The following is a 57317-nucleotide window of genomic DNA, read 5'->3' as shown; positions in this document are numbered from 1 at the left end:
CCCGTCCATCGAGGGCTCGACCGACTCGGAGGTGATGTTCTACCTCGCCGTCACCTTCGGCCTCGACCAGGACGTCCCGGGCGCGGTGGCCCGCATGGCGGGCCTCGTGGAGCGGCTAGGCAAGGAGCACGGGGTGACCGACCCGCTCCAGATGACCGTCGCGGTCAGCGACGGCGAACGCGTGTGGGCGTTCCGCTACTCCAGCGAGGGCAAGTCCCGCTCGCTGTTCTACAGCGCCAGGGCCGAGACCGTACGCCAGCTCCACCCGGAGATCGACTTCCTGCGCGACCTGTCCGACGCGTCCCGGCTGGTGGTCTCCGAACCCCTCGGCAACCTGCCCGGCGTGTGGAACGAACTGCCCGAGGCGAGCTACGCCGTCATCCCGTCCGATCCGGGACAGGACTACCTGCCGTTCTTCCCCGAACCGCCGTAGCGGCCCGCGGGGGCGCCGATCGTCCGCGACACGGCCGCCGTCACCCGACGGTGGTCGTGAGGGTGAACAGCGCTCCGTCCGGGTCGCGGAGGGTGACCGAACGGTCGTGGCCGGTCGAGGTGACCTCGGAGACGGCGCTCCCGCCCAGGGCGACCGCCGACGCCACGGCTTCCTCCAGCCGTGGCACGCGGAAGTGCACGTGCCAGCGGGGTCGGGTGTGCGGGGCGTAGGTGGCGGCCTCCACGGGCCCGCTGTTCAAGCGGGCGACCGGCTCCCCGCCCTGCCGCAACACCACCTGGTCCTGCTCGTACGCGACCTCGCAGCAGCCCGCGCGTCCGGTCGCCCACTCCAGCACCTCCCCGTAGAACAGCGCCGCGTCGAACGCGTTGCGGGTGCGCAGCTCCAACCAGGCGGGCGCCGGTCCCACGCCGACGCGCCAGCCCGAGGAGACGGCCCCGTCCCAGATCCCGAAGACGGCGCCCTCCAGATCGGCGACGAGCGCGGCCCGGCCACCCGAGGGGAAGGAGACGGGGCCGACGGCGACGGTGCCGCTGCGCTCGCGGATCCGGCCCGCCGCCACGTCGACGTCGTCGACGGCGAAGTACGGGGTCCAGGCGATCGCCCCTCCGAGGTCCGAGGCGGGCGCCCCGATGCCGGCCACCGGGGCACCGCCCATCACGGCCACCGAGAAGGCGTCGCCGAGGGGGGCCGGGCGGAACTTCCAGCCCACGACCGCACCGTAGAAGCGCTGAGCCGCGGCCATGTCCCGGGCCATCAGGCTCACCCAACAAGGAGCCCCGAACACGTCCTTCGTCGTCATCTCAACCATGCGTGTCGCCTCTCGTCCGCCACCGCCGCCATTGCGCCGTCCCGGACTACAAGTAGCGCCCGGGCCCCCTCGGCCGGTGCAGGCGCGCCCGCAGGTCACCACCAGTAGGCGGGGTACCTCGGGGCCTTGCGGCGGATGCGGGAGCCCGCGTACCCGGTCAGGACGAGGAGCAGGGTCGAGCCGAGGAGCAACGGTACGAAGCGGGCGGGCGCCGGGGTCTGGAGCACGGTCACGACGGCGGTGGCGACGGCCGGCGAGTGCGGGGTACGGACGGTGGTCGCCGCGCTCACGCTGTGGAAGGCGGCGGCCGCGCCGGGGCGGGCCGACGCGATCCGAACACGACTCTATCGGGCACGCGCACGAAGCCCTTGGTGGGGGTGCGACCGTGGAGGAACAAGGCACCGATCGGGCCCGGACGAAGCCCCGGGTCGGTGTAGGACTGCGAGGGCACGCGCAGTGAGCAGGGAAGGACCAGCACCCGGCCGACGCGGTCACACCACCGTCACGGGGTGGCGCACCACCGCGTCGAACAGGTAGCCCTGCGTGTTGTGGGCCGCGGTCGCCGGCCGCGTACGGCCCGTGGCGTCCGCCGCCCGGGCCGGCAGGGCCGTCGGCCCCGCCGTGTGCGGGGTCCACGGCACCGACCAGCGCACCCGGCCGCCGCGGCGCGGGGCGTCGTGCAACCGGGCCCGCTGCCGGCGGGCGCCGCCGTCCGTGCTCACCTCCACCCGCTGCACGCGCGCGGCGCCCGACCAGGAACGCCCGGTGAGAAGCCGCGTCCGGTGCGCGGGGACGCTCGCGCCCACGACCCCCCACTGCCGCAGGCGCGTACGGTCGTACCGGCTCCCGTCCGAGAGGTCGAGGGACATGGGCGGGAGACTCCATCGCGACGGGTTCCCCGCGCACCGTAGGACCCCGCACCGGCCCCGTGTCGGATCGGCCGCGGATGGCCACGCACCCGCAACGTGGCCGCAATGAAGGACCCGATTACCGCTGGTCGGCCGCGTTCGGCAGGATGTGGAGCATGACCGAAATCCGCACCCCCCGCCTCATCCTCCGCCGCTGGAGCGACGACGACCTCGTCCCCCTTTCGGAGATCCACGCCGACCCGGAGGTGATGCGCTGGATCGACGACGGCTCCACGCTCGACCTGGACGGGACCGCCGAAGCCATCGAGCGCTGGGAGGACGAGTGGGACGAGGAGGGCTTCGGCCTCTTCGCCGTCGAGCTCCTCGCCTCCGGCGAGCTGATCGGGGCCGTCGGCCTGTCCGTCCCCGAACACCTGCCGAAGGTGATGCCCGCGGTCGAGATCACCTGGCGCCTCGGACGCTCCTACTGGGGCCAGGGCTACGCCTCCGAGGCCGCCCAGGCCACCCTCGAATTCGCCCTCCAGGACCGCGGCCTCGACCGGGTGATCTGCGTCAACCGCGCGGGCAACGAGGACTCGGAGAACGTGATCCGCAAGCTCGGCATGGCCGACGACGGCACCCTCAACCACCCCGAGTCCGGCGCCCTCCTCACCCTCCACAGCATCGATCTCACCGAGTACGAGGCCTGAGCCCACCCGGCGGCGCATCGACCGATCGGATGACCCGGGGGTCCACCGGAGAGCCGGGAGGCCGCCTCCAGGGGGCGGACCGCCGCACCGGGGGAGCGGGACCAGCATGGAACCGGGGAACGGGCACGAGCACCCCCCGCCCCGGAGCCGGAAGGACACCATGAACCCGCACGACCGACCGTTGCTGGACGCCGCCGCCCGAGGTGACGGGCCCGCGGTGAGCGCCGCCCTCGCCGCCGGAGCCGCCGTGGACGCGCGGGACGACCACCTGCGCACCGCGCTGCTCCTCGCCGTGACCGGCGACCACCTCGAAGCGGCCCGCCTCCTGCTCGCGGCCGGGGCCGACCCGGACGCCCCCGACGCCCGAGCGGACAGCCCGTGGCTGGTCACCGGAGTCACCGGCAGCGTGCGGATGATGCGGCTGCTCCTGACGGCCGACCCCGACCTGAAGCAGCCCAACCGCTTCGGCGGGATCTCCCTCATCCCGGCCGCCGAACGCGGGCACACCGGCTACGTACGGGCCCTGCTGGCGGAGACCGCCATCGACGTGGACCACGTCAACCGGCTCGGCTGGACCGCCCTGCTGGAGGCGGTCATCCTCGGCGACGGCGGCCCGCGCCACGAGGAGATCGTCCGACTGTTGCTCAGGGCGGGCGCGGACCCGACCCTGGCCGACCAGGCCGGGGTCACCGCCCACCAGCACGCCGTCCGCCGCGGTTTCGACGGCATGGCCCGTCTCCTCGCCGCGGCCGCCGCGAACCCCCGGCCGCGCTCCGCGCCGGAGTCGGGGGCCGGCCGGTGACCGGGGACCGGCCGCTGAAGCGCCGCGCCCGCACACCCCGTACGGTCCTGGTCGCACTCGCCGCCGCCCTGCTGCTCGGCGCCTGCACGGGCGCGGACCCCGGCCGGGCGGCGCCGCCGGCCCCGGTGACGGCCCCGCTCCCGGCGGCGACCCCGACCCCGGAGGGCACCCTCCTCGTCGCCGACTTCGGCGCCGGCGGCGTCACCTTCGTGGACCCCGCCCGCGGCCCGGTCGCCTCCGTCGCCGTCGGCCGGGCCCCGTACGGCCTGGCCGTCGGGGCGGACGGCCGCGCCTGGGTGGCCACCGCCGAGGGCGTCGCCGTCGTCGACACCTGCGGCCGGACCCGTACGGCACTGATCCCGTACCGGACCGACACCGGCCCGGTCACCGATGGCGAGTACCGCGGCGGGGGCATGGGCATCGCGCTGTCCCCGGACGGCGCGCACGCGTACGTCGGGGTCAACGTGCCCGGAGCCCGGGGCGTGTTGGAGGTCATCGACACCGCCACGGCCAAGGTCACCGCGACGGTCCCCGTCGGCCGGCGCCCCTTCGACGTGGACGTCTCCCGCGACGGTGGCGAGGTCTACGTCACCGGCCACGACTCCTTCGACGTCACCGTCGTCACCGCGGACCCGCTGCGCCCGCGCCGCATCGAGGTCGCCCCGTACGGCACCGAGGGCGGCCTCGGGTCCTGGTTGAAGCCGCACTACACCGCCGTCCGCCCCACCGACGGGATGCTGCTGCTCCCCTTCGAGGGGGAGCGGCTCGCCGTCGTCGATCCGCGCACCGGCCGCACCACCGTCGAGCCGATGACGGCCGACACCCACCAGCACGGTGCGACGGTCACCCCGGACGGCACCCTCCTGGTGGTCGGCACCGGGGCGGTGGACCCCTCCGACGGCCGGGGCCCCTCGCTCACGGTCCGCTCCCCGGACGGGACCGAGCGGGTCCATCCGCTCCAGGGCGCGCACGAGGACGTGGCCGTCTCCCGCGACGGCAGGACCGCCTACGTGAGCGGCGGCTTCACCCGCGACGGCTACTGGAACGGCGTCACGGTCGTCGACCTGAGCACGGGCGGGACCCGACGCCTCGCCGCCGGCGACCGCCCGCTGGGCATCGCCGTGCTCTGAGCGGACCGGCCGGCCGACGCCAACGGCGTCAGCCCAAAGTCAGACTTTGGTAAGCCATAGGTTCGGCTTATGGGGTCATAAACCAGGGGCGGGTGCCGGGTTAGGGTGGCCTTAGTTTAGGGTTTGCCTTGATCAGTCTGATTTTCGGTCGAAGGGAACCCAGTCATGCCTCGCTCCCTGCGGGTAGCAATCGTCGGTGCCGGCCCCGCCGGCATCTACGCCGCCGACGCGCTGCTGAAGTCCGAGGCGGCTGTCGCTCCCGGCGTGTCCATCGACATCTTCGAGCGGATGCCCGCGCCCTTCGGCCTCATCCGCTACGGAGTGGCACCCGACCACCCCCGCATCAAGGGCATCATCACCGCCCTGCACCAGGTGCTCGACAAGCCCCAGGTCCGCCTCTTCGGCAACGTCGACTACCCGAACGACATCTCGCTCGACGAACTGCACTCGTTCTACGACGCGGTGATCTTCTCCACCGGCGCCACCGCCGACCGCGCCCTGAGCATCCCGGGCGTCGAGCTGGACGGCTCCTACGGCGCGGCGGACTTCGTCTCCTGGTACGACGGCCACCCCGACGTCCCGCGCACCTGGCCGCTGGACGCCGAGAAGGTCGCCGTCCTCGGCGTCGGCAACGTCGCCCTCGACGTGGCCCGCATCCTCGCCAAGACCGCCGACGAGCTGCTGCCCACCGAGATCCCGGCCAACGTCCACGACGGCCTCAAGGCCAACAAGGCCGTCGAGGTCCACGTCTTCGGTCGCCGCGGCCCGGCGCAGGCCAAGTTCAGCCCGATGGAACTGCGCGAGCTCGACCACTCGCCCAACATCGAGGTCATCGTCAACCCCGAGGACATCGACTACGACGAGGGTTCGATCGCCACCCGCCGCGGCAACAAGCAGGCGGACATGGTCGCCAAGACCTTGGAGAACTGGGCGATCCGCGACATCGGCGACCGCCCGCACAAGCTCTTCCTGCACTTCTTCGAGTCCCCGACCGAGATCGTCGGCGAGGACGGCAAGGTCGTCGGCCTGCGCACCGAGCGCACCGAGCTCGACGGCACGGGCAACGTCAAGGGCACCGGCGCGTTCACCACCTGGGACGTCCAGTCCGTGTACCGCGCGGTCGGCTACCTCTCCGACGAACTCCCCAAGCTGCCCTGGGACGTCGAGACGGGTACGGTCCCGGACGAGGGCGGGCGGGTCATCGAGAACGGCTCGCACCTGGCCTCCACGTACGTCACCGGCTGGATCCGGCGCGGCCCGATCGGCCTCATCGGCCACACCAAGGGCGACGCGAACGAGACCGTCGCGAACCTGCTGGCCGACCACGCGGAAGGCCGCCTGCTCGCCCCGTCCACGCCCGAGCCGGCCGCCGTCGAGACCTTCCTGTCGGAGCGTCAGGTCCGTTTCACCACCTGGGAGGGTTGGTACAAGCTGGACGCCGCCGAGAAGGCGCTCGGCGCGGCCGAGGGCCGCGAGCGCGTGAAGATCGTGGAGCGCGAGGGCATGCTCGACGCGAGCGGCGCGTAACCTCCGCCGGGCCCCAGGGCCCGTGGGGTCACCGTGGGGCCCGCCGATGGCGGGCCCCACGGTCGTCCGCGGCCGTGGAAGTCCGCGATAGGGTGGAACGCCCCTCCCGTCGGTTCCGTAAGCACGCCGGCCGAAATGCGGCCGATCGGGGATCGGGGAAAATCGGGGGCGAAGGGGCGGAATGCGCGGGCCGCCCGAACGGTTCGAACGGACGTCATGCACGATCCCGTACGCACTGGAGAGCTCATGAAGATCGGCATCATCGGCGCCGGCAACATCGGCGGAAATCTCACGCGCCGGCTCACCACCCTCGGACACCAGGTCGCCGTCGCGAACTCCCGGGGTCCCGAGACCCTGACCGCCCTGGCCGAGGAGACCGGCGCCACCCCGGTCACGGTCGCCGAGGCGGCCCGCGACGCCGAGGTCGTGGTGGTCACCGTCCCCCTCAAGAACGTCCCCGACCTGCCCCCGAACCTCTTCGCCGGAGCCGCCGACGGCTTCGTCGTCATCGACACCGGCAACTACTACCCGCAGCAGCGCGACGGCCGCATCGCCGCCATCGAGGACGAGGGCCTGACCGAGAGCCGCTGGACCGAGGGGCACCTCGGCCACCCCGTGATCAAAGCCTTCAACGGGACCTATGCCGAGGACATCCTGACGCGACCCCGGCCCGCCGGGGACCCCGAGCGCGTCGCCCTCCCCGTCGCCGGGGACGACGACAGCGCCAAGAAGACCGTCCGGCACCTGATCGACGAACTCGGCTTCGACAGCGTCGACGCCGGCGGGATCGACGACTCCTGGCGCCAACAGCCCAACACCCCCGTCTACGGACTGCGCGCCGGCACCGACGCCGTCACCGCGGCGCTGGCCGAGGCATCCCCGGTCCGCACGGACGAATTCCGCGCCTGAGCCGGACGATGTGCAGCCGGACGGAGTACGCCCGGAGGTGGTAACTCTCCGCTGTGACCAGGGATCCCTGTGCTACGGTGAAGTCCAGTTGCGGGTGTGGTTCCCAAATATTTCAAGTGCTCCTTCCGGATTCCCCGGGGGCGCACTTTGTATTTCCGGATGCTTTTCGGACGGGTCAAACATCACGTCGACTCCCGGTGTCCGCACAGTGCGGCCCCGGGTACAGCCCCGAAGGAGAATCAAATGGCATCCGGCACCGTGAAGTGGTTCAACGCGGAAAAGGGTTTCGGCTTCATCGAGCAGGACGGCGGCGGCGCCGACGTGTTCGCCCACTACTCGAACATCGCCACCCAGGGCTTCCGTGAGCTGCAGGAAGGCCAGAAGGTCAACTTCGACGTCACGCAGGGCCAGAAGGGCCCGCAGGCCGAGAACATCGTTCCCGCCTGACCTTCGGGACGCGCGACACACGAGGGCCGGGGCCCGCACCATCGGTGCGGGCCCCGGCTCTTCGCTGCCCCGCACCACCCGACGGTCCTTCTGTTGCCCCGAGCGCTACCTGGACCGGCACCCCTGCGGGCAGACTGTGCCTCGTGACGACACTGAGCAAAGGCGCCAACCTGCCCGTCGCGGCCCCCTCCGTCCGCGCCGTCCTCGGCTGGTCCGCCGGACCAGGCGTACCGGACGTCGACGCGTCGGCGCTCCTGCTGACCAGCGGCGGGCGGGTCCGTTCCGACGGTGACTTCGTGTTCTACAACCAGCCGCGACACGCCTCGGGTTCCGTCCGCCACCTCGGCAAGCAGCCCGGTGCGGACGCGCTGGAAGTCGACCTGGCGGCCCTGGAGGCCGACGTCGAGCGGATCGCCCTGTGCGCCTCCGCCGACGGCGGCGTGTTCGGGCAGGTCCCCGGGTTGCACCTGCGGCTGCTCGACGCGTCCTCCGGAGCCGAACTGGCCCGCTTCGACATGAGCGCAGGGCCCGAGACCGCCTTCGTCACCGGCGAGCTCTACCGCCGGGCCGGAGCCTGGAAGTTCCGGGCGGTCGGGCAGGGTTGGGCGAGCGGCCTCGCGGGCCTGGCCACCGACTTCGGGATCACCGTGGACGACGAACCGCCCGCCGCGGTCACCCCCGCGCCCGCCCCGGCCCACCGGCCCGCGCCGACTCCCGCCCCGGCCCGCTCCCCGTACGCGCCGACCACGCCGTACCCGCCCGCCGGACCGCCCACCCCGGCCGGCGGGCCGCCCACCGAAGCCGCCGTACGGCTCGTCAAGGGCGAGGAATGGCTCCCCGTCGACATGCGCAAGCGCCTCTCGCTGCGCAAGCAGCAGGTCGCCGTCAGCCTGAGCAAGGCCGGGGCCACCGGGGTGACCGCGCGGGTGATCCTCGTCCTTGACGCCTCCGGCTCGATGAGTGCCCTCTACTCCAGGGGCACGGTGGCGAACGTCGTCGAACGCATGGCGGCCGTCGCCGCCCAGCTCGACGACGACGGCGAGATGCAGGCGTGGACCTTCGCGACGAACCCGGCCCGGTTGCCCGACCTCGCGATCGGCGACCTGCCCGAATGGCTGCGCCTGCACGTACGCGTCGGTCAGATGAGCCTCTTCGGGCGCAAGAAGCCCCCGAAGGGACTCCAGCCGGGCCAGGTCGACATGCGCGCCGTCGGCTTCCAGAACGAGGAGCAGAAGGTCATCGCCGAGGTCCGGGACTACGTGCGCACCCAGTCGCAGTCCGTCCCGACCCTGGTGCTGTTCTTCTCCGACGGCGGGGTCTACCGCAACGACGAGATCGAACGGGAACTGCGCGCCGCCGTCGAGGAACCCGTGTTCTGGCAGTTCGTCGGCCTCGGCCGCGCCGGATTCGGGGTGTTGGAACGCTTCGACACCATGGCGGGCCGCCGCGTCGACAACGTCGGCTTCTTCGCGGTCGACGACATCGACAAGGTCTCCGACCCCGAGCTGTACGACCGGCTGCTGTCCGAGTTCCCCTCGTGGCTCCGCGCCGCCCGACAGGCCGGCATCCTGCGCTGAGCCGAACGCACCCCGTCCGAAAGAAGGAACCTCCTCGTGAGCACCCCCGCAGGCGCCCGGATCCTGCGCGCCGCCGACCGCGCGGCCGCGCCGTGGAAGAACGGCGGGGGAGTCACCCGCGAGATCGCCGCGTGGCCCGAACACGCCGGTACGGATGACTTCGCCTGGCGCGTCAGCCTCGCCGAGGTCGACGCCGACGGGCCCTTCTCCGTCTTCCCCGGCGTCGACCGGACCCTCACGCTCGCCGAGGGGGCGGGCATGGACCTCACCGTCGCGGGCGAGCGCCACCTCGTCGAAGAGCGCTGGGCTCCGCGGCACTTCCCCGGCGACCGGCCCACCGACTGCCGGCTCCTCGACGGCCCCGTCGTGAACTTCAACGTGATGTACCGGCGGGACCGCACCGAAGCCCGAACCGCCGTCGTGCGCGGCGAGTTCGGGCTCACGGTCGCACCGGACGAGACCGTCCTCGTCGTCGCGCTGGACGGCCCGCTGACCGTGGAGCCCACGGACGCGCGGGGCGGCCCGCCCGCCCGACTCACCCCGTACGACGCCCTCCTGGCCGACGCACCCCTCGCCGCGCTCGTACGCACCACGGGCAGCGCGGTCCTGGTGCGGTTGCGGGCCCGAGGGGGCCTCGGTAGGTAACCCGGCCGGGAACGTTCTTGCCGGTGGGGGGCCTTGCGGGCACAATCGGCCGGTGACCGAAACCCCAGCGGACCAGGACGTCTTCGCCGAGCACCGCAGGCTGCTGTTCGCCACCGCCTACCGCATGTTGGGCAGCGTCGCCGACGCCGAGGACATCGTCCAGGACGCGTGGCTGACCTGGCACAAGGCCGACCGCTCGGACGTTCGCCACCCCCGGGCGTACCTGGTGCGCACCGTGACGAACCTGTCCCTGAACCGGCTGACCTCCGCGCGGGCCGTGCGGGAGGAGTACGTCGGCCCCTGGCTCCCCGAACCGCTGCTGACGGAGCCCGACGCCGCGCGGGGACAGGAACTCGCGGAGAGCGTGTCCACGGCGATGCTCGTCGTCCTGGAGACCCTCGCGCCGGTGGAGCGCGCGGTGTTCGTCCTGCGCGAGGTGTTCGGCTACTCGCACGCGGAGCTCGCCGAGGTGCTGGAGCGCCCGGAGCCGACGGTCCGGCAGATCTCCCACCGCGCCCGCAAGCACGTCCAGGCCCGCCGCCCCCGCTACGACACCGACACTGCGCAGCGCGAGCGGATCACGGAACGCTTCCTGAACGCCTGCGCCGGCGGCGACCTGAACGCGGTCATGGAGATGCTCGCCCCCGACATCACCGCCTGGTCCGACGGTGGTGGCAAGGTCCGCGCCGCGCTCCGTCCGCTGCACGGCCCCGACCGGGTGGCCCGCTGGCTGCTTGGCGTCCTGGCGAAGCCCACCCCGGCACCCATCAGCACGGTCCCGGCCCTGGTCAACGGCGAACTGGGCCTGCTCGCCCTCGCCGGCGACACCCCGATGGGCGCGGTCACCTTCGACTTGGAGGACGGCAGGATCCGCAACCTGCGCCTGCAGATGAACCCGGACAAGCTCCGCGGCCTCCGACCGCCGGGCCCCGACCGGGGGTGACCGTGGGCCGGCGCGGGGTCAGGGGGACGCCGCGCCGCCCGTCAGGCAGTGCGGGATGCGTTCGGGGCGGGCGCGCCCGGCCCGGGGCGTGAGGGCCTGGAGCAGCGGCAGGATCAGCCGGTGGCGTCCGGTCCAACGCCTCGTACGCCTCCCGCGCCCGGGGCGCGGCGTCGAACGCGGCCACCAGGTCCGGCGGCGGCTCCGCCGTCTTCTGAGGTGCGTACGCCGCCTCCCCCCTGCCGGGCGCGGGGGCGTACCGGACCCGATCCGACCGGCCCATCACGCCGTGCGGGGCCGGAGGACGACAGCCACCATGGGAGGGCGGACGGCGACGGGAGACAGTGGATGAGCGCGCAACGGTACGAGCTGGTGTTCCCCGAGGACGGGGGGACGGAGCAGGACGTGGTGGTCGTGGACCGCACCGAACTGAAGGGTCCCGGCGGCCATCCGGTCTACGCGGACGCGAGCGGCATCGTGCGCGCCGAGATCAGCGATCGGGGCGAGGTGCGCATGCTCGCCTCGGGAGGCCAGCAGGCGCCGATGCGGCGGGTGGAGGCGCGGCTCCTGCCGGAAGACCCCGTTTGACTTCACCGCGGCATGGCGATTCGGTACGGGTTGCCCGCGCCGGGTCCTTCGTGATGAGCCGATGAGGGCGGGGCCCCGTGACGGCCGGCGGCTGCGTCGCCGACTCCCCGATCGTGTACTGATCCGGGGCACGGCCGGTCGTCACGACCGGGGGTCGGCCGGTGGTCGCCCCGGGCCGCGTCCGGCAGGACGGAGCGGGTCACCGGCCCCCGGCCGGCTCAGTCCCGTCGGGTCAGACAGGTCAGGGCGGCCTCCGTCAGCGCGGTGATCCCCGCCGGGAGCGCCGTACGGACGTCCGGGGCGAAGTCCGGGGCGTGGTTGGCGGGCAACGCCGCCATCTTGCCCGCCGCCCCCTCGCCCGGCGCCGCCGCCCAGGCCGCCGGACCGATCGCGCCGAGCATCCAGTAGGCGAGCCGTACGCCCCGCGCCCCGTGCACGTCCAGCCCGGCGTCACCGAACAACCCGAAGTCCTCCGTCGCGAGCGACGGCGGCCACATCGCCACCCGGTGCGCACCGAACAGCGCGGCGTGCGCGTCCCGGACCGCCGCCGTCGTCGCCGGATCGGGATGGGTGACGGGCGAGACGCGCTCGCGGACGATCTCCGGCTCCCGGGGGCAGTCCGAGGCGGCGCACTCCGCGCGGACGATCCGCTCGACCGCGGCGGCCGCCCGCGCGAGCGCCGCCTCCCCGGCGGCCCGTACGGTGATGCCCAGTTCGGCCCGGTCCGGCACGATGTTCGCGCGCTCGCCCGCCCGGAACGATCCCACGGTGACGGCCACCTGCTCGGAGGGGGCCGCCTCGCGCGCCACCACCGTCTGGAGCCGCGTCACCAGGTGCGCGGCCGTCACCACCGGGTCCACCGTCAGGTGCGGCGCCCCCGCGTGCCCGCCGCGCCCGTGGACGACGACCCGGAAGGTGACGCTGCCGGCCGTCATGGGCCCGTATCCGTGCGCGACCATCCCCGCCGGCAGCGGGGCCGCGTGCTGCGCCAGGACGGTGTTCGGCCGGCCGGCGCGTTCGTACAGCCCGTCCGCGAGCATGGCCCGCGCGCCCTCCAAGGTCTCCTCGGCGGGCTGGCCCACCACGATCAGCGTGCCCTCCCAGTGCGGGGCGTCCGGCCCGGCCAGCAGTGCGGCCGTCCCGGCGGCCGCGGCCAGGTGCAGGTCGTGCCCGCAGGCGTGCGCCACGGGGCCCTCGCTCGCGTACGCCAGCCCGGTGGTCTCCCGCACGGGCAGCGCGTCCAGCTCCGCGCGCAGCATCACCGTCGGGCCCGCGCCCCGACGCAGCACCCCGGCCACGCCGTGGCCGCCGATCCCGCGTACGGTCTCGTACCCGTCGGACTCCAGCCGGTCGGCGAACCGGTCGGCGGTGCGGGCTTCCTCGCCGGACAGCTCGGGGTGCCGGTGCAGGTCCAGGTAGAAGGCCGTCAGCGGCCTGAGGAGCGCGGGCAGTCCGGCGTACGCGGTGGTGACGGTCATACCGTCATCCTCGGACACCCGCTCCGGCGGCGGACGTCAGGGCGCTGACACTTCATGTCAGCGGTGTGACAGGGAGGGGAGGGGCGACTTGACGGCCGGACGGGCTTTCCTGGAGACACGCCGAAGAACCAAGGCAGCGGTCGCCCACCCGGTGACCGCCTACCCAAGGAGTCCCCATGCAGAAGTCGCCTCTGGCCTCGCTCGCCGACGAGATCCTGGAGCTGGAGTCGGAGACCTTCGAGATCTCGGACTACTCGGACGCCAGCGAGGTCGTGCTCGCCGGTTCCACGAGCTGCAGCTCGACCTCGACGTGTTCCTCCACCACCAGCACCACCTCCTGCAGCGCCTGACCCCAGCGCCACAGCGATGCCCCGGACCCCGCACCCGCGGGGTCCGGGGCATCCGGCGTACCTCCCGGTCAGGGGAACGGGTGCGGAACCAGGCGGATCTCCTCCCGCGTCAGATCGCTGTCCCGCAGGCCCGCCCGCCGGGCGGCCGTCCGCAGCCGCGGCATGTGCGGGGCCCGCTGGCGCGACCAGCCGAAGTCGATCGGCAGCAGCCCCGGCACGACCGCGCAGACCGTCCGCAGCCCCATCGCGCGCTGCTCGGGCGTCGTCTGGTCGACGACGATCACATCGTGCCCGGCGCCCGTCAACTCCGCGACGCACAGCAGGAGATCGTCCCGAAGGTCCCCGCTCGCGGGTCGAACGCCGGACTCCCACTCCCGGTAGAGGTCCGCCATCGACGCGATCGCGGTCGGCTCGCGGTACGTCCGCACGTGCTCGGCCATGGCGGGCAGCCCGTACAGCTGGGCGTGGTCCTTGAGGTGCTTCACAAGACCGAAGTCCCGCCTCATCGCCTCCAGTTCACCCTGCCGCTCGGCCACCTGACCGGGCAGGTGCGGAATGTAGGTCAACACCTCGGAGAGGGCCGCCTCCACCGCCGTCGCCGGATCCAGCGCCGCGCCCGCACCGAAGGAGTACAGGCCCGGGCCGCCGTCGCGCCGCACCGCGAGGCCCGTGACCACGGGAACCGCCAGGTCGATGCGGTTGTCGAAGGCGTGGACGTCGTACCCCTGAAGCGCCGCCCGGTCCACCATCGTCCGCACCGCCGGACCCGGTACGGAGGCCAGGTCGATCTCCGTCAGGCGCTGCCCGCCGTACCAGGCGAGCAGGAAGGCGTCCCGCTCGATCAGCTCCAACAGGGCCCCGAGCAGGGCCTCTTCGAGACAGCTGCCGATCGCGCAGCCGTTGGAGCACTCGAAGACGAAGTTGTCTGACGCGAGCCCGGCGCTGTAGTAGGCCAGCCGGGCCGGCACCAGCACCGGCCGGTCGTCGCGCAGGGAGTGCCCGTACACCCAGGGGATCGGTCGCTCCGGGTCGAAGGGCGACACCAGCGGGTCGTCCCGGTAGGTCTCCTCCGGGTAGAAACCGCACTCGGCCGGATCCAACGCCCGCTCGCCCAGCTCCGCGTACGAGGCGGTGAGCACCGAGGCGCCGGTGCGCCGGTGGGTGCCCGCGTAGCGCTCCAACCCTTCGAGGAAGGCCAGGTCGCGGCTGGCCGCGAAGCTGTTCGCCTGACCGCTCCAGGTGACGTCCGTCAGCCCGGCGTAGCCGCGCATGAAGACGCTCCCGGCGACCGGCGCGGTCGTCGGCGAGGTCACGTTGAGCCAGGTCCCCCCGCCGAGCACCCCCGTCACCGGATTGGCCAGCGCCGCCCGCGGCATCGGGTACGAGGACGCCTTCCGCAGCCGCTGCGCGCCCGGCTCGGGCTTGGGGCGCGAGGTCGGCGTGAAGGGTACGGGCCCGTCGGCGCCGCCCGGTCCGCAGTCGGGGCAGAGCGGGTCGGCGGCGAGGGGGTACGTCCGCACCTGGAGGGTCTCCAGGTCCAGGCGGGACACCTGGGGCAGGGCCCGGTCGGCGTCCGACGGACCGGGCGCGACGGCGCGGGCGCCGGGGCCGTGCACGGCGGCGTGCAGGGCGGCCGTCGCGTCCAGCGCGTACGGGGACAGCCGGGGCCAGTCCGCCGCGACGGCGGTGACCGGCCCGCTGCCCGTCTCCAGCGCGTCCCGCTCGCTGCGGCTGCGCAGCCGCTGCCAGCGCATGGCGAGGCACTGCCCGCAGGCGGGGGCGGAGCCGTCGCCGCCCCACGGACCGATCAGCACGGCCCGGGCGGTGAGGTGGACGGTCGCGCCCGGCCGCACCACCGAGAAGGGGTCGGCGGCGCGCGGACCGAGGGCGTCGTGCACGCCGAGGGTGACCACCCGCGCCGCCGGGTCGGCGCCGGCCAGGGCCCCTTCCAGGTGGCGCCGGGCCGTCTCCATGGGGGAACCGTCGGGGGCTTCGATCCGGGCGGGGCCCAAGCCGGTCGCCGTCATGACGAGTTGCTCCAGCGGAACGTCTTGAGCCCGATGCCGCCGAACAGCAGGGCGAAGCCGCACAGCGCGGCGCAGCCGATCCCGATGGCGGACATCGACCCCGATCCGGTGAGGGCCCCGGTGGCCGCGTCGTTGAGATAGCGCAACGGCAACACCCGTGAGACACCTTGCAGCCAGGACGGCATCATGTCGAGGGGCAGGAAGGACCCCGACAGGAACGCCATGGGCACCATCATGCAGTTGGCGATCGCGGCGACGGCTTCGGGAGTGTTGGCGTACGTCCCGACGATCACCCCGATGGCCATGAAGGCCGTGATGCCCAGGACCAGCGCGGGCAGCACCAGCGGCCACCGCCCGTCCAGCTCCAGCCCGAAGCCGGGCAGCATCGCGACGGCCACGAACACCATCGCCTGCACGACGCCGACCACCAGGGCCAGTACGTAGCGGGAGGCCAGGACGGTGGTCAGCGGTGTGGGCGTCAGCCGGATCAGGCGCAGCAGGTCATCGCGCCGCCACTGCATCAGGGTGAAGGCGATCCCGAAGACGGCGGCGTTGGCGACGCCCCACGACATCACGCCGGGCGCGATGTACGAGATGTAGGGCCGCCCGCTCTCCTCCACGTCCTGGCCGCTGAAGATCAGGCCGAAGACGACGAGGAAGATGAGGGGGAAGGCGAAGGTGAAGAAGAGGGTCGCCTTGTCCCGGACCTGGGCCCGGTAGCCGGCGGCGGTCAGTGCCGTGTATGCGCTCATGCCCGGTGCTCCGTGGTGGTGTGTGCGGTGGTCCGGCCCGCGGTGTGGCCGGTGAGTTCCAGGTAGACGTCCTCCAGGGTCGCCGTCCGGGTCATCACCCCGTCGAGGCCGGTCAGGGCGTCGACGGCCTGCAGGACCCGGCCGGGTGCCGAGGTCTCCAGCACCATCGAGCCGCCCTGCTCACTGACCCGGTCCACGCCGGGCAGCGCGGCGGCCGCGTCCGGCGCGATCCGGCCCGCCGGAACGAGGAGCCGGGCCGGCGCCCCGGCGGCGCTGACCAACTGGTGCGGGGAGTCGAGGGCGGCGATGCGGCCGGCGACCAGGATGGCCACCCGGTCGCACAGGGCCTCGGCCTCGTCGAGGTGGTGGGTGGTGTAGACGATGGTGCGGCCCTCGCCCTTGAGGGCGCGCAGCACCTCCCACAGGTCGCGGCGGGCCTGCGGGTCGAGTGCGGCCGTCGGTTCGTCGAGGAAGATCAGCTCGGGGTCGTGCACCAGCGCCGAGGCGATGGCGAGCCGCTGGCGCTGGCCGCCCGAGAGGTTCTCCACCATGACGTCGCGCTGCTCGGTCAGCCCGACCGACTCCAGGGTGCGGTCGGCGGCGGCCGCGTCCTTGCGGTAGAGCCCGGCGACGGTGGCCAGGTGCTCGCGCGCCGACTGCCGGACGAAGAACGCCGAGGCCTGCGTCTGGACGCCGATGCGCGGCAACAGGGCCGTGTTGCGGGGCCAGGGGCTGTTGCCGAGCACCTGGACCGTGCCGGAATCGGCCTGCCTCAGGCCCTCGATGATCTCGATGAGGGTGGTCTTGCCCGCACCGTTGGGACCGAGCAGGCCGAAGAACTCGCCGCGGCGCACGTCGAGGGAGATCCCGTCCACGGCCTGCCGGTCGCCGTAGCGCTTGCGGACCTCGTGGACGGAGACGGCGGTGGATTCGGGCGGTGGGGTGTGGTGAGTGGTCATGGGCGGTGCGGTTCCCTCGGTGTCGGGACGGGTGTCGGGCGGGAGGTCGTGATGGTGGACGGGACGGGGACGGGCATCGGGACGGGGACGGGGGCAGGGGGACGAGGGACGGTGCCAGGTCGCGGGATCAGGGGCCCGAGCGGCCGATGGCCAGGAGCACGGCGGTCACCGGTGCCCCGATCAGGAGCAGGACGAGTACGACGGAGCCGACCCCGTAGCCGAGGTAGAGCCGGCGGGCCCGCGCCGGGTACGCGGCCGCCGCCGCCCGGTCGCGCAGCCGTAGCCGCAGGTAGGCCGAACTGGCGGGGGCCAGCCGGGTCACGCGCAGCGCGTGCCCGAGGATCGTGTACCCGTCGAGCGGCGGCAGCGGAACCAGGTTGACCAGGGCCTGCGCACTGCCGAGCAGCAGCAGCGCGCCCAGCACCCGGCCGGTGGGGTCGCCCTGGGGGAGGGCCGTCCACCAGGCGAAGAAAGGCAGCAGGAACAACAGGTTGGCGAAGGCGCCCGCGCCGGCCACGGCCAACTGGTCCCGACGGCGCCGCAGGTACCGGTAGTTGTCCACGGTGCAGTACATGATCGCGACGGGCAGCCGCCAGCGCAGCCCGATCTCCCCGACCGTGCCCCCGACGTGGCGGGCGGCGACCCCGTGTGCGAATTCGTGCAGGGCGGTGCTGAACCACAGCAGCGTGGCCACCGCCACGAGCGGCACCGGCCGGCTCAGCAGCCACCACAGGTCGCCGAGGAGACCGCCGCCCGAGGCCGCGAGGACCCCCACCATGGCCAGGCACACCAGCAGCAGGAAGCCCAGCACGACCGGCCGCAGCACCGGCCGCAGGAACGCGTGCAGCCGGGCCGTCGTCGCGTCGGCGTCCGCGACCAGCCGCAGGGTCCCCTTCAGCAGGTTCCCGGTGCGCTGCGGGCCCGGCCCGGCCGCCGGCTCCGGGGCCGGACCACCGGCGAGCAGCCGGCGGCTCCCGAGCAGTCCGAGCAGCTGCTTCCAGTTGCCCTCGCCGAGCCGTCGCCCGAAGGCCTCCCCGTACGCGTCGCCGATCTCCGCCAGGCTGCGGGAGCCGTCCAGGCGGGAGACCAGGAAGTACTCCTTCGGCCCGATCTCGAACGAGGCCCCGGACTCGGGGTCCTTGACCAGGTGCACGAGGGCGGCGCCGTTCAGCAACGGCGGCGACAGCAGGATCCCGGCCCGCAGCGCCGGCCGGTGCTCCAACATCCCGGAGGGCGCCGGCGACGGGGCGGTCACGACCCGACCGCCCCGGCCGCCGCACCCCCGGCGGAGCCCGCCGCGACGGCCCCGCCCTCGCGCAGGACCCGGCCCAGCAGGTGCGCCAGGTAGGCCTCGTCGCGGATGGTCACGTGCAGCCGGTTGTTGGTCATGTGCATGTACGGGGACAGCAGCAGCGGCAGCGCCACCGCCGGGTCGGTCACCTTCTCGTCCCGGCTGCCGTCCCAGGACCGGAACACCAGCTCGCCCGAGACGGCGAGGGCCTCGGCCCGCCGGCGCAACTCCCGGCAGTGCTCGGCCCAACCGGCCAGGAACCCGGGCAGCCGGCCGGTCTCGCCGGAGCCGACCGCCTCCAGGACGGCGGCGAACCGCCGCCCGAGCCCGGGGCCGGTCTGCGCGTAGGTGCGGTCGTACTCCGCCGACCCGATGAACCCCGTGCCGGGGAAGGCCTGGTGCCAGAACTGGTAGTAGCGGTCGAGGTAGCCGCCGAGCTCCTCCCGGTCGGGCAGGAACACCCCGGCCATCACCATCATCAGCTGGGCCGAGGTCCCCAGCAGGACCGTGCGCACGTGCAGGTTCATCCCGCTCAGCGCCTCCATGACCAGGTCGCTGGAGTGCGCGAAGTGCCACTCGGCCAGCTCGACACCGGCCGGGCCGCCGTACTTGCCGTACTCCGGCTCGTACGGCTCGTAGCTGAACGAGTTGTTGGGGCGCAGGTTCATCCGGCCGTCGGCGCCCATGAAGGCGGCGCGGTCGCCTTCGGGGAACTCGATGTCGAACAGGGTGTTGTAGAACTCGTTGAGGAAGCCCGAGTCCACCTCGTAGAGGGCCGGCCGGGCCTTGAGGAACGCCGACACCGCCTCCTGCGCGCGGCGCCGGACCTCCGGCTCCGCCTCCGGACTCACCGGCCGCAGCCGCAGCCGCACGTGCGGGCCCTCCAGCCAGTAGTTGATGAAGAAGTGCCCGGCCAGCAGCCCGTCCTCGGTGAGCGAGGCGATCAGCGGACGCACGCAGTTGACCAGCAGCGGCTGCGGGTTGGCGGCGTAGAAGACGTGCATGGCCTGCCACGCGCCGCGCGTCGGGGTCATCTCTGACATCGGGGACCGTCCTCCGGGCTCGGGGTGATTGCGTTGGTGGTCGTCGTGAAGGTCTCCACGGCGAGCTCGGCGACGTGCGCTCCGCGCGCCGAACGGGTGTGCAGGCCCCCGGGATCCGGGAGCATCTCGCGGAACACGACCCGGTGACCGGGCTCCCGCAGGAGCGGCTCGAAGGCGGCCAGCGAGAGCAGGCTCGCGAAGTCCACGTACTGCGGTTTGGCGCCGAGCGCGGACGGACCGGCCGACACCGTCGCGAAGACGCGCTCCGGCAGCCCGTGCGCGCGCCGCCACCGCTGCCACTCCAGGAAGTGCGACGCCTCCTGCGCGCCGCGCGCCGGCAACTCGCCGGCCGTCGTGCTCCAACTGCGCCGGCTCAGCACCAGATCGCCGTGCACGACCCGGGGCCGCCCGCTCACCCCGCCGTGCGACACGGCCTCGGGCACGCCCGCCCACACGTCGAGCGGGGACATCGACGACGGCGACAGGAGCAGCAGGGTGCGCGGTACGGCGGGCAGGGCCAGCGGCACCAGGTACCCCAGGTAGACCGGGATCACCTCCACCCCGAGCCGCCGCGAGCGCAGCACGACCCGGCCGGTGGCCGGCACGTGCTCCGCGTACAGGTCGTCGAGCCGCAGCAGCCGGTCCTCCGGCAGGGTGCCGCTCTCGCCCGGGCAGACGATCTCGTAGTCGGTGAGGCGCCCGTGCAGGTTCAGGTTGGTGGTGACGGGACCGCCGGTGACCTCCGCGAGCACAGCCCCGGGCGGGGTGACAGCGGCGGCGGTGTCCCGCAACTGCCCGTCCAGCGCGGGCCGGCCGTCCTGCTCCTCGTACACGTGGGTGAAGCGGCTGAAGGGGAAGGACAGACCGCCGTAGGAGCGGTTCAGTACGGTCAGGCGCTCGCCCGTGTCCGGGTCGTCGGCGAACTGGAGGTGGTGACAGCGCGGCGCGAACCCCGGTACCACGGACTCCAGTTCACCGGCGACGGCCGCCATGTCGACCTCCGTCAGACGGAGTTCCTCCCCGTCGTGCTCCTGGAACGCCGCCCAGTGCTCCCGCATCCGGCCGACGAACGTCCGCCGGGCCGCGTCCAGGGCGCGGATGCCCGGCAGGCCCAGCCAGTTCTCCTCCGGCACGTACTCGCCCTGCGCGTCGAAGGGGGTGCGCCGGGCCGAGAACGACAGGTACTGGTCGAAGAAGTCCTCGTGGAAGTCGTGGACCAACCCCAGCAGGTCCTCGCAGCGGCCGCCCTGCCCGTAGCGGGCGGTGAAGAACCCCTCGAAGGTGATCCGCTGCGCGAGCGTCAGGTCGAACGCGGGCAGGATCCGCTCCACCGACCGCAGCGCGCCGCCGTCCCCGGCCCGCGCCCAGGCGGGTCGCGGCGCGCTCAGGTCACGGCCCGCGCTGACGTCCTCGTAGACAAGGGTCTGCGGCAGCGGGGTGTCCGCGGCCGCGCCCAGCTCCTCCTGCGCGCGGCGCAGACCCGCGCGCAGCGCCGGCAGGAGCTCCGCGCGCTCGTCCCGGTCGGCCCGCGGGTAGCGCTCCAGCACCCGGGCGGGCGCCTCCAGCAGTTCCGCGAGGTCATCGGCCCAGGGCCGTTCCAGGCCCGTCAGCGACCGTTGGAAGGCACGCAGCGGATCGCCGCCGTGCACCTCGGTGTCCAGGCAGGGCACCCGGACCATGCCGAGTTGCAGCAGGGCGTCCACGTACGCCTCGCAGTCGGCCGGCTGTGCGTCGTGCTCGCGCGCCAGCCAGTCGGTGAGCTCCCGGTGGCGCAGGTCGCCGCCACCGGGCTGCTCCGCCCGCTCGGCGAACAGGGCCAGCAGCCGGTCCAGGGTGCCGCTGCGCCGCAGGAAGAACAGCCGGTCCTTGACGGCGTCGAAGGTCACCGCGGCCGCGTCGTCCCCGGCCGTGACCTGCCGGCGCACGTACCGGATCCGGTCGTCCTCACGTCCCCAGCCCGAGGCCGGCCGCAGCGGCAGGTCCCGACGCCGCACCGGGTCGGCGAGGATCAGCTCGGCGAGCCGCGCCAGCACGACCACGTTGAGCCGTACGTGGCTCTCCCACCGGTCCTCGACCCGGATTCCGTCCGTCCGGTCCTGCGCCGTCCCCTCCCCGTCCGCGAAGCGGCCCGTCGCCACCCCGGTGAAGGTGCTGAAGGGGCTGGTCTTGCAGGCGGTGCGGTAGAGGTACGAGAGCACCGACCGTTCCGCCTTGCGCGCCCGGCCGCCCGGCACCCGCCCCTCGGCGGTGGCCGCCGCGTAGGCGTCCAGCTGCCCCTCCAGGACGGGCGAGGCGAGCAGCAGGCCGTGCCGCAACCGCTCGTCGCCGAGCAGTTCGCGCAGCGCCTCGCGGCCCCGGCCCAGGTCGGACGCCAGCAGCGGCTCGCCTTCGGCCAGCAGCTTCTCCAGTTCTCGCGACCGGTTCAGCCAGCCGGCCAGCCGCTCGCCGACGGTGTCCGCGTCGGATTCGCCCAGGGCCGCCAGGGTCCGCAGCGCGGCGTCCGGATCGGCGGGCAGCCGGCCGTTGTGGATCTGCCGGCGCAACTTCAGCAGGTCCCGGCGCAGGGCGGCGCCCGCCCCGCCGGGCTCCGGGTCGGTCGCCCCGACCGCCCGGTGCAGCGCCTCGCTCAGGCACTGCGCGTCCGCGCGCAGCACCTCCTCCGCCGCGAGGACGTCGGCCGCCCAGCGGACGGTGTCCGGGCAGCGCAGCGCGTCGGCGGCGGACAGCGGCAGGCCGGCCACGCGCAGCATGTAACGGTCGCCGGCGTGCCATTGCGTGGTGGTGTTCATCCTGGTCTTCCTGCTTCTCTCGTCGCCCGCTCAGGCGATCTCGTGGCGGAAGTCGGCGGGCTGCGGCCGCTCGTGACCGAGCAGCATGATCAGCAGCGGGGCCTCGTCGGTCTCCATCAGCCCCAACCGCTCGCGGTAGGCGATGTTGTCGAAGCCGAGCGCCACGCCGGCGCCGAGTCCCTGGGCGGAGGCGGTGGTGTAGAAGGTCTGGGCCACGGCTCCGACGACGGCCCCGACGAGCCGGTAGCCGCGGTCGCCCACGGCGTCCAGGACCGCGGTCGTCCGTACGGTCGGTACGAGCACGGCTCCCGCCTGTTCCAGGTTGTAGTTGGACAGGAAGTAGTTGCTCTGCAGGAAGGGGCCGGGCGCTCCCGGCACCACCAGCCGCAGGGTGTGCTCCCGCGGGTCGTAGGCGTAGCTGCCCGGCGCGATCCCCTCGACGTGGTTGACGAACACGTACAGCGAGGTGAGCCGCGGCCCGTCGGGCCCCTCGACCTCGCTGCCCACCGCGGTCGCGGCGCAGTCGGCGAGGGTGGCCGCCAACCGGTCCGCCGCGAGCGGCCGGGTCGCGTCGAACCGGCCGAAGCTGCTGCGGCGGGCCCGCAGCGCGTCCGCCACCGACAACCCGGCCGCGGCCGGCGCGGGCAGCGCCACCGGGTCCGCGCCCCGGGGCGGGTGGGCGGCCGCCGCGTCCAGGGCGCCCGGAGCCGGACGGTCCGCGGCCCGCCCGAGGGTGGCCGCGTGGACCCGGCGGAGCGTCTCGAAGGTGAGCACCTCACGGGAGCGCTCCGCGTCCCGGTGGCGCACCCGCGGCCGCTCGGCCGGTACCGCGCCCGCGACGGCCCCGACGGCAGGCGCCCCGCCCTCCCACTCCAGCGGGACCACCGCGAAGACCCCCTCCTCCTCGGGATCCACGCCCAGCAGCCCGGCCAGCCGCTCCTCGTCGAACCAGAGCGCGGGCGCGATCCGCAGCCCCTGCTCCCGCGCCCACAGCCGCCAGGTCTGCAGCACCGTGCCGACGTCCATGCTGACGGCGTGGAAGGAGAAGCTGTTGTACTTGAACGCGTTCTGCCAGTACTTGACGCTCAGCACCAGGTACTGCGAAGCGCCGTGCGCGCCCCCGCCGAGCGCCTCGCGCACGTCCCCGGTCACATCGCCCGTCAGCAGCCGGCGCAGCCCGTGCTGGTGCGGCGCGTAGTGGTACACCCCGGGCGTGAGCGGCCCGCCCGGCCCGGCGGCCCAGTACACCCCGACCGGGTAGAGCCCGCCCCCGGAGGAGGTGCCCCGCGACCAGTTCGCCTGTGTGTAGTGGGGGAGCGCCGCCAGGTCGGTGTTGGCCTGCACGCCGAGCCGGCGCCCGCTCAATCCGTACGAGTCCTGCAGCATCCCGGACAGCAGCGGCAGGCTGAACCCCCCGGCCGGTACGGGACCCGCCGCCCGCGCCGGCTCCGGAAGCGGCAGGGTCTCCGCCTCCGGATAGAACTTGGCCTTGCGGGGGCGGTCGGCCCAGTCGGGCACGAAGTCGACGGGCTCCATGGGAATCCGGCCCCGGTGCATGATGGCGCTGGCGTAGTCATGGGCGTAGCCCACAAGTCCTCCTCGGTTCATGTCGGACACGACGGCTGCCGGGTCAGGGGAAGGGGTGCGGGGCGGGGTTCAGGTCGGCGGGCTCCAGGTCCCGCTCGCGCAGTCCCGCCTCGCGCAGCGCGGTCCGCAGCCTCGGCATGCCGAGCGCCCGCTGCCGCGACCAACCGAAGTCGATCGGCAGCAGACCCGGTACCAGCACGCTCACCGTGTGCAGCCCCAACGCCCGCTGCTCCGGCAGCGTCTGGTCGACCACGACCACGTCGAACCCCTTGGCGGCGACGGCCTCCACGCACCGCTCCAGGTCCTCCCGGACGTCGGGCGCCACACCCCCCGGAGCGGCCAGCGCCGACACGGGCCGCAGCGGGGCACCCGTCCCGCCGCGCAGCAGGAAGTCCGCGTGCGCGCCCATTTCCGGCACCCCGTACACCAGCGGGTGGTCGTGCAACGCCGTCACCAGATCGAAGTCGGCGGCCATGGCCCGCAGCCGGGCCTCGTCCCGCTCGGTGCGCCCGGCCAGGTTCACGGCGTCCGTCGCGATCTCGCACAGCGCCGAGTCCAGCGCCGACTCCGGGTCCAGCCCGGCGCCCGCCCCGAAGCACATCCGGCCCGGGCCGCCGTCGAACCGTTCCGCCACCGCGGTCACCACCGGTATCGGGAAGCTGATCCGGGTGTCGAAGAACCGCGCCCGGTACCCGTACAGCGCGAGCCGGTCGACCATGGCCCGGGTCGACGCCCGGGTACTGGTCGCCGGGTCGATCTCCGGCAGCGGCTGGCGCCCGTACCAGGCGAGCAGGAAGGCGTCGCGTTCGACGACCTCCATCAGCCCGAAGTAGCAGGCCTCGGCCGTGCTCCCGCCCGAGGCGCACCCGTTGGAGCTCTCCTGGACGAAGCGGTTCTCCAGGCCCGGCGCGTGGTAGTACGTCAGCACCTCCGGCACCAGGCGCGGCTCCCGGTCGCGCAGCGACCACCCCCACACCCACGGGATCGTCCGGTCCGGGTCGAAGGGACGCACCCTCGGGTTGTCCCGGTGGAACGCGTCGCTGTACAGCCCCACCCGGCGCGGGTCGACCGCCGAGGCCCCGAACTCCCGCAAGGATCCGCTCACGCTGGTCGTACGGGACCGCGCGCGCATGCCCGCGTACCGCTCCAGCCCCTCCAGCACCCCGACGCGCGCGCTGCGGTCGAAGGTGTCCGTGTGACCGCCCCAGAACGTCTCGCGCAGGTACTCGCCCGAGCGCATCGAGAAGCAACCGATGGTCGCGGAGGTGGACGTCGAGGAGACGTCCTGCACCAGCGAGGGCCCCAGGGCCCCGCACAGCGGGTTCGCGAACGCGGCGACCTCGATGTCGTACGCCTCCACCGGCCGGGTACGGAACGCCCCCGGCCGGTACTTGGGCGCGGGCTCCGGCGCGAAGGCGGTGGGCACGTCCACCGTGGGCGCGCCGCACCCCGGGCACTCGGGGTCGGGCACCAGCGGGTAGCGCCGGACGGCGCCGTCGCGCAGGTCCAGCAACCGCACCTCGGGGAACACCCCGCGATCCGGACCGGGGCCGCCGGCGGCGTTCCGGTCGGCCACCACCAGCGCGACCAGCGCGGCCAGCGCGTCGGCGGCGAAGGCGTGCGCGTACGGCCACTCGCCCGCCGGCCGGGTCCCGCCGCCCAACTCCAGGGCGTCGCGCAGCGCGACGGACCGCACCGCCTGCCAACGGCGCTCCAGACACCGCGCGCACCCGGGGCCGCCCGCTGCCGGCAGTGGCCCGACCACGGCCTGGTGGCCGTACAGGCTCACCGGCACGCCGCCGTCGCCCGCTCCGTCGCCCGCTCCGGCCGCCGGCGCCGGGGCGGCGAAGGCGTTGCGCAGGCCCAGCACCGACAGGACGACCGGCGGGCCCTCCAAGGCCGACAGGGACCGCTCCAGCAGGGCCGTGAACCGTTGCGCGGCGCCCGCCCCGAGCCCGTCGGCGACCGCGGCCCCGACCCGCACCGGCGGGCGGCCGCCGTTACGCGTCATCGCCCGGCTCCCGCACCGCCGCGAGCAGCACCCGCACCGTGTGGACGCCGGCGCCCGCCGTCTCCGGCGAGCCCGTCACCGCGACGTACGCGTCGAGCCCGGCGGCGGCGAGCCGCTCCAGCACCCCGTCCCAGGAGCGCGCAGGCTCCGCCGCCAGGGCGCCGGCCGACCCCGATACCGCCAGGGCCCGCGCGTCGAGGTCGCTCACCAGCGGGTCCCCGGTGTCGACGGGAAGGCCGCCGCGGGCGTCATCCGCCTCGTACTGCGCCACACCCAGCAGCTCCCGCAGGGCGGCGACGGCCGCCGAGCGCCGGTCCAGGCCCTCACCGAGCGCCCAGCGCGCACCCGACCGGGCCAGCAGCACCTCGACCCCGCTGCGCGCCCCCTCGCCGAGGTCCAGCAGCTCCGGTTCCATCCCCAGCCGGTCCGCCGACCGTACGAGGAAGCCGAGTTCCGCGTCCTCGCCCGCCGGGTCCGGCAGTGGCACCAGGGCCGCCGCGGCGCCCCGTACCGCCCTCAGCAGCGCGGCGTGACCCAGCGCCGACAACAGGCCCGCCGCCGCGGCGTCGGCGGGGGTCGGCCCCGCGCCCGCCCCGGCCCGGGTCCGCTCGAAGAGCCGCTCCGCGTTGTGCGGTCCGAACGGCCGCACCGCGCCCGCCGGAACCAGTACGGACTCCTTCGTCAGCAGCGAGAACACCCGCTGGAGCGCCCCGGCCGAGCCGGGGATCCCGGTGGACGTGGTGAGCGCCGAGGGGGCCACGGCGGGCCCGTCCGCACCGTCGGTGACTAGGTCCCGCGCGGGCACCACGTGCTCGGCGTAGACCAGGGCCGCCGCGTCCAGGGCGCGCATCCGGGCCCCGGCCACGTGGTGGATGTCGAAGGCGGCCACGGAGCGCGGCCCGGCGTGCCCGATGCCCAGCTCCACCACTGCGAGCTTGAGCGGGATCTGCGTCAGCTCCTCGTCCGCGTACCGGGTGAACACCCCGGCGAGCGGCCGCACCAGGGCGGAACGCCGGTTCAGTTCCGCGACGAGGGCGTCCGCGTCGCGGGCCGTCTCCAGGGTCGGCAGCGCCGGCGTGTCCGTGGCGCCGGCTGCGGCCAGGTCGATCGGAGCGGCCGGTTCCGCCTCCGCGCAGAAGGGGCAGCGGGGGTGTGGGAACAGGGGCTCGGCCGTCACGTCCAGCGAAGCCGTGTCCTGGACGAGGAGCCGTCCGGCGGTCTCGGCTGGCAGCGCGCCCGACGTCGCGCGGAAGACCTCGTACCCGAGCAGGTTGCCGAGCATCGCGGCCAGCGGCCGCCCCGGCACCGGACCGGCCGGCGGCGCCGCGTCCGGGAGCGCCAGCGAGCTCCACAGGTCGGCCGCGCCCGTACCGCCGCGTGCCGCGCCGAGGCGCAGCGCCGCGCAGGCCCAGCAGCCGGTGGTGCCCGGCGTCATCAGCGGGCCGACGACGCAGTCGTCGCCGTACGACCAGGCCGGGAGCAGGGTGCGGCCCTCGGGTATGCCGGCGCGCAGCAGCGGGAGGAGCCGTCGTGGAGCGGTCGTCCCGCCGGTCACCACGACGAAGTCGTAGCCCTCCAACCGGTCCCAGTCGAGCGGGCCCCGTACGTCGGGCAGGGTACGGACGTTCACCGGGGCGCCGTCGGCGCGGGCCTCCTCGGCCTCGGCGAGGATCTCGGCCGGCTCCAGGGCGGGCATCAGGCCGATCTCGGCGCAGCCGTTGCGGACCAGGCTCAGGGCGCACCAGCGGGCGACCGCGTCCTCGCCGAGGACGGCCACGCGGGTGCCGCGGAAGCGCAGGAAGCGGGCCTCGGCGTCATCGGCGTAGTGGTCGGCGTAGGCGATCTGCGGCGCGAACCGGCGCGCGACGTCCGGCTCCGCGGCGGCGGCCCGCGCCGCCGGCTCCGGTTCCGCGACCGATCTGGCGAAGTCCCGCTCGTACAGGGTCTTGACGAGGTCGCCGACCATCGCGCGCTGGGGTTCGCCCAGCCCCTGGCAGAGCTCGGCGACGGAGTGCTCGCCGGTCAGGTGCGGGACGATCAGTGTGGCGAAGCGGTACGCCGTTTTGGCGTTGAGGCGGAACCCGCCGTCGGAATTGTGGAACAGCACACCCTCGGGGGTCTGCGTGAAGAGCACGTCCCGACGGATCCGGGGCCGGGACGTGGCGACGGCTTCGTAGCTGGCTTCAGACATGGAACACCTCTGTTTGCGGTCTGGTGGGACGGTGGTGCGAGGTGGGAAATGCCGTGGAAAGGGTGTGCGGGAGCGGCGCCCGGCGTACGGAGAAGGGCACGGGGGGTCGGTCAGCGGGCCGCGGGCACCGCGGCCGCGCCGTCGCGTTCGCGGGCCAACCACCGCGCGTAGACCCGCAGGAAGGCATGGATCCGGTACGGCTGGCCGGGCGGGCCGTCCTCCAGCAGTCCCGCCTCCACCAACTGTTCGAGCACGGAACCCGACCCGGCGGCGCAGACGCCGGTTCCCGGGTCGAGCGAGCCGAACCGCAGGAAGGTTTCGCGGAGTTCGGGCGCCAGGGTGCTGAGTGCCTGCCCGAAGACCTCCGGTACGGAGAGCCGGGGATCCTCGGCGAGCGCCAGCCGCTCGGGGGTGTCCTGCGACAGCCATGCCGCGCAGTCCGCGACGGACAGCCCGGGACGGGTGAGCAGTCGACCCGCGGCGATCCGCAGCGCCAGCGGGAAGTACCCGCAGACGGAAGCCAGTTCGCGGGCGCCGTGTTCCTCGGCGGCGATCCGTTCGGGCCCGACCAGGCCGGCGAGCAGTCCGTGCGCCTCGGACGGGCCGAGGACGTCGAGCCGGTGGACGGCGCCGCCGTGCGTGGCGACGACCGCCGCGAGCCCGCGCCTGCTGGTCACGAGCACGGACGCGTCACCGGAAGCGGGCAACAGGGGCAACACCTGCCCCGCGCCGGTGGCGTTGTCGAGGATCAGCAGCCGGCGCCCGTCACCGGGCTCGGGCAGCAGCCCCCGGGCCTCCTCCGCCGAGACGCCGTTTCCCTCGGGCCCGCCCAGGTCGACGCTGAACACCCCGCCGGGGAAGGCGTCCTGGACCTGGTGCGCGCACTGGTGGGCCAGCGCCGACTTGCCGATCCCGGGAGCGCCGGAGACCACGAGCAGCCGGGGTCCGTCGGCGTCGGTCAGACGCAGCGCCATCGTCCGCAGGTCCGTCGCCCGTCCGGCGAAGCCGGGGACCGGCGGGAGGCCGCCGTGCCCGGGGCTGCGTACGGGGGGCGGCGCGGGCGGCGTCGCCGGCGGCGCCTGCTCCTCGGGGCGCGGTGGCCCCAGTTCCTCGGAGCGCAGGATCGCCAGCTCCAGGCGCCGCAGGCCGGGCCCGGGGTCGACCCCGAGCTCGTCGCGGAGCCGGTCGCGCACCGCGCGGTACTCGGCCAGCGCCTCCGCCTGCCGGCCGGTGCGGTACAGGGCCTCGATGAGCTGCTCGGTGAACCGTTCCCGTACGGGGTGCCGGCGACCGCTCTCGTAGAGGTCGACCAGGACCTGGTGGCAGTTCCCGGCGGCCAGTTCGAGGTCACCTATCCGCTCCAGGACGCGCAAGCGTTCCTGTTCCAGCGCGGGCACCGCGTCCCGCTGGAGCATGCGCGAGGCCACGTTGGCCAAGGGCTGACCCTGCCAGAGCGAGAGGGATTCCCTGAGCCGGTACAGCTCCTCGTCGGTGCCGGCGGCGGCCCGGGCCTTCGCGGCCAGTAAGCGGAAGAGCACGAGGTCGAGGGTCCCGGTGTCGTTGTGCATGCGGTAACCACCGGGCACGGCCTCGATGGTGGTCGCGGATATGCCGTATTTCGCGAATAGCCTCCGCAACCGCAGCACACAGGTCTGCAGGGCGGCTCGCGCCGTGGCGGGCGGTTCCTCGTCCCATACCGCGCGGAGCAGATAGTCGGTGGAAACGACCGTACCGGGATGAAGGAGGAGCGCGGCCAGCAAACTGGTCGGCTTGGACGGTTTGAGGACTACAGTCTCGGGGCCGTGCGCGATGCTCAGGGGCCCCAATAGCTGGAACCGCATGATGGTCCCCCGTGTCGGGTCACGTAAGTGTCTGTGGAGCGTGGCGGGGGGGTGGTGGTCGCCGAGCCCCGCCCCCGACACACTCCGGAAATAGTCCGGACCAGCGCATGGGACTGCCCGCCGCCCCCCGTTGGACGGTGAATGACTGGAACACTACATAACGGATCTTGTGAAAGTCGAGTCGGGGGCCGGCTCAATTCGGACGCCGTATACGGACTTCCCCCCTCGGTAACCTCGACGCCTCACCGGGTTACTGTCGATGCACCAAGACTGTTCATGCATAAACGAGTTCCGATGGCCGGATCGCTTGAGTTCCAATGGAGCGAATTTGCCCCGGCCATAGGTCCGGGCAACCGGATTGAGGTACTCCGGTCGGCGGATTCCGGTCCCGCAACCGGAATCCGCCCTGATGGGAACGGGAGGCGCCGGCTACTCGAATCGCGCCGTGTCGCCCGCGCCGTGGCGCACGATCTCGGCCTCGCCGCTCGAAAAGTCGATCACGGTGGTGGGGCGGGTACCGCAGTCGCCCGAGTCGAGGACCGCGTCCACTTCGTGGTCGAGCCGCTCCTTGATCTCCCAGCCCTGCGTCATCGGCTCCTCCTCGTCCGGCAGCAGCAGCGTGCTGGAAACCAGCGGCTCGTCGAGTTCCGCGAGCAGCGTCTGCGTCACGAGGTGATCGGGGATGCGGACCCCGACGGTCTTCTTCTTCGGGTGCAGCAGCTGGCGCGGCACCTCGGAGGTCGCCCGGAGGATGAAGGTGTAGGGGCCGGGCGTGGCCGCCTTGATGGCGCGGAAGACGTCGTTGTCCATCTGCGCGAACTGACCCAACTGCGCGAAGTTCTGGCACATGAGGGTGAAGTGGTGTCGGTCGTCGAGATCACGGATGGACCGGATCCGGCCGAGGGCCTCCCGGTTGCCCAGTCGGCATCCGAGAGCGAAACAGGAGTCGGTCGGGTACGCGATGAGCGCCCCGGAACGGATGCTGTCGGCCACGCTGCTGATGGTGCGCCGCTGAGGATTCTCGGGGTGCACGTCGAAGTACTTCGCCATCCGCCGAGCCTACGGGACCGGAACCTTGCGTTCGGCCGCCTGCGTTCGGGGGCCGGAGGGCGCTCCCGGCGGGCGGGTAACGGAACTCCGCCGGGCCTCGAAACGGACCTCTGCCGGGCCCTGTCGGCGACCCCCGGCAGGGCCCTGCCGGCGACCCCGATGGGGCCCGACCCGTGCCCCCGGCCGACCGGACGCCGCCCCGGCCGCTCCCGGGAGGGGGCCGCGCCGGCACGCATCCCCCGCTCCCGCAAGCGGAAGTGCTCCGTCCGGGTTCACTTCGGGAACCCGTTCGGCCCCAGGACCGCGTTTGTGATCATCGTTTTGGCTCCCGATCGTTTTGATGCTGCCATCCGGCGTACGAGATCTGGGAGGCCTGCGTGGCGATGCCGCGGACGAAGCGGACGAGGGCCTGGAGCGTCGTGGCCGCCGTGACGGGCGCCGTGCTGGTCGTGGCGGCGGCACCCGACCGGGGCCCCGGGGCGGGCAGCCCGCAACGGGGGGCCGGCGCGCCCCCGGAGGCGGCCGTGACCCTGTTGGTCTCCCGCGCGCTCGACGTGGGCCGCCGGACCGGGACCGGCGGGCCGCGGTGCGCCGCCGGGACGTTCCGGGCGGGCCTGTGCGGTGCCTGGCGAGAGCAGCGGGTGCTGGCGACCGCCCGGGGCGCGGGGGCCGTCCTGCGCGGCCCGTACGCGGTCGCGGGGGACGTCCTGCCGACCGACGCCGACGGCCCGCTGGAGATCGCCGCCGAGTCCTCGGGGCGCCTCACCGACGTCACCGTCCACGACGCCCACGGCCGCCACCTGGCCGGCGCACTGGAACCCGGCGCCGGACGTTGGCGCAACACCGAACCGCTGCGGGCGGGCGAGCGCTACACCGTGCGCGTCGGCGCCCAGGACGGATCCGGCGCACCGGTCGCCGCCACCATGGCGTTCCGGACCGCGCCGCCCGCCCCCGCCGCCGACGGCCCCCTGACCGCGGACCTCGGACCCCGGGCCGGCACGTACGGCGCGGGCGAGATCGTCACGGCCGAACTCAGCCGACCGGTGCCCGCCGAGGACGCCCGGGCGCGCACCCGGGTGGAGCAGTCCCTCCAGGTGACGTCGAGGCCGCACGTCGAGGGCGCCTGGCACTGGGTCGACGACTCGACGCTCCACTTCCGCCCCCGCGCCTACTGGCCCGCCCACACCGTGGTCCGCGTCCGCAGCGGACTCGACGGGGTCGAACTCGGCGACCAGGGGTACGGCGGACCGTCGGACCCCGTCGAGTTCACCGTAGGCGACCGCATCGAGGCGGTCACCGACTCCGCCGCACACGAGATGACCGTACGCCGCAACGGACGGGTCATCAGGATGATCCCCGTCACCACCGGCAAGGCCGGCTTCCTGACGCGCAGCGGCATCAAGGTCGTCCTGGGCAAGGAACGCAAGGTCCGCATGCGCGGGGACTCCGTCGGGATCGGACGCGGCACCAAGGAGTTCTACGACCTGCCCGTCCACTACGCGACCCGGGTGACCTGGAGCGGCGAGTACGTCCACGCCGCGCCCTGGTCCGTCGAGGCGCAGGGGGAGGAGAACGTCAGCCACGGCTGTACGGGCATGAGCACCGAGGACGCCGCCTGGTTCTTCGACACCGTGCGCGAGGGCGACATCGTCGAGGTCGTCAACAGCGGCGGTGACGCCATGCCCCCCTTCAGCAACGGCGTCGGCGACTGGAACCTGGACTGGCGCACGTGGCTGTCGGGCAGCGCCCTCGCCGCCGGCCCGGCCGGGTCACCCGCCGAGGCCGGTGATCCGCTCGGCGCCTCCCGGCTCCACCCGATGACGTAGGCCGTTCCCCTTCGCCGGCCGGGGCCGATGTGCTGAACCGGACGGCGCCGGCCGGGGGCCGATGTGCTGAACCACACGGCCCCCAGGCATCCCCGCCCCGCACACCGGGCACCCACCACCGATGACCCCCCTCCACCTGCGCGGCCCCGCGCCGCCGGCCGTCACCCACCCGCGCCGCGCCCTGCTCGCGGGCTCGGCGGGCAACTTCGTCGAGTGGTACGAGTTCGGCGTCTACGGCTGCTTCGCCACGGTCATCGCCGCCCGGTTCTTCACCCCGGACACCGCGACGGGCCCGGCCGGGGCCGGACCCCTGCTGGCCACCTACGCCTCCTTCGCGGTGGCCTTCTTCTTCCGGCCCGTCGGAGCCCTGCTGTTCGGCCGGCTCGGGGACCGCGTCGGCCGCCGCCCGACCCTCATCCTCGTCGTCTGCCTCATGACCGCCGCCACCGCCCTGATCGGCCTGCTGCCCACCCGGGCCACCGCCGGCGAACTGGCGTCCTGGCTGCTCACGCTGCTGCGCGCCCTGCAAGGCCTCTCCGCCGGCGGGGAGTTCGGCGGCGCGGTCGCCCTGATGACCGAGAGCGCACCCCCAGGACGACGCGGCCGCCACGGCGCGTGGCAGTTCTTCACGGTCGCCCTCGGCCTGCTCGCCGGCGCCGGCACGGCCGCCGCGATCGCCGGCGTGCTGACCCCACCGGCCCTGTACGACTGGGGCTGGCGGATCCCGTTCCTGCTGGCCCTGCCGCTCGGCGCGGTCGCGCTGTGGCTGCGCACCGGCCTGACGGAACCCGCCGGCGCGCACCGGCTCGAAGGACTCCCCGGCACAACCCCCGAAACCCCGCCGGCCCGGCCGGCGCCGGACCCCGGGACGGTCGGCGCGGGCCCGGTCGCACCGACCCCGCCCGCCACGGCCCGTACCGTCGTGCTCGGCATCGGGCGGATCATGGGGTGGTCGGCGGCCGGGTACACCTTCCTCGTGGTGCTCCCCTCCTACCTCCAGGCCACCCTCGGCGCGTCCTTCCAGGAGGCCCTGATCGCCACCACCGTCGCCAACCTCGGCTTCGCCGCCGCCATCCTCCCCGCCGGCATCCTGAGCGACCGCGTCGGCCGCCGGCCCGTCATGCTCTGCGGCGCCCTGTGCGTCACGCTGCTCGCCCTGCCGCTCCTGCACCTGCTCCAGGACCCCGCCGCCTCGGCCCCGGCCAAGGCGGCGGGGCTGCTCGGGGCGGGCGCCGCGGTCGGACTGCTCGCCGGACCCGGGCCGGCGATGCTCGCGGAGATGTTCCCCGCCTCGGTGCGCTGCACGGGGCTCGGACTCGCCTACGCCCTCGCCAACGCCGTGTTCTCCGGCTGCGCCGGCCTCGTCGTCACGGCCCTGATCGCGGCGACGGGCAACACCGACGTCCCCGCCCACTACGCCGCCGGTGCCTGCGCCCTCAGCGCCGTCGCCCTGGCGAGCCTGCGCCCCGACGACCACCTGCGACCCCTGCGATGAGGGTCGTCGGCCTGATGTCGGGCACCTCCCACGACGCGGTCGACGCCGCGGCCGCGGACCTCACGTTCGCCGACGGCGGCGAGACCCTGAGCCTGGTGCCGCTCGGCATGATCAGCGCGCCGTACGAGGACTCCCTGCGCGCCGCGCTCACCGCGGCCCTGCCGCCCGCTCCCACCACCCTCGCCGACGTGTGCGTGCTCGACACCCGCATCGGACAGGCCTTCGCGGAGCTCGCCGTCCGGGCCGACCGTGAACTGTGCGCAGATCGGGCTGAGTTGATTGCCTCGCACGGGCAGACCGTCTACCACTGGGCATCCGGCGGCGTCGTCCACGGCACGCTCCAGCTCGGCCGGCCCGCCTGGATCGCCGAGGCCACCGGCTGCCCCGTCGTCGCCGACTTCCGCCCCGGCGACGTCGCGGCGGGCGGCCAGGGCGCGCCCCTGGTCAGCCTCGTCGACCTGATGCTGTTGCGCGGCCGTCCCGGCGTGCCGGCGGCCCTGAACGTCGGCGGGATCGCCAACGTCACCGCCCTGCCGACCGCCGGCCCGCCCCTGGCCTTCGACACCGGCCCGGGCAACGCGCTGTTGGACGCCGCCGTACGCCGACTCCGGCCGGACGGACCGGGATACGACGAGGGCGGCGCCCTGGCCGCCGCCGGACGGGTCCACGAACCGCTCCTGAGCCGGCTGCTGGCGGAGCCGTACTACGGGCTGCCCGCGCCCCGGACGACCGGCAAGGAGCTGTTCCACCCCGGGTACCTGGACGCGGCCCTGGCCGGGTTCGACGGACTCGCCCCGCAGGACGTCCTCGCCACCCTCACCCGGCTCACCGCGCGGACCGTCGCGGACGCGTTGGGCCCCCTCGGCGTCACCGAGGTCTTCGCCTCCGGCGGCGGTACCCGCAACCCGACCCTGATGTCCGCACTGCGGGAGGAACTGCCGTCCCGTACCGCCCTGTTGGATTCGGAGCTGCTGGGTCTGCCCGCCGGGGCCAAGGAGGCGTACGCGTTCGCCGTCCTCGGCTTCCTGGCCTTCCACGGGCTGCCCGGCAACGCCCCCGCCTGCACCGGCGCCCGTGGCCCGCGGATCCTCGGCTCGCTCACCCCGGGCAGGCGCCCGCTGCACCTGCCGGCGCGGCCGTCCCGTGCGCCGCTCTCCCTCGTGGTCGCCCCGACGGCCGGCCCCGCAGGGCGGGCCGAACGAGGGTGATGCTCCGTCATGCCACACGATCGGCATGATCCTTGGGAGAGCGCGACATGCCGGTGGACGACGATCCACCCGTGGGCCCGGGGCCCGTCAGTGCGCCGGCGTCGCCGTCCCCCTCCCCGACGGCCCGACCGGGACGCAGGTGAACCAGGTCCCCTGCGGGTCGTCAACGGCAACAGCGGCCGGCGCCCGGCGGTCCGGGAGGCGAGCACCGGGGCCGCGGCCGCCGCCCTCCGGCTCCCGTGCGACGGTCGCGCGGATCAGGAGCGGCGCGTCGCCCGCTGCACGATGCCGCGCCGCTTTCGAACGCACGTGCGTATCTCCGGGCGGCCCCGCCTCGCCGGAACCGGCGGCCGTCCGCATAGTGAGTGGAGGAACCGGCAGGTGGAAGGGGGCGTCTCGTGCCAGCGGTACGGCCGGAGGGCGAGCAGGCGCAGGGCCCCTTCCCGTCCGAGCCCGGAACCCTGCTCGAACACGTGTCCGTCGCCGTCTTCGGCATCGACGAGGACGGACACGTCTGCCACTGGGGACCCGGGGCCCGCGACCTCTTCGGCCACGAGGCCGCCGAGGTCCTCACCCGCCCCGCCGGCCTGCTCCTGGCCGCGGGCCCCGAGGAGGCCGCCCGCCTGACCGAGCGGGCCAGGAACGAGGGCTACTGGCGGGGACGGCTCACCGCCCGGCACCGCGACGGTACGGACTTCGCGTGCGGCTTCCGGGTGTTCCCGCTCACCGGCGCCACCGGCCGCTCGGAGGTCCTCGCCCTCGCGAGCCGCAGCGAGGAGCTCGACCGGGTCAAAACGAACCTGGCCTTCCTCGACGCCCTCTTCATGACCTGCCCCGTCGGCCTGGTCATGCTCGACGAGAACCTCCGCTACGCCCACCTGAACCAGGCGCTCGCCGACATGGACGGCCTGCCCGTCGCGGAGCACCTCGGGCGCGGCATCGAGGAGGTCATGCTCGTGTCCGACGCCGCCGAGTTCCGGCGGATGCTCCACGGGGTGGCCGACGACGGCGTGCCCGTCATCGGGGCGCTCACGGCCCTGCGGCCCCTGGGCCGACCGGACCAGGACCAGGTCCGGTCGGTGAGCTTCTTCCCCCTGACCGGGGCGGTCGGCACCCGCCCCGGCCTCGGCGGCCTGATCATGGACGTCACCGACCGGGAGCGGGCCATCCTGGAAGCCGCCGCCGGCCGCCGCAGACTCGCCCTGCTGGACCGCGCCTCCACCCGCATCGGCACCACCCTGGAGGTCGGGCGCACCGCCGCGGAACTGGTCGAGGTGGCGATGCCCGAATTCTGCGACGGCGCCGTCGTCGAGATCGTGGAATGGATGGACGACAACGAACTCTTCGATCCCGCCCTTCCGCTGCTCACCCGGCGCATCGCCTTCGGCACGGTCCTGCCACCGCCCGCCGACGAACTCGTGGGCGGCGTGGAGCGGGTGCGGTACCCGCCCGGCTCCGCCGTCCACGACATGCTGCGCACCGGCCGACCCGTCTCCTCCGTCGTGGACGAGGCGTTCCTGGCCCGCACCGTCGTCATCGAGGAACGCGCCCGCCTCATCGCCGACAGCGGCATCGCCTGCGTCCTCGTCGCCCCCCTCATCGCCCGGGGCACCGTCCAGGGCATCGCCCTGTTCGGGCGTTCCGCCCACCGGCCCGCCTTCACCGAGGACGACCTCGCCCTGGCCGGGGAACTCGCGTCGCGCGCCGCGATCTGCCTGGACAACGCCCGCCTCTACAGCAGGGTGCAGGACATCTCCCTCACCCTCCAGCGCGCCCTGCTGCCCAGCGCGCAGGCCACCAGCCCCTACGCGGACGTCGCGCACCGTTACCTGCCCGGGGGCCGCATGACGGAGGTCGGCGGCGACTGGTACGACGTGATCGAGCTGCCCGACCACCGGATCGCCCTCGTGGTCGGCGACGTGATGGGCCACGGGATCCCGGCGGCCGCGGCCATGGGTCGGCTCCGGATCACCACGAAGGCCCTCGCCCGGCACGAGGTCGAACCGGCGGCCATGCTCGGCGAACTCGACGCGCTCGCGCGGGAGGCGGGCATCGAGTTGGCGACCTGCCTCTACCTCGTCTACGACGCCACGACCGGCCGGGCCCGGATCGCCGGGGCCGGCCACCCGCCGCTCCTGATCCGCCACCCCGACGGCACGGTGCGCACCTTCGGGGAGGGGCTCGGCGTGCCGCTCGGCGTCGGTGGGTTCCCGTTCCGCACGGCGGAGATCGAACTGCCCGAGCACGCCGTCCTCGCCCTGTACACCGACGGGCTCATCGAGTCGCGCGGACGCGACATCGAGGCCGGGCTCGACGCGCTGCGCGCCGAACTGGGCCGCCCGGCCGGTCCGGCGGACCCGCTGGAGGCGATGGCCGACCGCGTCCTGGCGAGCCTCCTGCCGGACCCGCCCGCCGACGACACGGTCCTCGTCCTGGCCCGCGTCCACCGCGTCCCCCGAACGTCCCCGCAAGCCTTCCCGTGACGTGCGCTCGCGCGGCGCCTCCAGCGGGTCCAGGGTGGAAGGGGGACGTATCGCACGCACGACCCAGGTGAGCGAGGGAAGACCCATGACGGCGACCACGCGCGAGAGCACACCGGTGGAGATCGAGGGCGGCGGCGTCGAGCTGCGGACCCGGGAGATCGGGGGCGGTCTGTCCGTCGCCTTCGTCCGGTTCCCCGAGGGAACCGACATGACTCCCGCCCTCAAGGGCATGCCGGACGGGATGTGCCCCTGCCCGCACTGGGGATACCTGCTCAAGGGCCGGCTGAAGATGGTGACGCAGGACGGCGACGAGGTCTACGAGGCGGGGCAGGCCTTCTACTGGCCCGCCGGTCACGTCCCGGTCGCCCTCGAGGACTGCGAGTACGTCGACTTCTCCCCGACGCGGGAGTTCACCGAGGTCGTGGACCACATCAAGGGCCAGGGCTGACGGGACCCCGGACGCCGACAGCACGAGGCCCCGGGGCTTCGCGGCCCCGGGGCCTCGTACGGTCACTTCGCTTGACCGCTCCTTCAACGATCCGCGGGCCGGGACGTCACGGCCCGGAGCGCGGCGCCGCACGCTTTAGGGTGGGCGCGTGACGATCGAACCGAACGCGCGAACAAGTGAGTACCGGGTGCTGTACGGGTGCATGGGGCTGGGCGGGAGCTGGGGCCCGGAGCCGTACGGTCCGTCGGACATCGACACCGCCGAGGCGGCGATATCGGCGGCGCTCGACAGCGGTATCACCGTCTTCGACCACGCCGACATCTACCGGCACGGCAAGGCCGAGGCCGTGTTCGGCGAGGTCCTCGCCCGGACCCCGGGGCTCCGCGAGCGCGTCACCCTGCAGACCAAGTGCGGGATCCGTCTCGCGGACGACAACGGCCCGGGCCGCTACGACCTGCGCGCCGCGAGCATCACCCGCCGGGTGGAGGAGAGCCTGACCCGGCTGCGGACCGACGTCATCGACGTCCTGCTCCTGCACCGCCCCGACCCGCTCGCCGACCCCGACGAGATCGCCGGGGCGCTGACGTCCCTGCACCGGCAGGGCCTCGTACGGGCCTTCGGCGTGTCCAACATGGCGGCGCCGCAGATCGCACGGCTCCAGGCCCGGCTCGACGTACCGCTCGTGGCCAACCAGTTGGAGATGAGCCTGCACCGCCGCGACTGGGTCGAGGCCGGCGTCCTGCTCAACACCGACGGGGCCACCGCCAACGGCTTCCCGTTCGGCACCCTGGAACACTGCCTCGACCACGGCATCCGCCTCCAGGCCTGGGGCGCCCTCGCCCAGGGCCGCTACACCGGCCGCCAGGAGACCCCCGCCGACCGGGCCACCGCCGACCTCCTGGCCGACCTCGCCCGGCGCAAGGGCACCACCCCCGAAACCGTCCTGCTGTGGTGGCTGGCGCGCCACCCCGCCGGCATCGCACCCGTCGTCGGCAGCGCCCGCCCCGAGCGCATCCGCGCCTGCCGCGACGCGGCCCTGCGCGCACCCGACCTCACCCACGAGGAGTGGTACGCGCTGTGGACAACCGCCCGCGGCGTACCGCTGCCGTAGGGGCCACCGCCGTGTCGTAACACCCCCGCGCGGTCGCTCCGGGCCGATAGTGGGCCTGTGAGCGAGAGCGCGGAGGGACCCGGCCCGGCCGGTGAAACGGGCGGCGCGGCCTGGTCCGGGAGCGAGGGCGCGCAGGCCTACGCGGCGATGGAGGCGGCCACGAACCGGCTGCTCGGCTACCCGTTCGTCTTCGGGACGCTGTCCCGCCGGATCGGCGCCGGCTCCGTCCTCGTGGACTACGGCTGCGGCCCCGGCAAGGTCGCCGACAGCGCCGCCCGCAGGCTCGGCGCCTACGTCATCGGCGTGGACATCTCCCCGCAGATGCTGGAACTGGCCCGCGACGGCGCCCGCGCCGTCGCGGAGTTCCACCTCGTCGAGGACGGACGGGTCACCACGCTGGCGGACGGCTGCGCCGACGCCGTCATGTGCAACCACGTCCTGGCCTCACTGCCCACCCGGGAGGCGGTGCTCGACGTCCTCACGGAGATCCGCCGCCTCCTGCGCCCCGGCGGCCTCTTCGTCCTGCTGAGCACCGACCCCGCGCACAGCGGTACCCCGTACGCCTCCCTGCGCATCGGCGAACCGGGGGAGGAGTACGGGCCCGGGGACCGGCTCACCGTACGGCTGCTGCGCACCGACGGCTCCTGGGAGGAGCGCGACAACCACGCGTGGCCCGTGGACCTGCTCCCCGGCCTGCTGGAGCGCGCCGGGTTCGGTGACATCGCCCAACTCCGGCCCACCGTCGCCGAAGCCCTGACCGTCGCGGACCCCGACCTCGTCCGCAGCCGCCCCTGGCAGGCCGAACGCGTCTCACCCCCGCTCGTCATCACCACCGGCCGCGCCGTCTGACCCCCCGGCCGCCGGGGCGTCCCGGCTCGGTGGGGGCGCCGGGTGGCCGGCGTCGTCCGTCAGGTCGAGTTGGGTGGAGAACCTGCTCAGGAAGACGTCGTACCACCCGTCCGGGCGACGGGTGAGGGTGGCGCCGTCCTGCCAGGTGCCGTTGTCGTCCCACCACCGGCTGCCGTACGGATCGCCCTGGTTCTGGTGGATGTTGTGCATGCCCGGGCCGTGGTGGGTGAAGGGTTCGCCGAAGACGAGGATCGGCCTTCCGGGCACCAGCATGGGTTCCAGCGCGTCGGCGGCATCGAGGTTGGAGCCCGAGACCCACGGCCGCGGCGGGCTCCACCGGTCCGCGAGCGCCCGCAGCCAACCCGCGCGCGGCAGCAGACGGCCGCGCCGGTCGGCGAGCGCCGGATGCCGCAGGTAGTCCAGGGCGCCCGAACCGGAACTCATGGAGAGGTCGTGGTACCCGGGAGCCAACGAGGGCACCGGGTCGAGCACGGACGGCGCCAGGACGAGCGTCCGCCATCGCACACCGGTGGCGGACCGTTCGCTGTCCACGTCGACGGCGCACCGGTGGCGCCCGCCGGGCGCGTCGACCTCCAGGTTGACGTGGAACCAGGCGCCCCGGTCGTCGGGCCGGTCGCGGAAGTGCCGGTGCAGGGTCCCTGACAGCACGCCGTAGGCGTCGAATGGCATGCCGACCAGTCAACCACCGGCCCCGCCCGCCCCTGCGCCCGGACGCGCGGTCCGCCCGGGCGCGCGGGGACGACCACCGCCGTCAGGACGGGCGGCGGCGCAGACGCGTCGTCAGGTGGTGCTGGAGCGGCAGGCCCACGGCCGCCATGTCGTGGAGCACGGTCAGCTCCCCGTCGCCGAGGGTGTAGCGGCGTCGGGTGGCGGTGACCTCCTTGGCCTTCGGGGTCAGCGCCACCTCGTCCGTGCGGATCTCGAACTCGGACCCGTTCACCTGCCCGACGTACGTCTCGACGATCCCCGTGGGGTGGGCCAGGACGACCTCCAGGGACGCGTCGGGCAACACCCGCCACCACCCGGCCTCACGGCCGGCCGGCCGCACCGGGGCGCCGGACCCGTCGATGAGCCAGGCGCGCGCCTCGTACCGCAGGAAGGGGCGCCCGTCGTGGCTGAAGGTGACCTCCTGCTCGTAGCGGAAGTCCGTGTCGAGGGTCGGGTACTGGCCTTCGCCCCGGCCGTGCCAGCGTCCCAACAGGCCCAGAACCGGGTCCAGTTGTGGATGCGGGGCGGGCCCCTCGCCGAGGACGTGGCTGTCGGGGTACGGATTGTCCTGCACCGGCTCGAACATGTTCACCTTCGTCTTTATGGAGGTCGCGCGCGCCGCAGCCTAGCGCGGCGTACGCCCGGACCCGCCCGCACCCCGGGCGGTGGAGCCGCGTCCCGTCCAGCGGGCGAGCTCCCCGTCCAGCGCGCCCGGGGGAAGGTACTCCGCCGGGCCGGCCCACGCGTCGCGGCCCTCGTACACGGGGAAGTCGGGGAAACCCGGCTGCTGCGCCGGCTCGCCCAGGCGGACGCCGAGGCGCACCGCGACGTCCTTGCGCAGGCGGGGGAGGAGCGCGTAAAGGCGATCGCCGGGGCAGGCGGTGTCGTTGAAGTCCCGGTGGCCGTGGATCTCCGTCGGCGCGATCCCGTACCGGTCGCAGATGTGCGTGCACAAGGAGACGAGGGCCTCGAACTGCTGGGCGGGGGGCTCCTCGCTGGTGTAGGTGCCCTCGTTCTCGATGCCGACGGACACGTCGTTGCGTCCGACGCAGTGCGCCGAACGCACCTGCCGCCGGCCCGACTCCAGCTCGGCGAGACTGTGGTGGCGGCCCTCGGTGACGAAGGCGCCGCGACTGATGGTGAAGTGCTGGCCGGTGTCGATCCAGCCCTGGATGTCCATGTGGTAGTTCTGGATCGCCCGCGCGAGGGCGAACGCCCGTTGCTGCGAGTAGTCCTCGACGTTCCGGGTCGCCGTGTGGTGCACCACGATCTGTTTCGGCGGCGCGGCCAGGATCACCACGGACTCGGACGGCGGCCGGGCTCCCCACGCCGCGCAGCCGAAGACCGCCGGCCCCGCGGCGGCCGCCGCGTGGGCACGTCCGGCCGCGGGCCACCCGGCCGCCGCTCCCAGCCCGAGCGCACCGGCCAGGACCATCCGACGGCTGGGGCCGGGCGAAGCGAGGGCGCGAGCGCGCATGGGGAGCTCCTTGAGACGAGGACGAGGACGAGGACGGCGCCACGGGCCGTGGCGCCGACCGCCCAACGACCGGGTGATCACCCGGCAACGACCTGACGGCCGGACGGGGGAGGCACTGCCCCCGTTCGGACGTGCGCGCGAACGTATGATCGTTCCCGTCGGACCCGGCCCGGGCCGCCCGCCCGGAATCCGCCCAGGAGAACCGCACATGACCCCCGCCGCAGACCCGCCCGCCCAGCCGGACCGCTCGGCGGGTTCCACCGGGCGCCCGCCCTCCCCGGCGGGGCCGTCGGCGGCGCCGTCACCCGAGGTCGGTTCCGCCGGGCACGCGCCCTCCCCGGTCGAGCCGTCCCCGTCCGACCGGATGCGCAGCCGGCTCGCCGGGTACGAACGGCATTTCGCGCGGCTCTTCGCCGACTGGTTCGACGGCCTCGAACGCACCCTGGACGCACCCCCGCACAGCGCGTTCGCCCCCGAATGCCTGACCCTGCTGCGGGAGCTGTCCCTGCGCGGCGGCAAGCGCCTGCGCGTCGCCCTGATCCACGAGGCGGCCCGCCTGGTGACGACCGAGCCCGTCCCGGGACTGGACGACGCCGCCCTGAGCATCGAACTCCTGCAAACCCACGGTCTGATCCACGACGACATCATCGACAACAGCCCCACCCGCCGCTCCGGCCCCTCCACCCACCACGCCTACCGCGCCCGCTTCCCCGAACACCCCCAGGTGGCCCTCGGCCTGGCCGTCCTCGCCGGCGACCTCGCCGCGTTCCTCTCCCAGCAGGTCCTCCTCGACTCCACCGCGCCCCTCCCGCTGCGCCACGCCATGCTGGAGGTCCAGACCCGGGCGGCCACGGCCACCCTCCTCGGCCAGATCGCCGATCTGGAACGGGACTTCACCGCGCTCCCCGACGAGGAGACCCTGCACGAGGTCGCCGAATACAAGTCGGCCCGCTACTCGATCCTCGCCCCGCTCCAACTGGGCCTGCTGGCCGCCGGCGCCGACCCCCGGCCGTTCGACGCGGAGCTGCGCCGCTACGCACGTCTGGTCGGGATCTGCGGACAGATGCGCGACGACCACCTGGACCTGTTCGGCGACGCCCCCACCCTGGGCAAGCCCCCGGGCAACGACCTGCGCGAGGGTCGGCGCAGCTACGCCGTCACCGCCGTCCTCGCCGCCGCCGGCGGCCGGGACCTGGCCGTGGTCGAGGCGGCGCTCGGCGACCCGCACTGCTCCGCCGACACCGTGGCTGCGGTGCGCGACATCGGGCGCCGTTGCGGCGCCGAGGAGCGCCTGCGCGCGGGCGTCGAGCGGCACGCCGTACGGGCCGCCGCCGAGGCGGCGCGCTGGCGGCCCCGCTGGCGCGAGGAGGCGGTGGCCTTCTTCGAGGCGCTGCCGCTCCAGGTGCTGGCCGGGGTGGGGTGACCCGCAGGGCTCGGCGCACCAGCGCCGAGCCCCCTCGCATCGCTTCCGCGCCGGCTCAGGGCGCCAGGTTGCGGGCCAACAGCTCGGTGGAGCGGGCCACACCGATGGAGTCGGGGGTCGGCTCCGGCAACAGGCCGTCGCGGGACATCAGTTCACCGAGGGCCGCGTCCATCGCCCGGTGCGCGGCGAACAGGCAGGGAGTGCTGTAGACGGCGGCGGCCACACCGAGTCCGGCCAGCTCGGTGAGGGAGAGCCGGGGGGAGCGGCCGCCCTCGATCTGGTTGAAGAGCAGCGGCGTGTCCCCGACCGCCTCGTGGATCAACTTCAGCTGTGCGGTGCTCCGTACGCCGTCCACGAGCACCATGTCGGCGCCGGCGGCGGCCAGTTGGCGGGCCCGAAGCAGCATCTCGGCCTCCTCCGTGGCGTCGGTGCGGGCCACCACGAACAGGTCACCGCGCGCGTCCAGGACCCGGCGGAGCTTGGCCAGGTACTGCGGCAGGGGCAGGATCTGCTTGCCGTCCGCGTGCCCGCAGCGGCGCGGGCGCTGTTGGTCCTCCAGCACGACGCCCGAGGCGCCCGCCCGCTCCAGGCGCCGTACGACGTGGGCGGCGACCTCCGGGTCGCCGTACCCGTCGTCGATGTCCACCAACAGGTGGTGGCGGGGGAAGGCGGACCGCAGCCGTTCCGTGAACGCCACCATGTCCGGCCAGGCGATGAAGCCCACGTCCGGCAGCCCGTAGTGGGACGCCGCGAAGCCGAAGCCGGAAACGAACAGGGCGTCGTGGTGGCCGGCCGCCACGGAGGCCGAGTACATGTCGTACACCCCCAGGAGCGGGGTCGTACCCGGCCCCGCGAGGGACTCCCTCAGCGCGCTTGCGTAGTGCCGGACCACTGTGCCTCCTCGGTGTGCGGGACCGCGAACCGGACCCGGTCCGGGGATCCTCGCGGGGCGGCCCCGCGCAGGAACGATCCGGCCGCGCGTGTCCGCGCGCCGTTCACCCCTACGGGAGCGCGCCGACCGCCGGCGCCGGGTCCCGGAACTCCGCCGACGCGCCGTCGAGGCGGGCCGGCAGCGCCTGACCGCCCCGCTCAGCCCGCGCCCGCCGCGCCTGATGAACCGAGCCGGGAGCGCCCGACGATCACGGGGCGATGTTCTGGTTCAGGTGGAAGAGGTTCCCCGGGTCGTACCGGCGCTTGACCTCGACCAACCTGTCGTAGTTGCCCTTGTAGTTGACCCGGATCCGGTCCTGGTCGTCGTCCGCCATGAAGTTGATGTAACCGCCCTCCTGCGAATGCGGGGACGTGGCCGCGTAGTAGTCGCGCACCCACGCGGTGTTCGCCTCGTTGTCGGCGGCGTCGGGCCACATCCCCGCGATGACCGTCGCGAAGGAGGCGTCGCGGTAGGCGAAGGCGGTGGCATCGGGCGCCACCCGGTGACAGGCACCGTTGATGGGATAGATGTGCACGGTCGAGTTCACCGCCGGCACGAGCGGCCCATACCGCAGGTGGGCCTCGATCGCCTCGTCGGTCAGCTCGGTGACGAAGTTCGCCTTCCAGTAGTGCTGGAGCCCGGGCGGCACGAGCGCGTCGAAGGCGGAGTTGAGCGCCGGGTACGGCATCGGGCCGACGTGCTCGGCGACCACCGGGGCCATCTCGTGGAAGGGGCGCAGGGCCGCCTCGCCCGCCTCGACGGGCCCCGCCCAGCAGGCCACGATCAGCAGGAACGGATCACCGTGGCGGTCCTGCGGGATGAACGGCAAGGGCGGGGCGATCTGGAAGGCCGGGAACGCCCCCAACTGCTCCGGCGCGTCGGCGATCAGCTCGCGGAACCCCCGCAGGACGGCGCCTGCGTCCTTCAGCTCGAACAGCATCGGCCCACCGTAGACGTCCCGGACGGGAGCGAGCCGGAACTCGAAGGACGTCACCGCCCCGAAGTTCCCGCTGCCGCCGCGCAGCGCCCAGAACAGGTCCGGGTGCTGCTCCTCGTCGGCGACGAGGAGCTCGCCGTCCCCGGTCACCACGTCCGCCGACACCAGGTTGTCGCAGCTCAGACCGAGTCCGCGGGCGAGGTGGCCGATTCCGCCGCCCAGGGTCAGCCCGCCGACGCCGGTGGTGGAGATGATCCCGCCGGTCGTGGCCAGGCCGAAGGCGTGCGTCGCCGCGTTGAAGTCGCCCCAGGTCGCACCGCCCTCCGCCCGAGCGGTACCGCGTACGGGGTCCACCCGGACCCCGCGCATCCCGGACAGGTCGGCGACCACGCCGTCGTCGCAGGTGCCGAAGCCGGGCACGCTGTGCGCGCCGCCGCGGACCGCCAGGTCCAGGTCGTTCTCGCGGGCGAATCCGACCGCGGCCATGACGTCACCGGCGTTGACGCAGCGCGCGACGGCGGCCGGTCGCCGGTCGATCATGGCGTTGTGGACCTTGCGCGCCTCGTCGTAGGCCTCGTCCTGCGGCGTGAGCACCCCACCGCGGACCCGTTCACGCAGGTGGTCGATCGAGAGCTTGCCCATGGCTGCTGCTCCTCGTGGCCTGCCCCCGCGCGGTGCGCGGGGGGAAACCGCCCCGGTGGCAGCGCGGCGGCACAGTGGGACCGCCCCCTGGAGGACACCGCTGCCGCCTGCCACCGCAGCGGGGCCCTATTTCACGCTACGCCGATGGGCCGCAGCATCAACCGGAACCCTCGGGGGCCGGGCCCTCCGGCGCGGCGCGGGCTCAGTGGCGCAGCAGGGCGCACACGAAGTCCTCCTGGACCTTCCGGACGCGCTCGATCAGCTCGGGCTTGTAGGTGAGCGAGGCCTGCGTGGTCATCGAGAAGGTGAGCGAGCGACGGCCGTCCGCCGTGGCCGCCGCGAGCTGTGTGTAGCCCGGGGTGTTCCCGGTGTGGCCGTACACCGCCCCGCAGCGGGTCGTGTACCGGTAGATCGCCAGCCCCGCGTCGGTGCGTCCGGGGCCGGGCGGCTGGGAGAGGCCGGCGGGCAGGAACGTGAACTGCCGGCGCCGGGTCCGCTCCGACACCAGCTCACCGCCCGCGTACGCCCGGATGAACTCCGTCAGGTCCCGCGGGGTCGAGACGATGCCGCCCGAAGCCCAGGCCCCGGAGGCGCCGACCGCCTCGCTGACGTCCTCGGGCTCCTCCGGCGGCTCGACCGCGTAGCCGTGCAGGAACGGTACGGGCAGCCGGTAGCCGCCGGGCAGGCTCGTCCGCTCCAGGCCGAGCGGCTCGTACACCAGGTCCCGCAGCAGGTCCTCGTAGCGGCGCCCGGTCACGGCCTCGGCCATGAGGGCGACGGCGATGTTGTCCGAGTTCGAGTACTGGTAGCGGCTCCCGGGACGGAAGGCGAGGTCCTCCCCGGCGACGAACCCCAGCAACCGGCGCGACTCGAACCGGTGCCGGGGGTCCGCGGTGACGATCTCGCGGAACTCCGGGGAGGCCGAGTAATCGGGAAGTCCGCTGGTGTGCTGCAGGAGCTGAGCCAGCGTCACCGCGTGCCAGGCCCTCGGCTGCCGGGGCAGCACCTCGCCGATCGTGTCGTCCAGCCGAAGCCGGCCGCGGTCGACGAGCCGGAGGGCCACCGCCCCGCTGAAGGCCTTGGCGACGCTGGCGATCCGCATGTGGTCCGACGGCGCGGGCCGCCGCCCGGTCTCCAGGTCGGCCACCCCCGCCCGGTACACCTCGCTACGGTCACCGTCCTTGAGGACGGCGATGACCCCGGGCGGCCCACCGGGGGCGTTCACCAGCTCCTGGAGCCCCTCGCGCAGGGCCGCCGACCCCCGGCCCCCGGGATCGCGGTCGGTGCCGGCGTACGCGGGCGGTACGAGGAGGCCGGCGGCGGCCGCGCACAGCAGGGCGGTCGCGAGCAGCCGCCGCCCGGGGCGGACCCGGTTGCCGTCGGGGTTCGACCGTGGGGACATGGAGGTACCTCCGGATTGGGGACGGGTGCCCGGTCACGATGGCAGGGACCCGCCGCGGGCGGGCGGTGACACGGCCGCGCGCCCGGGCCCGCTGCTCCATCCGGACCCGTGAACGCCGGCGGGCCCGGATGGCGGATCCGCGCCCCGATCCGGGGGAGACGGCGCCCGGAGGGATACGCATGTCCGGCACGGCTTCGTGATCGGCACTCACCCGGAGGTTCCCCATGACCTGCATCAACCGACGAGACCTGGCCCTACTGGCGCTGCGGACGGGCACCGGCGCGGTACTGATGGCGCACGGGACGCAGAAGCTGTTCGGCTGGTTCGGCGGCGCCGGACTGGACGGCACGGCCGCCGGCATGGAACGCATGGGCTTCACGCCCGGCCGACGCAGTGCCGTCGCCGCCGCGTTGGGCGAGGCCGGCGGCGGCGCCCTGCTGGTGCTGGGCCTGGCCACCCCGGCGGCGGGAGCGGCCGCCGCGGGCGCCATGGCCGGCGCGGTGGCCGTGCACGCGCCCGCCGGGTTCTTCGCCCAGGAGGGCGGCTACGAGTACCCCGCCTTCCTGGGGTTCACGGCGGCCGCCGTGGGCCTCGCGGGAGCGGGCCGCTACTCCGTCGACCACGCCACCGGCCACACCTTCGACCGGCCCTGGACGTTGGCCCTCGCCTTCGGGGGCAGCGCCCTCGCGGCCGCCGCGGTGCTCACGAAGCGGGCCCGGGAACGGCAGGACGCCGCGTAGCGGGACCCGCGGACGGGGCGCGGTGCGGAGCGCCGCGGGTCGGCCGGGAGCACGGGCACCGGACGGCGCGACCGTGGCCGCGGGGCACATCGGAGCCCCCGGGCTCTTCGACGGTCCGAGCCCGGACGTAGGGTCCCGGCATGAACCTCCAACGCCCCGCCCCGGGCGCCGAAGGCCCGTACGCCGCCGCGTACCTCCCCCGGTTCGAGATGCGCCTCGCGCCGCCCGGGCCCCCGACGGGCGCGTCCGTCGCCAAACTGGGCGGCGAACCCGTCTGGCGGGGCGAGCCCAGCTGGCCGGTGGTCCCCCGGACGGGAGTCCCCCTGGACTTCATCGGCCAGTTCCCCGTTCCGGGGGAGCCCGACGAGGAACCGCGGACGGCGTACCTCTTCCTCTCGTACGACGACTACGAAACGGGCGGCATCGACGCCGACGACGGGGAGGCCGTACTCCTGGTGCAGCCGGGCGGCCGGATACCCGACTTCGCCGTCATCGGTCCACCGGGGACCACTGGGCGCTCCCTGTGGGCCTTCGACGGGGAGGAGGAGAAGGTCCCCGTGGAGTTCCGGATCGACTTCCGACCGGTGGCGGACGAGCTGGAGGCGGAACTGGAGGCGGACGGGGTCCTCTCGGTCCGCACCTACATAGGGGGACGGCCGTCGTATCCCGACTGGTCGGGGTACGAGGCTCCGTGGCGCTTCTTCTTCAGACTCGCCCAGGAGGAGGGCGACCCGTACTTCCTCAACTTCGCCGACGGCGGCGGCTACGCCTACCTCAGCCCGGACCGACTCGAAGGCCGTTTCAAGTGGGAGGCGGCCTAGGTGTATTGATCACGAGCGTTGTCAACGGTGCCGGGTCTTGATCATGGCGAAGACCTCCGGTGTGGTGGAGGTGTCCAGGCTCCACACCACGCACGGAGGTCTTCGTGTCCTACCGTGCTGCCCGGCTGACCGTTCACGGCAGGCGGATCCCGGTCGAACGTGTTCTTGCCGGCCGTCCCGTCGCGCACGTGGCCGCGGAGATGGGCATATCGAGACCCACCGCCCACAAATGGGTCCGCCGCCGGCGGATCGAGGGCGAGGCGGGGCTGCACGACCGTTCCAACAGGCCGGCAAGGACTCCGCACCGCACCCCGGCCGCGACCGAGTCGGCAGTGTGCCGGCTGCGCGCCCGGCGCACCGGAAGGTGCGCCGGGCGCGTGCCGCGGGTCGGGGCGGGCTACTTGCAGACCGTTCCGTCCGCCGGAGCGGTGCCGTCCACCAGGAAGGTGTCGATCGCCTTGGTGGCGCAGGTGTTGGTGCCGTACGTGCCGTGGCCCTCGCCCTCCACCGTCACGTTCACGCCGACGCCCTTGCCGAGCGCGTCGGCCATCCGCTTCGCGCCCTCGACCGGGGTGGCCGGGTCACCGGCGTTGCCGATGACCAGGATCGGCGCCGCGCCGGCCGCGTCGACCACCGGCTTGTCCGTCGTACCGCGCACCGGCCACTGGGAGCAGGCGAGCAGGCCCTCGACCATGTCCGGCCCGAAGACGGGCGACGCCGCGAGGAAGGTCGGCTCCTGGGCCTTCGCCTCCTCGGCCGTGTGCCGGCGGTTCGTGTCGACGCAGTTGATGGCCATGTTCGCGGCATGCATGTTGCTGTAACGGCCATCGTCGCCGCGCCCGTTGTAGCCGTCCGCGATGGCCAGCAGGAGGTTGCCCGTACCGTTCTGCATGGCTTCGCCGAGACCCTGGACGAGGTAGTCCCAGCCCTCCTTGTCGTAGAGGGTGGCGACGATGCCGGTCAGGGCGTGTTCCGAAGTCAGCTTGCGGCCGCCCTCGGTCGGGGCGGGCTTCGTCTTCAGCTTCTCCAGCAGGGCGATGATCCGCTTGTTGCCCTCGGCGTCGCTCGGCCCGGTCGGGCAGTTGGCCGTGTACTTGTCCCGGCAGTACTTCATGGCGTGATTCAGCGCCAACTGGAAGCCCTTGGCCTGACCCAGGGCCCCCTGCACCTCGTCGGCGGTGGGGTCGACCACGGCGTCCAGCACCGTGCGACCGACGTTGCCCGGGAACAGGTGGGCGTAGACGCCGCCCAACTGGGTGCCGTAGGAGATCCCGAAGTAGTTGAGCTTCTGGTCGCCGAGCACCTGCCGCAGCAGGTCCATGTCGCGGGCCGCGTTGACCGTGCCCACGTGGGGGAGGACCTTCGCGGAGTTCTGCTTGCAGGCTTCCGTGAACTTCCGGACGTCCTCCAGCGGGTCCGCGCTCTCCACCGCCTGGTCCAGCGTCCTGTCGTCCAGGCAGGTGACTCCGGCGCTGTTGCCCACCCCGCGCGGGTCGAAGCTGACGAGGTCGTACACCGCGTTGAGCTTCTTGTAATCGGTGGCGGCGTCCGGCAGCGTTTGCACGCCCGAACCTCCGGGCCCGCCGAAGTTGTAGACCAGCGAACCGACGCGCTTGCCCGTGTCCGTGGCCTTCTTGCGGATCAGCGCGACATCGAGGGTCTCGCCGTCCGGCTTGGCGTAGTCGAGGGGTGCCTTCATCGTGGCGCACTCCCAGCCGCTGCCGGGGGCCTTGCCGCCACCCTGGGCGGCGGACGGCGCCGGGCACTTCTGCCAGTCGGGCTTCTGCCCGGTCAGTGACGCGGGCAGAACGGCCGGCTTGGCCTCGGCGCCGGCCGAGGGCGAGGCCGACGCCTTCGGGTCGGCCTTGTCCTTCGCCTCCCCACCGCAACCCGCTAGCGCGGGCACGGCCAGCAGGGCGGCGGCGGCGAGGGCCGCCACCCGGGCGGGGCGACGTATGAGGTGGGCCATGGTGGTGCTCCTGCGCGAAAGGTCCTGGTGAGGTATCCAGACGATAAACGCTGCGAGCCGGCCCCCGGACCACCGAACGGCCCAGTCCGTTACGCGGGGGACCGAGCGGCCGGTCGAAGGGAGTGATGACGTACGCGGTGACGTCCCGTTGACAGTGCGCCCGGCCGCGTGCGACAAAGACATTCAGGCCGTGTTCGGCCGAAGTGCCCCCATCGCCCTGACCGTCTTCGCCCTGATGTGACGTTCACCTCGCGACCCACCCGCCCCGCGCTGCGCTCCGTAGCGAGGCCGCTCGGCGCGAACCCGCCGTCCCCGGTCGCGAAGACGTCAAAAACCCGGCACACCACCGCATACGTGAACGGACGGCCCTCCCTTGACGATGATTCCCGGATCCCGTGTACCCGGTCGGACCTGGACCGTCCGGCTGATCGGCCACGGCGACCACAGCGTCTCCGTCACCTGCAGCGTCGACGCCTGCCGGATGCCGCCCCGGTCGAAGGACACCGTGGCCATGCGCCGCTTCGCCGCCGAACACGCCCGCGCGCACGCCCGCCTGGCGACGGTGCGTCCCAACGCCGCGTGTGCCTGCGGCGCCGCCGAATGCGCCTTCCACGAGGGCAGCCGGGCCTCCTGCGCGGGCATGCCGCTGCTCGTCCTCGTCCACAACCCGGCCGTGGGGCAGGTCTGGACGCTCGCGGAGGTCTGCCAGTCCTGCGCGCCCCTGATCGGCAACCTCTCCGTCCTCGGCCGCGCCCAACGCCCTGCCGCCGCAGGGGCTCCCGCCGCCGTCCCCGCCGTCGCTCAGCAGACCCGTACGGCGGTTCCCGGCGGCTTCTCCTCGCCGCAGGCCGCCCCCGAAGCCTCGCCCGCCCGTCGGCGCCCCCAACGCGGCGGCCCCCGACGCGCCCGCTGACGCCCCGCAGCACCCGCAGGCGCCCGTACCGCACCCGAGGGCCGTCGCGACCGGCCAGGATGACCGGCTGTTATCGTGCGGGACATGCCCGAACTGATCGCACCCACCGCCGGGCTGCACTCCTCCTGGCTCGCCGCACGCGCCGAATGGGGCGCCGACGCCCCCATGGACGGAGCCGGCCTCGGCTCCGACGACGACGTCGAGACCCCCGAGGGATTCGCCGCCTGGGTGGAGCGGTTGCGCGGCTACTCGGACCGCACGCTTCCGGTCGAACAGGGCCGCGTCCACGCCACGTACTGGTGGATCGTCGAGGACGACACCTACCTCGGCGCCATCGACCTGCGGCACTACCTGAACGCCTTCCTCCTCGACGCGGGCGGCCACATCGGCTACAGCGTGCGCCCCTCGGCGCGCGGCCGCGGCGTGGCCGGCCGGGCACTGACCGCCGTACTGCACGAGGCTCGGGTGCTCGGCATGGACCGCGTCCTGCTCACCTGCGACCCCGACAACACCGCCTCGATCCGGACCATCGAGCGGGCGGGCGGCGAACTGGAGGACGTGCGCGAGACCCTCATCGGGCCCAAACGGCGATACTGGATCGACCTTTAGGGCGCTCAGGGCTCCCCTCCGCATCCTCGCCCGACCAACGTGATGAGGCTGTGATCTGCGGCGGTTCTGTTCGGCCGTGGAGATCGCTACGGTGCGACCGTGGCGCACAACGATGAGATACCGCCGGGCCCGAAGGCGCCGGACGAGGACAAGTGGAACGCGTTGCTCGCGGAGTACGAGCGGAGCGGCGCGGGCCCCGAACCCGAAGCTCCCGCACCCCGACGGGCATGGGTGCGCAACGCCGCGATGGCCCTGACGGCGGCGGCGGTCGCCTTCGCCGTCCTGAAGCTCACGGGCTACGCGTCCGAGGAGGACGCCGGGAAGCCGGCGGCCGCGCCTGCCGCACCGGCCGCGTCGGGCACGCCCGCCGGCGCCGCGGACCGGCCCCCGATACCGCAGGCGGACGCCTTCCCGGCGTCCGTACCGGACGGAGCCGGCGGCACCTATACCAGGGTCGGCGCCGCCACACCGAACCCGTGCGCCGAACCCGGTACGGTCGGCCCGCGCTTGGCCGATCTGATCGCCGGGAGCAAGGGCTGCGTCGGGCAGCACGTCGCGCTGTACAAGGACGCCCGGAACAACCAGTTCAACCTGGTCCTGTTCACCATGAAGGATCCCCGGGACACCCTGATGCTGGTGAACGAGCTGGCCATGGCCTTCGACGACTACCAGGTCGCGGCGCAGGCCCCGCCGCCCGCCTCGGGGCTGCCGACCCTGCCGCCGGACAGCGGGATGGTGCAGTCCTTCACCGGCCACGGCCGCGTCATGGTCGTGGGGCTGGGCCAGTGGTCCGACGGCCGCACGGCGGACTTCCAGAAACTGGTCGACCGACTCCAGCCGTTGCAGCAAGCCGTCGCCATGAACGTCGGCCGTTACGAGAGCGAGTAGACCCGCGCGTCGGTCCGCCCCGGGGGCCGGCCGGCCGCGACCGGCGCGCTGCTGGCCGCAGCGTGCAGTTGCATGCGCATCGCAGCTGGTGAGAGGGGGTAGGACGGCTGTAGCCGCAATGGGTTCCGTATGCGACGGTGAGCTTCATGGAGGCGAATCAGCGCCCGCGAAAGGCCACCCACCCGCACCCGCACGAGCACCCGCATCACGCGCACGAGCACCCGCATCACCCGCACCCGCATCACGCGCACGCGCACGCGCACGCGCATGACGCGCACGATCCCGACGCGGGCCACGGTTCCGGCGGATCGTTGTGGGTCCGGGTGGGGCACCGGCTCGGCCATCTGCTCACGCCGCACCGCCACGAGGCCGCCGACAAGGTCGACGCGGCGATGACGGCATCCCGCGAGGGCATGCGCACGCTGTGGATCTCGCTGGCCATCCTGGGGGCGACGACGCTGGTCCAGGCCCTGGTGGTCGCCCTGTCGGGGTCGGTGGCCCTGCTCGGCGACACCGTCCACAACGCCGCCGACGCGCTGACCTCCGTACCGCTGGGCATCGCCTTCCTGCTCGGCAGGCGGGCCGCCAACCGGCGCTACACGTACGGCTACGGCCGGGCGGAGGACCTCGCGGGGATCGTCATCGTGGCCACCATCGCCGCCTCCGCGGCGCTCGCCGCCTACGTGGCCGTCGACCGACTCGTCAACCCGCGCGACATCACCCACCTGTGGGCGGTGTCCGCGGCCGCCCTGGTGGGCTTCGCGGGCAACGAATGGGTCGCCCGCTACCGCATCCGGACCGGTCGCCGCATCGGCTCGGCCGCGCTGGTGGCCGACGGACTGCACGCCCGCACCGACGGGTTCGGCTCCCTCGCGGTACTCCTCGGCGCCGCCGGCGCGGCCCTCGGCGTGCCCTTGGCGGACCCCGTCGTCGGCCTCCTGATCACCCTCGCCATCCTGTTCGTCCTGGCCACGGCCGCCCGCGAGGTCTGCCGACGGCTGATGGACGCGGTCGACCCGGCCCTCGTGGACGCCGCTGAGCACGCGCTGGGACAGGTGGACGGAGTCCTCGGCACCGGCCGGATCCGGCTGCGTTGGATCGGACACACCCTGCGCGCCGAGGCCGACATCGTCGTGGATCCGCACCTCACCGTCGTCCGCGCCCACGCCCTCGCGGTGGCGGCGGAGCACGCGCTGATCCACGCCATCCCCCGCCTGACGGCCGCCACGGTCCACACCGACCACACCCGCCCCGACCCCTGCTCCCCGGACCCCCACGTGACCCTGACCCACCACCCCCACCCCCACTGACCGGCGGCCCTCCGCCCCGTGACGCAGGCCGCCCGCCGCCCGCGGCGCGGCCGCGCCTACGGCTGGACGTCGGCCGCCTCGATGGCGTCCAGCCTCGTGCGGCCCGTCGGGCGGCGCTTCGTGAGGGGACCCGGCCGATGCAATCAGACGAATGAGCGAAGGTCGGGCATAGATTCTACTTTCACCTGATTGTGCTGAAATTCAGACAATCCTGTGATCCCTATGGGAATCTGCTGCGCACGGCCGGACGCGCACGCTGACGGCCGCACAGGGGAGGTTTCATGCGTGGATCGCTGCTCCGGAAGAGTCGCTCGGTCCTGGTCGGTTCGTTGATGGCGATGGGTGTCGTCGGTCTCACCGCCGCTCCGGCCAGTGCGTGGACAGGGGGGAACGTCTGGGTCAACTTCGGCAGTTGGAACTGTCCCGGCGGAGGGTCCGTCGTCGGCGTGTACTGGGGCGTGGACGCCTATTCGAGTGGGCCGGCCGGGGGTGACTGGGGCGACAACGTCATCTACCCGCGCGTTCGGGTCGGGTCGGGTGCCTACAACACCTTGAGCTACCAGGTGATGTGCAAGAAGTGGGGCTGGTACACCTACCGCGGTGTCGTCAGTCAGCGCACCCTGACGCCGTACAAGTCGGGCGTGAGCTACACCTACTGACCGGCCGGCGGCCGGCGGCATCTCCTCCAGCGATGCCGCCGGCCCGCTCACAACGGTGTCTTCGACCCCGCACCACCGGGTTGCGCCGGAATCCAGGGGAGCGGTTGCGCCGAGGCCTCCCTCGGGTCGGGCTCGTCCATGATCACGCACCAGCCGCCCACCTCGGCGTTCCCCCAGATCGTGACCATGACCGCTTTGACCTGCTGGGTCTTGTGGAAGTACAGCACGACCAACTGGCGCTTGGACCCCTCGTCGTAGAAGTCCGCAGTGACCTGCCCGCGGGCTCCGTCGCCGAACGCGCCGACCCAGTTCCCGGCCGTCGCCTTCGCCGCCCGGGTGCCCGCCTTGTCCCCGGCCAGCGACGCCAGTCTCTCCGGGTCCGCCTCGGCGATCCCCCAGACCAGTTCCTGGGCGATGCCGAGCGTCCCCGTGCTGGGGTAGCCGACCACGGCCAGCGGCGGGTGGTACCCGTACGCACTCGCGTAGCGGATGTCCGCCTCGTCCGTCGACGAGCAGCCGGTGAGCAGGAGCAGCCCGACCCCCACGGCGACACCCAGGCGCGACGCGGCCACCCTTCTGCCGGCCCTCATCGGAGCCCCACTGTTCGCCGGCATCCACCGGAACGCGTTCTCATGGCCGTGACCGTAGCCGCGTCCTCCGTCGGCCCCCGCGGCGGGGCCCGGGCCCCGGCGGGTGTGACGGTGAGGCATGATCGGGGGATGTCTGAACGCATCATTGCCGCCTGCGACGGGGCGTCCAAGGGAAACCCGGGACCTGCCGGATGGGGCTGGGTCATCGCGGACGCCGAGGGGCGCCCCGAGCGCTGGGAATCCGGCGCGCTGGGGCGCGCCACCAACAACGTCGGTGAACTGACCGCACTCCAGCGGCTCTTGGAGGCGCTGGTGCCGGGAACACAGGTAGAGATCCGCATGGACTCCCAGTACGCCATGAAGGCCGTGACCCAGTGGCTGCCCGGATGGAAGCGCAACGGGTGGAAGACCTCCGGGGGCAAGGCGGTCGCCAACCGCGAACTGGTCGAGGAGATCGATCGGCTGCTGACCGAGCACGACGTGACCTTCCTCTACGTTCCTGCCCACCGGGAGGACGGAGACCACCTGAACGCGATCGCCGACCGGGCCGCCGGCGACGCGGCGATCAGCCAGCAGGCCGCGGGAACCGCTCTCGGCGCGACGGACTTCCCCGTCCCGGCGCCGGTGACCGGAGCCCCGGCCCGCAGCAGCCGGACCGCCAAGGCGTCCGGCGCCAACTCCGGCTCCGGCTCCAGCTCCGGCTCCGCGAGCAAGGCGAGGAGCGGTGCCTCCCGGCCCATCAAGGCCAAGTTCCCGGGAACCTGCCCGTGCGGACAGCCGTACGCGGCGGGGGAGATGATTGCCAAGCACGGCAAGCGCTGGGGCCACGAGGCGTGCGCCGCCTCCGCGCCGAGCGACAACTCAGCCTGAACGTCAGCCCCTTCGGCAGCCGGTCCGCACGGGCCGAACCGAGCCGGCACAGGGCATTCTGTCCGGATGCGGACTCCGCCGCGCCCGCAGGCGCGCCGCCGAAGCCGGCGACGTGTACGGGGTACAGGTGACGCTCGTGCGCGGCCGGTCGCCGCCCCGTCGTTGCGGCCGAGGGCCCGGCGGACGCCGTAGCCAAAGGCCGCGACCTTGACCAGCGGCCCGCCGAAGGTGGA

Annotated in this window: 50 protein-coding genes and 3 pseudogenes (1 of these 53 running past the window's edge); 29 read left to right on the top strand and 24 right to left on the bottom strand. The window is 73.8% G+C overall.

Translation table 11 applies throughout. The features are described 5' to 3' along the window. On the top strand, positions 1-433 hold the 3' portion of the coding sequence (locus AB0D46_RS23255) for a class II glutamine amidotransferase (RefSeq protein ID WP_362880052.1). 407 nt of this gene lie to the left of the window's left edge; 433 of the gene's 840 nt are visible here — the last part of the coding sequence; the start codon falls outside the window, past its left edge; it ends in the stop codon at positions 431-433. Positions 434-473: 40 nt separating this feature from the next. Here the strand turns inward: AB0D46_RS23255 and AB0D46_RS23250 are convergent, their stop codons facing one another. From AB0D46_RS23250 to AB0D46_RS23240, 3 genes and pseudogenes are all read right to left on the bottom strand, one after another. Next, positions 474-1262 (bottom strand): VOC family protein, encoded by a 789-nt coding sequence (locus tag AB0D46_RS23250; protein WP_362880051.1) that lies wholly within the window; start codon positions 1260-1262, stop codon positions 474-476. Between the two features lie 95 nt (positions 1263-1357). Further along, entirely contained in the window at positions 1358-1552 is a 195-nt protein-coding gene (locus tag AB0D46_RS23245) for a hypothetical protein (protein WP_362880050.1), read from the bottom strand. A gap of 201 nt (positions 1553-1753) precedes the next feature. Further along, positions 1754-2065, bottom strand: a pseudogene (locus AB0D46_RS23240) (sulfite oxidase); the annotation flags it as partial. Between the two features lie 221 nt (positions 2066-2286). Between AB0D46_RS23240 and AB0D46_RS23235 the strand changes: the two are divergent. The 10 genes from AB0D46_RS23235 (at position 2287) to AB0D46_RS23190 (ending at position 11385) form a co-directional block, all read left to right on the top strand. Beyond that, on the top strand, positions 2287-2820 hold the full coding sequence (locus AB0D46_RS23235) for a GNAT family N-acetyltransferase (RefSeq protein WP_362880048.1): 534 nt from the start codon (positions 2287-2289) through the stop codon (positions 2818-2820). Positions 2821-2980: 160 nt separating this feature from the next. Beyond that, the gene (locus AB0D46_RS23230; protein WP_362880047.1) at positions 2981-3622 is read left to right on the top strand and encodes an ankyrin repeat domain-containing protein; all 642 of its coding nucleotides are present in this window, start codon (positions 2981-2983) and stop codon (positions 3620-3622) included. Continuing rightward, positions 3619-4752 (top strand): YncE family protein, encoded by a 1134-nt coding sequence (locus AB0D46_RS23225; protein ID WP_362880045.1) that lies wholly within the window; start codon positions 3619-3621, stop codon positions 4750-4752. Before AB0D46_RS23230 ends, AB0D46_RS23225 begins: the two co-directional genes overlap by 4 nt. 165 nt (positions 4753-4917) lie before the next feature. Further along, positions 4918-6279, top strand: coding sequence for an FAD-dependent oxidoreductase (locus tag AB0D46_RS23220; RefSeq protein ID WP_362880043.1), 1362 nt, complete (start codon positions 4918-4920; stop codon positions 6277-6279). A gap of 216 nt (positions 6280-6495) precedes the next feature. Beyond that, positions 6496-7188, top strand: coding sequence for an NAD(P)-binding domain-containing protein (locus AB0D46_RS23215; RefSeq protein WP_362880042.1), 693 nt, complete (start codon positions 6496-6498; stop codon positions 7186-7188). 243 nt (positions 7189-7431) lie between these two features. After that, positions 7432-7635 carry a cold-shock protein gene (locus tag AB0D46_RS23210; RefSeq protein WP_030228921.1) on the top strand — a complete coding sequence of 68 codons (204 nt, stop codon included), beginning with the start codon at positions 7432-7434 and terminating at the stop codon, positions 7633-7635. A gap of 143 nt (positions 7636-7778) precedes the next feature. After that, a complete protein-coding gene (locus AB0D46_RS23205; protein WP_362880040.1) occupies positions 7779-9212 on the top strand; it encodes a VWA domain-containing protein in 1434 nt (477 codons plus the stop codon). A gap of 36 nt (positions 9213-9248) precedes the next feature. Continuing rightward, on the top strand, positions 9249-9857 hold the full coding sequence (locus AB0D46_RS23200) for a HutD family protein (RefSeq protein WP_362880038.1): 609 nt from the start codon (positions 9249-9251) through the stop codon (positions 9855-9857). Between the two features lie 52 nt (positions 9858-9909). Continuing rightward, complete coding sequence (locus AB0D46_RS23195) at positions 9910-10800, top strand: RNA polymerase sigma-70 factor (RefSeq protein ID WP_362880036.1); 891 nt, start codon at positions 9910-9912, stop codon at positions 10798-10800. Between the two features lie 345 nt (positions 10801-11145). Continuing rightward, positions 11146-11385: a DUF6296 family protein gene (locus AB0D46_RS23190; RefSeq protein WP_362880035.1), complete on the top strand. Its 240-nt coding sequence runs from the start codon at positions 11146-11148 to the stop codon at positions 11383-11385. 218 nt (positions 11386-11603) lie between these two features. Here the strand turns inward: AB0D46_RS23190 and AB0D46_RS23185 are convergent, their stop codons facing one another. Continuing rightward, positions 11604-12863 (bottom strand): amidohydrolase, encoded by a 1260-nt coding sequence (locus AB0D46_RS23185; RefSeq protein WP_362880033.1) that lies wholly within the window; start codon positions 12861-12863, stop codon positions 11604-11606. Positions 12864-13039: 176 nt separating this feature from the next. On the opposite strand from AB0D46_RS23185, the gene AB0D46_RS23180 reads away from it, so the two are divergent. Next, positions 13040-13213: a thiazolylpeptide-type bacteriocin gene (locus AB0D46_RS23180; RefSeq protein ID WP_037917023.1), complete on the top strand. Its 174-nt coding sequence runs from the start codon at positions 13040-13042 to the stop codon at positions 13211-13213. A gap of 68 nt (positions 13214-13281) precedes the next feature. Here AB0D46_RS23180 and AB0D46_RS23175 read toward each other — a convergent pair whose 3' ends face one another. The 11 genes from AB0D46_RS23175 to AB0D46_RS23125 form a co-directional block, all read right to left on the bottom strand. After that, positions 13282-15240 (bottom strand): TOMM precursor leader peptide-binding protein, encoded by a 1959-nt coding sequence (locus AB0D46_RS23175; protein ID WP_362880031.1) that lies wholly within the window; start codon positions 15238-15240, stop codon positions 13282-13284. Next, positions 15237-15992: an ABC transporter permease gene (locus AB0D46_RS23170; RefSeq protein ID WP_362880030.1), complete on the bottom strand. Its 756-nt coding sequence runs from the start codon at positions 15990-15992 to the stop codon at positions 15237-15239. Before AB0D46_RS23170 ends, AB0D46_RS23175 begins: the two co-directional genes overlap by 4 nt. After that, positions 15989-16951 carry an ABC transporter ATP-binding protein gene (locus tag AB0D46_RS23165; RefSeq protein WP_362880028.1) on the bottom strand — a complete coding sequence of 321 codons (963 nt, stop codon included), beginning with the start codon at positions 16949-16951 and terminating at the stop codon, positions 15989-15991. The genes AB0D46_RS23170 and AB0D46_RS23165 overlap by 4 nt, the downstream gene beginning before the upstream one ends. A 127-nt stretch (positions 16952-17078) precedes the next feature. Then, complete coding sequence (locus tag AB0D46_RS23160; protein WP_362880091.1) at positions 17079-18176, bottom strand: M50 family metallopeptidase; 1098 nt, start codon at positions 18174-18176, stop codon at positions 17079-17081. A gap of 26 nt (positions 18177-18202) precedes the next feature. Beyond that, positions 18203-19285 carry a lantibiotic dehydratase C-terminal domain-containing protein gene (locus AB0D46_RS23155; protein ID WP_362880026.1) on the bottom strand — a complete coding sequence of 361 codons (1083 nt, stop codon included), beginning with the start codon at positions 19283-19285 and terminating at the stop codon, positions 18203-18205. Next, complete coding sequence (locus tag AB0D46_RS23150) at positions 19273-22074, bottom strand: lantibiotic dehydratase (protein WP_362880024.1); 2802 nt, start codon at positions 22072-22074, stop codon at positions 19273-19275. Before AB0D46_RS23150 ends, AB0D46_RS23155 begins: the two co-directional genes overlap by 13 nt. 30 nt (positions 22075-22104) lie before the next feature. Next, positions 22105-23664 carry a SagB family peptide dehydrogenase gene (locus AB0D46_RS23145; protein ID WP_362880023.1) on the bottom strand — a complete coding sequence of 520 codons (1560 nt, stop codon included), beginning with the start codon at positions 23662-23664 and terminating at the stop codon, positions 22105-22107. Between the two features lie 40 nt (positions 23665-23704). Further along, positions 23705-25672 (bottom strand): TOMM precursor leader peptide-binding protein, encoded by a 1968-nt coding sequence (locus AB0D46_RS23140; RefSeq protein ID WP_362880021.1) that lies wholly within the window; start codon positions 25670-25672, stop codon positions 23705-23707. Beyond that, the gene (locus tag AB0D46_RS23135) at positions 25662-27863 is read right to left on the bottom strand and encodes a TOMM precursor leader peptide-binding protein (protein ID WP_362880019.1); all 2202 of its coding nucleotides are present in this window, start codon (positions 27861-27863) and stop codon (positions 25662-25664) included. The genes AB0D46_RS23140 and AB0D46_RS23135 overlap by 11 nt, the downstream gene beginning before the upstream one ends. Before the next feature lie 110 nt (positions 27864-27973). Further along, positions 27974-29704 (bottom strand): BTAD domain-containing putative transcriptional regulator, encoded by a 1731-nt coding sequence (locus tag AB0D46_RS23130; protein ID WP_362880017.1) that lies wholly within the window; start codon positions 29702-29704, stop codon positions 27974-27976. A 429-nt stretch (positions 29705-30133) separates the two neighbouring features. Further along, positions 30134-30754 (bottom strand): L-threonylcarbamoyladenylate synthase, encoded by a 621-nt coding sequence (locus AB0D46_RS23125; protein WP_362880016.1) that lies wholly within the window; start codon positions 30752-30754, stop codon positions 30134-30136. A gap of 377 nt (positions 30755-31131) precedes the next feature. On the opposite strand from AB0D46_RS23125, the gene AB0D46_RS23120 reads away from it, so the two are divergent. The 7 genes from AB0D46_RS23120 to AB0D46_RS23090 all read left to right on the top strand — a co-directional run bounded on the left by AB0D46_RS23120 (position 31132) and on the right by AB0D46_RS23090 (position 40174). Then, positions 31132-32580 carry an Ig-like domain-containing protein gene (locus AB0D46_RS23120; RefSeq protein WP_362880015.1) on the top strand — a complete coding sequence of 483 codons (1449 nt, stop codon included), beginning with the start codon at positions 31132-31134 and terminating at the stop codon, positions 32578-32580. Between the two features lie 121 nt (positions 32581-32701). Next, entirely contained in the window at positions 32702-34075 is a 1374-nt protein-coding gene (locus AB0D46_RS23115; protein WP_362880014.1) for an MFS transporter, read from the top strand. After that, positions 34072-35283 (top strand): anhydro-N-acetylmuramic acid kinase, encoded by a 1212-nt coding sequence (locus AB0D46_RS23110; RefSeq protein WP_362880012.1) that lies wholly within the window; start codon positions 34072-34074, stop codon positions 35281-35283. The genes AB0D46_RS23115 and AB0D46_RS23110 overlap by 4 nt, the downstream gene beginning before the upstream one ends. A gap of 398 nt (positions 35284-35681) precedes the next feature. Then, entirely contained in the window at positions 35682-37766 is a 2085-nt protein-coding gene (locus AB0D46_RS23105) for a SpoIIE family protein phosphatase (protein ID WP_362880010.1), read from the top strand. Positions 37767-37851: 85 nt separating this feature from the next. Then, positions 37852-38214, top strand: a complete 363-nt coding sequence (locus tag AB0D46_RS23100) for a hypothetical protein (protein WP_362880008.1) — start codon at positions 37852-37854, stop codon at positions 38212-38214. 148 nt (positions 38215-38362) lie between these two features. Next, positions 38363-39325, top strand: coding sequence for an aldo/keto reductase (locus AB0D46_RS23095; RefSeq protein ID WP_362880006.1), 963 nt, complete (start codon positions 38363-38365; stop codon positions 39323-39325). A gap of 57 nt (positions 39326-39382) precedes the next feature. Next, positions 39383-40174: a class I SAM-dependent methyltransferase gene (locus AB0D46_RS23090; RefSeq protein ID WP_362880005.1), complete on the top strand. Its 792-nt coding sequence runs from the start codon at positions 39383-39385 to the stop codon at positions 40172-40174. On the opposite strand, the gene AB0D46_RS23085 is transcribed toward AB0D46_RS23090, so the two are convergent. The 3 genes from AB0D46_RS23085 to AB0D46_RS23075 all read right to left on the bottom strand — a co-directional run bounded on the left by AB0D46_RS23085 (position 40136) and on the right by AB0D46_RS23075 (position 42380). After that, positions 40136-40864 (bottom strand): DUF2278 family protein, encoded by a 729-nt coding sequence (locus AB0D46_RS23085; RefSeq protein WP_362880004.1) that lies wholly within the window; start codon positions 40862-40864, stop codon positions 40136-40138. The genes AB0D46_RS23090 and AB0D46_RS23085 overlap by 39 nt on opposite strands. An 82-nt stretch (positions 40865-40946) precedes the next feature. After that, positions 40947-41489 (bottom strand): FABP family protein, encoded by a 543-nt coding sequence (locus AB0D46_RS23080; RefSeq protein ID WP_362880002.1) that lies wholly within the window; start codon positions 41487-41489, stop codon positions 40947-40949. Positions 41490-41528: 39 nt separating this feature from the next. Next, positions 41529-42380, bottom strand: coding sequence for a peptidoglycan recognition family protein (locus AB0D46_RS23075; protein WP_362880000.1), 852 nt, complete (start codon positions 42378-42380; stop codon positions 41529-41531). 364 nt (positions 42381-42744) lie between these two features. Here AB0D46_RS23075 and AB0D46_RS23070 point away from each other — a divergent pair, with 364 nt between their 5' ends. Beyond that, positions 42745-43803: a polyprenyl synthetase family protein gene (locus tag AB0D46_RS23070; protein WP_362880089.1), complete on the top strand. Its 1059-nt coding sequence runs from the start codon at positions 42745-42747 to the stop codon at positions 43801-43803. 55 nt (positions 43804-43858) lie between these two features. Here AB0D46_RS23070 and AB0D46_RS23065 read toward each other — a convergent pair whose 3' ends face one another. The 3 genes from AB0D46_RS23065 to AB0D46_RS23055 all read right to left on the bottom strand — a co-directional run bounded on the left by AB0D46_RS23065 (position 43859) and on the right by AB0D46_RS23055 (position 47715). Then, a complete protein-coding gene (locus AB0D46_RS23065) occupies positions 43859-44695 on the bottom strand; it encodes an isocitrate lyase/PEP mutase family protein (protein ID WP_362879999.1) in 837 nt (278 codons plus the stop codon). Between the two features lie 247 nt (positions 44696-44942). After that, on the bottom strand, positions 44943-46313 hold the full coding sequence (locus tag AB0D46_RS23060) for an FAD-binding oxidoreductase (protein ID WP_362879998.1): 1371 nt from the start codon (positions 46311-46313) through the stop codon (positions 44943-44945). 202 nt (positions 46314-46515) lie between these two features. Then, positions 46516-47715 (bottom strand): serine hydrolase domain-containing protein, encoded by a 1200-nt coding sequence (locus AB0D46_RS23055; protein WP_362879996.1) that lies wholly within the window; start codon positions 47713-47715, stop codon positions 46516-46518. A 224-nt stretch (positions 47716-47939) separates the two neighbouring features. On the opposite strand from AB0D46_RS23055, the gene AB0D46_RS23050 reads away from it, so the two are divergent. From AB0D46_RS23050 to AB0D46_RS23040, 3 genes and pseudogenes are all read left to right on the top strand, one after another. Beyond that, on the top strand, positions 47940-48455 hold the full coding sequence (locus tag AB0D46_RS23050) for a DoxX family protein (RefSeq protein WP_362879995.1): 516 nt from the start codon (positions 47940-47942) through the stop codon (positions 48453-48455). A 140-nt stretch (positions 48456-48595) separates the two neighbouring features. Further along, positions 48596-49276 (top strand): hypothetical protein, encoded by a 681-nt coding sequence (locus tag AB0D46_RS23045; RefSeq protein WP_362879993.1) that lies wholly within the window; start codon positions 48596-48598, stop codon positions 49274-49276. A 104-nt stretch (positions 49277-49380) separates the two neighbouring features. Beyond that, positions 49381-49638 (top strand): annotated as a pseudogene (locus AB0D46_RS23040) (leucine zipper domain-containing protein); the annotation flags it as partial. 35 nt (positions 49639-49673) lie between these two features. On the opposite strand, the gene AB0D46_RS23035 reads toward AB0D46_RS23040, so the two are convergent. Next, entirely contained in the window at positions 49674-51245 is a 1572-nt protein-coding gene (locus tag AB0D46_RS23035; protein ID WP_362879991.1) for an alpha/beta hydrolase, read from the bottom strand. Positions 51246-51624: 379 nt separating this feature from the next. Here AB0D46_RS23035 and AB0D46_RS23030 point away from each other — a divergent pair, with 379 nt between their 5' ends. From AB0D46_RS23030 to AB0D46_RS23010, 5 genes are all read left to right on the top strand, one after another. Continuing rightward, positions 51625-52158 (top strand): hypothetical protein, encoded by a 534-nt coding sequence (locus AB0D46_RS23030; protein WP_362880088.1) that lies wholly within the window; start codon positions 51625-51627, stop codon positions 52156-52158. Between the two features lie 84 nt (positions 52159-52242). Beyond that, positions 52243-52767 carry a GNAT family N-acetyltransferase gene (locus AB0D46_RS23025; RefSeq protein ID WP_362879989.1) on the top strand — a complete coding sequence of 175 codons (525 nt, stop codon included), beginning with the start codon at positions 52243-52245 and terminating at the stop codon, positions 52765-52767. A gap of 99 nt (positions 52768-52866) precedes the next feature. Continuing rightward, entirely contained in the window at positions 52867-53655 is a 789-nt protein-coding gene (locus AB0D46_RS23020) for a hypothetical protein (RefSeq protein WP_362879987.1), read from the top strand. A 146-nt stretch (positions 53656-53801) separates the two neighbouring features. Further along, a complete protein-coding gene (locus AB0D46_RS23015; RefSeq protein WP_362879985.1) occupies positions 53802-54965 on the top strand; it encodes a cation diffusion facilitator family transporter in 1164 nt (387 codons plus the stop codon). Between the two features lie 281 nt (positions 54966-55246). Further along, on the top strand, positions 55247-55624 hold the full coding sequence (locus tag AB0D46_RS23010) for a hypothetical protein (RefSeq protein WP_362879984.1): 378 nt from the start codon (positions 55247-55249) through the stop codon (positions 55622-55624). 47 nt (positions 55625-55671) lie between these two features. Here the strand turns inward: AB0D46_RS23010 and AB0D46_RS23005 are convergent, their stop codons facing one another. After that, the gene (locus AB0D46_RS23005; RefSeq protein ID WP_362879982.1) at positions 55672-56196 is read right to left on the bottom strand and encodes a hypothetical protein; all 525 of its coding nucleotides are present in this window, start codon (positions 56194-56196) and stop codon (positions 55672-55674) included. A gap of 147 nt (positions 56197-56343) precedes the next feature. On the opposite strand from AB0D46_RS23005, the gene AB0D46_RS23000 reads away from it, so the two are divergent. Continuing rightward, positions 56344-57084, top strand: a complete 741-nt coding sequence (locus AB0D46_RS23000) for a ribonuclease H (RefSeq protein WP_362879981.1) — start codon at positions 56344-56346, stop codon at positions 57082-57084. A 164-nt stretch (positions 57085-57248) separates the two neighbouring features. Here AB0D46_RS23000 and AB0D46_RS22995 read toward each other — a convergent pair. Further along, a pseudogene (locus AB0D46_RS22995) lies at positions 57249-57317 on the bottom strand (DUF948 domain-containing protein); the annotation flags it as partial.

This window comes from Streptomyces sp. NPDC048383 (genome assembly GCF_040651775.1).
GTDB lineage: Bacteria > Actinomycetota > Actinomycetes > Streptomycetales > Streptomycetaceae > Streptomyces.
Note: the sequence above shows the minus strand (reverse complement) of the source record. Positions and strands in the feature narration are given on the sequence as shown.

Bases quoted from the DNA above. Each gene is read 5' to 3' on its own strand.
- AB0D46_RS23250 (WP_362880051.1), bottom strand. From the start codon at position 1,262: ATGGTTGAGATGACGACGAAGGACGTGTTCGGGGCTCCTTGTTGGGTG.
- AB0D46_RS23235 (WP_362880048.1), top strand. From the start codon at position 2,287: ATGACCGAAATCCGCACCCCCCGCCTCATCCTCCGCCGCTGGAGCGAC.
- AB0D46_RS23230 (WP_362880047.1), top strand. From the start codon at position 2,981: ATGAACCCGCACGACCGACCGTTGCTGGACGCCGCCGCCCGAGGTGAC.
- AB0D46_RS23220 (WP_362880043.1), top strand. From the start codon at position 4,918: ATGCCTCGCTCCCTGCGGGTAGCAATCGTCGGTGCCGGCCCCGCCGGC.
- AB0D46_RS23215 (WP_362880042.1), top strand. From the start codon at position 6,496: ATGCACGATCCCGTACGCACTGGAGAGCTCATGAAGATCGGCATCATC.
- AB0D46_RS23210 (WP_030228921.1), top strand. From the start codon at position 7,432: ATGGCATCCGGCACCGTGAAGTGGTTCAACGCGGAAAAGGGTTTCGGC.
- AB0D46_RS23190 (WP_362880035.1), top strand. From the start codon at position 11,146: ATGAGCGCGCAACGGTACGAGCTGGTGTTCCCCGAGGACGGGGGGACG.
- AB0D46_RS23185 (WP_362880033.1), bottom strand. From the start codon at position 12,863: ATGACCGTCACCACCGCGTACGCCGGACTGCCCGCGCTCCTCAGGCCG.
- AB0D46_RS23180 (WP_037917023.1), top strand. From the start codon at position 13,040: ATGCAGAAGTCGCCTCTGGCCTCGCTCGCCGACGAGATCCTGGAGCTG.
- AB0D46_RS23175 (WP_362880031.1), bottom strand. From the start codon at position 15,240: ATGACGGCGACCGGCTTGGGCCCCGCCCGGATCGAAGCCCCCGACGGT.
- AB0D46_RS23170 (WP_362880030.1), bottom strand. From the start codon at position 15,992: ATGAGCGCATACACGGCACTGACCGCCGCCGGCTACCGGGCCCAGGTC.
- AB0D46_RS23165 (WP_362880028.1), bottom strand. From the start codon at position 16,951: ATGACCACTCACCACACCCCACCGCCCGAATCCACCGCCGTCTCCGTC.
- AB0D46_RS23160 (WP_362880091.1), bottom strand. From the start codon at position 18,176: ATGTTGGAGCACCGGCCGGCGCTGCGGGCCGGGATCCTGCTGTCGCCG.
- AB0D46_RS23155 (WP_362880026.1), bottom strand. From the start codon at position 19,285: ATGTCAGAGATGACCCCGACGCGCGGCGCGTGGCAGGCCATGCACGTC.
- AB0D46_RS23150 (WP_362880024.1), bottom strand. From the start codon at position 22,074: ATGAACACCACCACGCAATGGCACGCCGGCGACCGTTACATGCTGCGC.
- AB0D46_RS23140 (WP_362880021.1), bottom strand. From the start codon at position 25,672: ATGACGCGTAACGGCGGCCGCCCGCCGGTGCGGGTCGGGGCCGCGGTC.
- AB0D46_RS23135 (WP_362880019.1), bottom strand. From the start codon at position 27,863: ATGTCTGAAGCCAGCTACGAAGCCGTCGCCACGTCCCGGCCCCGGATC.
- AB0D46_RS23130 (WP_362880017.1), bottom strand. From the start codon at position 29,704: ATGCGGTTCCAGCTATTGGGGCCCCTGAGCATCGCGCACGGCCCCGAG.
- AB0D46_RS23125 (WP_362880016.1), bottom strand. From the start codon at position 30,754: ATGGCGAAGTACTTCGACGTGCACCCCGAGAATCCTCAGCGGCGCACC.
- AB0D46_RS23115 (WP_362880014.1), top strand. From the start codon at position 32,702: ATGACCCCCCTCCACCTGCGCGGCCCCGCGCCGCCGGCCGTCACCCAC.
- AB0D46_RS23110 (WP_362880012.1), top strand. From the start codon at position 34,072: ATGAGGGTCGTCGGCCTGATGTCGGGCACCTCCCACGACGCGGTCGAC.
- AB0D46_RS23100 (WP_362880008.1), top strand. From the start codon at position 37,852: ATGACGGCGACCACGCGCGAGAGCACACCGGTGGAGATCGAGGGCGGC.
- AB0D46_RS23085 (WP_362880004.1), bottom strand. From the start codon at position 40,864: ATGCCATTCGACGCCTACGGCGTGCTGTCAGGGACCCTGCACCGGCAC.
- AB0D46_RS23080 (WP_362880002.1), bottom strand. From the start codon at position 41,489: ATGTTCGAGCCGGTGCAGGACAATCCGTACCCCGACAGCCACGTCCTC.
- AB0D46_RS23075 (WP_362880000.1), bottom strand. From the start codon at position 42,380: ATGCGCGCTCGCGCCCTCGCTTCGCCCGGCCCCAGCCGTCGGATGGTC.
- AB0D46_RS23070 (WP_362880089.1), top strand. From the start codon at position 42,745: ATGCGCAGCCGGCTCGCCGGGTACGAACGGCATTTCGCGCGGCTCTTC.
- AB0D46_RS23060 (WP_362879998.1), bottom strand. From the start codon at position 46,313: ATGGGCAAGCTCTCGATCGACCACCTGCGTGAACGGGTCCGCGGTGGG.
- AB0D46_RS23055 (WP_362879996.1), bottom strand. From the start codon at position 47,715: ATGTCCCCACGGTCGAACCCCGACGGCAACCGGGTCCGCCCCGGGCGG.
- AB0D46_RS23050 (WP_362879995.1), top strand. From the start codon at position 47,940: ATGACCTGCATCAACCGACGAGACCTGGCCCTACTGGCGCTGCGGACG.
- AB0D46_RS23045 (WP_362879993.1), top strand. From the start codon at position 48,596: ATGAACCTCCAACGCCCCGCCCCGGGCGCCGAAGGCCCGTACGCCGCC.
- AB0D46_RS23035 (WP_362879991.1), bottom strand. From the start codon at position 51,245: ATGGCCCACCTCATACGTCGCCCCGCCCGGGTGGCGGCCCTCGCCGCC.
- AB0D46_RS23030 (WP_362880088.1), top strand. From the start codon at position 51,625: ATGATTCCCGGATCCCGTGTACCCGGTCGGACCTGGACCGTCCGGCTG.
- AB0D46_RS23025 (WP_362879989.1), top strand. From the start codon at position 52,243: ATGCCCGAACTGATCGCACCCACCGCCGGGCTGCACTCCTCCTGGCTC.
- AB0D46_RS23015 (WP_362879985.1), top strand. From the start codon at position 53,802: ATGGAGGCGAATCAGCGCCCGCGAAAGGCCACCCACCCGCACCCGCAC.
- AB0D46_RS23010 (WP_362879984.1), top strand. From the start codon at position 55,247: ATGCGTGGATCGCTGCTCCGGAAGAGTCGCTCGGTCCTGGTCGGTTCG.
- AB0D46_RS23000 (WP_362879981.1), top strand. From the start codon at position 56,344: ATGTCTGAACGCATCATTGCCGCCTGCGACGGGGCGTCCAAGGGAAAC.